Source organism: Enterobacter sp. JBIWA008 (assembly GCF_019968765.1).
Taxonomy (GTDB): domain Bacteria; phylum Pseudomonadota; class Gammaproteobacteria; order Enterobacterales; family Enterobacteriaceae; genus Enterobacter.
The window spans coordinates 286,648-344,318 of sequence record NZ_CP074149.1; the positions used below are offsets into that span (position 1 = coordinate 286,648).

A 57,671-nucleotide genomic window follows, 5' to 3' on the forward strand; every position below is an offset into this window, starting at 1 on the left:
TTCCGATGGTCATGTTCTCTTTCGCGTAGACGATAGCGTTGGATTTGACGAACTTCGCGACCTTCCAGCAGAACAGCGCGTCACGCAGTTCCTGTTCGCTCGGCTGACGTTTGGTCACCACGCGCAGGTCTGCTTCTGCCACCATTCCCAGATCGCGGTCCTGGACCAGCAGACCGCCGTTCACGCGCTTGAAGTCCAGGCCCGGCACGCGTTCTGCCCACTGGCCACAAACCAGTACACGTACGTTCTGTTTTGCAGCGGTGATTTTCAGTGCCTCTTCGGATGCGGATGGTGCGATGATCACTTCAACAAACTGGCGGGAGATGATGGCCTGAGCTGTTTCAGCATCCAGCTCGCGGTTGAAGGCGATAATGCCGCCGAACGCAGAGGTCGGGTCGGTTTTGTAGGCGCGATCGTAGGCATCCAGAATAGAGGTGCTCACCGCAACGCCGCATGGGTTAGCATGCTTGACGATAACGCAGGCCGGCTCGCTGAACTCTTTCACGCACTCCAGCGCGGCGTCGGTGTCGGCAATGTTGTTATAGGAGAGCGCTTTGCCCTGAACCTGCTGGGCAGTCGCAACAGAGGCTTCTTTTACCTCTTCTTCTATATAGAAGGCTGCCTGCTGGTGGCTGTTCTCGCCGTAACGCATATCCTGCTTCTTAATGAAGTTCAGGTTCAGGGTACGCGGGAAGCGGCCAGAAGGATCTTTGCTTTCACCGTGGTAGGCCGGCACCAGGCTACCGAAGTAGTTGGCGATCATGCTGTCGTACGCGGCGGTGTGTTCGAAGGCTTTGATGGCGAGGTCGAAACGCGTTTCAAGCGTCAGTGACCCTTCGTTGGCATCCATCTCATTAATAATGGTTTCGTAATCGCTGCTCTTTACGACGATGGCTACATCTTTATGGTTCTTGGCCGCGGAGCGCACCATGGTTGGGCCGCCGATATCAATATTCTCTACGGCATCTTCCAGAGAACAGCCTTCGCGGGCAACGGTCTGGGCAAACGGGTAGAGGTTAACAACCACCATGTCGATTGGCGCGATGTCATGTTGTTCCATAATGGTGTCGTCCTGACCGCGACGGCCAAGAATACCGCCGTGCACTTTCGGGTGCAGGGTTTTGACGCGTCCATCCATCATTTCCGGGAAACCGGTGTAATCGGACACTTCGGTTACCGGCAGACCTTTATCTGCTAACAGGCGAGCGGTACCGCCTGTAGAAAGCAGCTCCACACCGCGTGCGGAAAGTGCCTGAGCGAATTCGACGATACCGGCTTTATCAGAAACACTGAGCAGAGCGCGGCGGACTGGACGACGTTGTTGCATGGTAAATCCCCTGGATTTCACGATTACAGAGAGCGTTAGATGAATTTTCCTGCGAAAAACTCATCTAACACACCTGACGGGGCATCCTTGTTAAGCGCGAGCATTTTAACGAAAACGTTTGCGCAACGCTCGCACATTTTTACTTTTTCGTATCATTGTGGATAAGTCTGTGTGTAAAAGGGTATAAGGCGGGGTTTTGCTGTGGAATGCAGCAGTCAGTCATTTTTCTGTCATTTAGCGGTTGCGGCCGGCTGAGAACTCCCTATAATGCGCCTCCATCGACACGGCGGATGTGAATCACTTCACACAACAAGCGGTTCGGTTGAAGAGAAAAAATCCTGAAATAACGGGTTGACTCTGAAAGAGGAAAGCGTAATATACGCCACCTCGCAACGGTGAGCGAAAGCCGCGTTGCAACTGCTCTTTAACAATTTATCAGACAATCTGTGTGGGCACTCAAAGTGACATGGATTCTTAACGTCGCAAGACGAAAAATGAATACCAAGTCTCTGAGTGAACATACGTAATTCATTACGAAGTTTAATTCACGAGCATCAAACTTAAATTGAAGAGTTTGATCATGGCTCAGATTGAACGCTGGCGGCAGGCCTAACACATGCAAGTCGAGCGGCAGCGGAAAGTAGCTTGCTACTTTGCCGGCGAGCGGCGGACGGGTGAGTAATGTCTGGGAAACTGCCTGATGGAGGGGGATAACTACTGGAAACGGTAGCTAATACCGCATAACGTCGCAAGACCAAAGAGGGGGACCTTCGGGCCTCTTGCCATCAGATGTGCCCAGATGGGATTAGCTAGTAGGTGGGGTAACGGCTCACCTAGGCGACGATCCCTAGCTGGTCTGAGAGGATGACCAGCCACACTGGAACTGAGACACGGTCCAGACTCCTACGGGAGGCAGCAGTGGGGAATATTGCACAATGGGCGCAAGCCTGATGCAGCCATGCCGCGTGTATGAAGAAGGCCTTCGGGTTGTAAAGTACTTTCAGCGGGGAGGAAGGTGTTGAGGTTAATAACCTCAGCAATTGACGTTACCCGCAGAAGAAGCACCGGCTAACTCCGTGCCAGCAGCCGCGGTAATACGGAGGGTGCAAGCGTTAATCGGAATTACTGGGCGTAAAGCGCACGCAGGCGGTCTGTCAAGTCGGATGTGAAATCCCCGGGCTCAACCTGGGAACTGCATTCGAAACTGGCAGGCTAGAGTCTTGTAGAGGGGGGTAGAATTCCAGGTGTAGCGGTGAAATGCGTAGAGATCTGGAGGAATACCGGTGGCGAAGGCGGCCCCCTGGACAAAGACTGACGCTCAGGTGCGAAAGCGTGGGGAGCAAACAGGATTAGATACCCTGGTAGTCCACGCCGTAAACGATGTCGACTTGGAGGTTGTGCCCTTGAGGCGTGGCTTCCGGAGCTAACGCGTTAAGTCGACCGCCTGGGGAGTACGGCCGCAAGGTTAAAACTCAAATGAATTGACGGGGGCCCGCACAAGCGGTGGAGCATGTGGTTTAATTCGATGCAACGCGAAGAACCTTACCTACTCTTGACATCCAGAGAACTTTCCAGAGATGGATTGGTGCCTTCGGGAACTCTGAGACAGGTGCTGCATGGCTGTCGTCAGCTCGTGTTGTGAAATGTTGGGTTAAGTCCCGCAACGAGCGCAACCCTTATCCTTTGTTGCCAGCGGTTAGGCCGGGAACTCAAAGGAGACTGCCAGTGATAAACTGGAGGAAGGTGGGGATGACGTCAAGTCATCATGGCCCTTACGAGTAGGGCTACACACGTGCTACAATGGCGCATACAAAGAGAAGCGACCTCGCGAGAGCAAGCGGACCTCATAAAGTGCGTCGTAGTCCGGATTGGAGTCTGCAACTCGACTCCATGAAGTCGGAATCGCTAGTAATCGTAGATCAGAATGCTACGGTGAATACGTTCCCGGGCCTTGTACACACCGCCCGTCACACCATGGGAGTGGGTTGCAAAAGAAGTAGGTAGCTTAACCTTCGGGAGGGCGCTTACCACTTTGTGATTCATGACTGGGGTGAAGTCGTAACAAGGTAACCGTAGGGGAACCTGCGGTTGGATCACCTCCTTACCTTAAAGAACCTGCCTTTGTAGTGCTCACACAGATTGTCTGATGAAAAGTAAATAGCAAGGCGTCTTGCGATTGAGACTTCAGTGTCCCCTTCGTCTAGAGGCCCAGGACACCGCCCTTTCACGGCGGTAACAGGGGTTCGAATCCCCTAGGGGACGCCACTTGCTGGTTCGTGAGTGAAAGTCACCTGCCTCATATCTCAAAACTGACTTGCGAGTCATGTTTGAGATATTTGCTCTTTAAAAATCTGGATCAAGCTGAAAATTGAAACGACACACATGTTATGTGTGTTCGAGTCTCTCAAATTTTCGCAAGTCGATGATGAATCGAAAGAAACATCTTCGGGTTGTGAGGTTAAGCGACTAAGCGTACACGGTGGATGCCCTGGCAGTCAGAGGCGATGAAGGACGTGCTAATCTGCGAAAAGCGCCGGCGAGGTGATATGAACCTTTGACCCGGCGATGTCCGAATGGGGAAACCCAGTGCAATTCGTTGCACTATCGTTAACTGAATACATAGGTTAACGAGGCGAACCGGGGGAACTGAAACATCTAAGTACCCCGAGGAAAAGAAATCAACCGAGATTCCCCCAGTAGCGGCGAGCGAACGGGGAGCAGCCCAGAGTCTGAATCAGCTTGTGTGTTAGTGGAAGCGTCTGGAAAGTCGCACGGTACAGGGTGACAGTCCCGTACACGAAAGCACACAGGTTGTGAACTCGAAGAGTAGGGCGGGACACGTGGTATCCTGTCTGAATATGGGGGGACCATCCTCCAAGGCTAAATACTCCTGACTGACCGATAGTGAACCAGTACCGTGAGGGAAAGGCGAAAAGAACCCCGGCGAGGGGAGTGAAAAAGAACCTGAAACCGTGTACGTACAAGCAGTGGGAGCACCTTTGTGGTGTGACTGCGTACCTTTTGTATAATGGGTCAGCGACTTATATTCTGTAGCAAGGTTAACCGTATAGGGGAGCCGAAGGGAAACCGAGTCTTAACTGGGCGTTAAGTTGCAGGGTATAGACCCGAAACCCGGTGATCTAGCCATGGGCAGGTTGAAGGTTGGGTAACACTAACTGGAGGACCGAACCGACTAATGTTGAAAAATTAGCGGATGACTTGTGGCTGGGGGTGAAAGGCCAATCAAACCGGGAGATAGCTGGTTCTCCCCGAAAGCTATTTAGGTAGCGCCTCGTGAACTCATCTTCGGGGGTAGAGCACTGTTTCGGCTAGGGGGCCATCCCGGCTTACCAACCCGATGCAAACTACGAATACCGAAGAATGTTATCACGGGAGACACACGGCGGGTGCTAACGTCCGTCGTGAAGAGGGAAACAACCCAGACCGCCAGCTAAGGTCCCAAAGTCATGGTTAAGTGGGAAACGATGTGGGAAGGCACAGACAGCCAGGATGTTGGCTTAGAAGCAGCCATCATTTAAAGAAAGCGTAATAGCTCACTGGTCGAGTCGGCCTGCGCGGAAGATGTAACGGGGCTAAACCATGCACCGAAGCTGCGGCAGCGACGCTTATGCGTTGTTGGGTAGGGGAGCGTTCTGTAAGCCGTTGAAGGTGTGCTGTGAGGCATGCTGGAGGTATCAGAAGTGCGAATGCTGACATAAGTAACGATAAAGCGGGTGAAAAGCCCGCTCGCCGGAAGACCAAGGGTTCCTGTCCAACGTTAATCGGGGCAGGGTGAGTCGACCCCTAAGGCGAGGCCGAAAGGCGTAGTCGATGGGAAACAGGTTAATATTCCTGTACTTGGTGTTACTGCGAAGGGGGGACGGAGAAGGCTATGTTAGCCGGGCGACGGTTGTCCCGGTTTAAGCATGTAGGCGGAACGATTAGGTAAATCCGGTCGTTTATTAACGCTGAGGTGTGATGACGAGGCACTACGGTGCTGAAGTAACAAATGCCCTGCTTCCAGGAAAAGCCTCTAAGCATCAGGTAACACGAAATCGTACCCCAAACCGACACAGGTGGTCAGGTAGAGAATACCAAGGCGCTTGAGAGAACTCGGGTGAAGGAACTAGGCAAAATGGTGCCGTAACTTCGGGAGAAGGCACGCTGATATGTAGGTGAAGCCCCTGCGGGTGGAGCTGAAATCAGTCGAAGATACCAGCTGGCTGCAACTGTTTATTAAAAACACAGCACTGTGCAAACACGAAAGTGGACGTATACGGTGTGACGCCTGCCCGGTGCCGGAAGGTTAATTGATGGGGTTAGCGGCAACGCGAAGCTCTTGATCGAAGCCCCGGTAAACGGCGGCCGTAACTATAACGGTCCTAAGGTAGCGAAATTCCTTGTCGGGTAAGTTCCGACCTGCACGAATGGCGTAATGATGGCCAGGCTGTCTCCACCCGAGACTCAGTGAAATTGAACTCGCTGTGAAGATGCAGTGTACCCGCGGCAAGACGGAAAGACCCCGTGAACCTTTACTATAGCTTGACACTGAACACTGGTCCTTGATGTGTAGGATAGGTGGGAGGCTTTGAAGCGTGGACGCCAGTCTGCGTGGAGCCATCCTTGAAATACCACCCTTTAATGGCTGGTGTTCTAACGTAGACCCGTGATCCGGGTTGCGGACAGTGTCTGGTGGGTAGTTTGACTGGGGCGGTCTCCTCCCAAAGAGTAACGGAGGAGCACGAAGGTTAGCTAATCCTGGTCGGACATCAGGAGGTTAGTGCAATGGCATAAGCTAGCTTGACTGCGAGAGTGACGGCTCGAGCAGGTGCGAAAGCAGGTCATAGTGATCCGGTGGTTCTGAATGGAAGGGCCATCGCTCAACGGATAAAAGGTACTCCGGGGATAACAGGCTGATACCGCCCAAGAGTTCATATCGACGGCGGTGTTTGGCACCTCGATGTCGGCTCATCACATCCTGGGGCTGAAGTAGGTCCCAAGGGTATGGCTGTTCGCCATTTAAAGTGGTACGCGAGCTGGGTTTAGAACGTCGTGAGACAGTTCGGTCCCTATCTGCCGTGGGCGCTGGAGAATTGAGGGGGGCTGCTCCTAGTACGAGAGGACCGGAGTGGACGCATCACTGGTGTTCGGGTTGTCATGCCAATGGCACTGCCCGGTAGCTAAATGCGGAAAAGATAAGTGCTGAAAGCATCTAAGCACGAAACTTGCCCCGAGATGAGTTCTCCCTGACTCCCTGAGAGTCCTGAAGGAACGTTGAAGACTACGACGTTGATAGGTCGGGTGTGTAAGCGCAGCGATGCGTTGAGCTAACCGATACTAATGAACCGTGAGGCTTAACCTTACAACGCCGAAGCTGTTTTGGCGGTGAGAGAGACAGGATTTTCAGCCTGATACAGATTAACAGAATTTGCCTGGCGGCTTTAGCGCGGTGGTCCCACCTGACCCCATGCCGAACTCAGAAGTGAAACGCCGTAGCGCCGATGGTAGTGTGGGGTCTCCCCATGCGAGAGTAGGGAACTGCCAGGCATCAATTAAGAAGAACCCCGTACCGAAAGGTGCGGGGTTTTTTGCTTTTGATTTTCCCCCTCCTTGAAACTTTCTCACCTTCTGCTTGCAGACTCGACATTCAAACCATTTCTGGGTATCGTTAGCTATCTGGATGTCTAAACGTTTATACGTATGCTGTGAGGATATAAAGTTATGCCGATTCGGGTGCAGGACGAGCTACCAGCCGTCAATTTCTTGCGTGAAGAAAACGTCTTCGTCATGACGGCTTCGCGTGCGACAGGTCAGGAAATTCGCCCGCTGAAGGTGCTTATTCTAAATCTGATGCCAAAAAAGATCGAAACAGAAAACCAGTTCCTGCGACTTCTGTCGAATTCCCCGCTGCAGGTCGATATTCAGCTGCTGCGAATCGATGCCCGTGAGTCACGCAACACGCCTTCTGAGCATCTGAACAACTTCTACTGTAACTTCGATGACATTCAGGGTGAAAACTTCGACGGACTGATTGTGACCGGCGCGCCGCTCGGTCTGGTTGAATTTAACGATGTCGCCTACTGGCCGCAGATCAAACAGGTTCTGGAGTGGGCAAAAGATCATGTCACGTCGACATTGTTTGTCTGTTGGGCGGTACAAGCTGCACTGAATATTCTTTATGGCATCCCCAAGCAAACCCGCACTGAAAAGCTCTCCGGCGTATACGAACACCACATTCTTCATCCACATGCGTTGCTGACGCGTGGTTTCGATGACTCCTTCCTGGCCCCGCATTCTCGCTACGCCGATTTCCCGGCCCAGCTGATTCGTGATTACACCGATCTGGAGATCCTGGCCGAAACGGAAGATGGGGATGCTTACCTGTTTGCCAGCAAGGATAAACGCATTGCTTTTGTGACCGGGCATCCTGAGTACGATCCACATACCCTCGCGTCAGAATATTTCCGCGATGTCGAAGCGGGTCTTAAGCCGGATGTACCGTACAACTATTTCCCGAAAGACGATCCGCAAAACAAACCGAGAGCAACCTGGCGCAGCCACGGGAATTTGCTTTTCACTAACTGGCTCAACTATTACGTCTATCAGATAACGCCATACGATCTGCGTCACATGAATCCGACGCTGGAGTAATCTTCTGCACTAAACGATCCTAAAGCGTTTCAGCTATTCAAATCAGGCACCTTCGGGTGCCTTTTCTATTTCCGAAATGTCGCTCACCATTCAATTAAACTTTAATTCAAATAAAATCAAGTAATTAAATGCTTTTCTAAATTAAAATGGAAATTGTTTTTGATTTTATAAAAAATATAGATAGTCTTAATTCTGCTGAGCGAAAACTACCCAACGATCTTTCGTTCGCATCGGGGGCGTGATTTTGGATCTTTGATGAGGAGCAGAGTAATGACTCAACAGGCAACGACGGTCGATGAACTGGCCTTTACCCAGCCGTATGGCGAGCAAGAACAGCAGGTTTTGACGGCGGAAGCGGTAGAATTTCTGACTGAACTGGTGACCCGCTTTACGCCGCAGCGTAATAAGCTGCTGGCGGCACGCATTCATCAGCAGCAGGAAATAGACGATGGCAAGTTGCCTGGCTTCATTTCGGAAACAGCTTCCATTCGACGCGGTGAGTGGAAAATTCGCGGCATCCCTGAAGATTTACAGGATCGTCGCGTTGAGATCACGGGGCCGGTAGAGCGCAAAATGGTGATCAACGCCATGAACGCCAACGTTAAGGTCTTCATGGCTGATTTTGAAGACTCGCTGGCGCCGGACTGGCGTAAGGTCATCGAGGGGCAGATCAACCTGCGCGACGCCGTGAACGGCACCATCAGCTATACCAACGAAGCTGGCAAAATTTACCAGCTCAAACCGAACCCGGCGGTGCTGATCTGTCGCGTACGCGGCCTGCACCTGCCTGAAAAACATGTGACCTGGCGTGGGGAAGCCATTCCGGGCAGCCTGTTTGATTTCGCGCTCTATTTCTTCCACAACTACAAGAATCTGCTGGCGAAGGGCAGCGGCCCGTATTTCTATCTGCCTAAAACGCAGGCCTGGCAGGAAGCGGCATGGTGGAGCGAGGTCTTCAGCTACGCGGAAGATCGTTTCGACCTGCCGCGCGGCACCATCAAAGCGACGCTGCTGATTGAAACGCTGCCTGCCGTGTTCCAGATGAATGAAATTCTGCACGCCCTGCGCGACCACATTGTCGGCCTGAACTGCGGACGCTGGGACTATATTTTCAGCTACATTAAAACCCTGAAAAACTATCCCGACCGCGTGCTGCCGGATCGCCAGGTCGTGACCATGGATAAACCGTTCCTGAGCGCCTACTCGCGTCTGCTGATCAAAACCTGCCACAAGCGCGGCGCCTTTGCGATGGGCGGCATGGCGGCTTTTATCCCGAGCAAAGACGCAGAGCGCAACAATCAGGTGCTCAACAAGGTCAAAGCCGACAAAGAGCTTGAAGCGCGTAACGGGCACGACGGCACGTGGATTGCCCATCCCGGCCTGGCCGATACGGCGATGGAGGTCTTCAACCGCGTTCTCGGCGACAACAAAAACCAGCTGTTTGTCACGCGTGAAGACGATGCCCCAACGGCTGAAGAACATCTGCTGGCACCGTGCGCGGGTGAACGTACGGAAGAGGGCATGCGTGCCAATATTCGCGTTGCGGTTCAGTACATCGAAGCGTGGATCTCCGGTAACGGCTGCGTGCCGATCTACGGCCTGATGGAAGATGCCGCGACGGCGGAGATCTCACGTACCTCCATCTGGCAGTGGATCCACCATCAAAAAACGCTCAGCAACGGCAAGCCGGTGACCAAATCTCTGTTCCGCCAGATGCTGGCCGAAGAGATGCGGGTGATCCAGGACGAGCTGGGCGAACACCGCTTCAGCAGCGGTCGTTTTGACGACGCTGCGCGCCTGATGGAGCAAATCACCACATCAGATGACTTAATCGACTTCCTGACCCTGCCGGGCTACCGCTTCCTGGCGTAACTCACCACATAACAATATGGAGCATCTGCACATGAAAACCCGTACCCAACAAATCGAAGAGTTGAAGAAAGAGTGGACACAGCCTCGCTGGGAAGGCATCCGCCGTCCTTACAGCGCGGAGGAAGTGGTGAAATTACGCGGCTCGGTCAATCCGGAATGCACGCTGGCACAGAACGGTGCGGCGAAAATGTGGAAGCTGCTGCACGGTGGCTCTAAAAAAGGCTATATCAACAGCCTCGGCGCGCTGACCGGCGGTCAGGCACTGCAGCAGGCGAAGGCCGGTATTGAGGCGATTTACCTCTCCGGCTGGCAGGTCGCGGCGGACGCCAACCTGGCGTCCAGCATGTACCCGGATCAGTCGCTCTATCCGGCTAACTCCGTGCCCTCGGTCGTGGATCGGATCAACAATACCTTCCGCCGTGCGGATCAGATCCAGTGGGCCGCCGGAATCGAACCTAACGATCCGCGCTTTATTGACTACTTCCTGCCGATCGTCGCGGATGCGGAAGCGGGCTTCGGCGGCGTGCTGAACGCCTTCGAGCTGATGAAATCGATGATTGAGGCCGGTGCAGCGGCCGTTCACTTCGAAGACCAGCTGGCATCAGTGAAAAAATGCGGACACATGGGCGGTAAGGTGCTGGTTCCTACACAGGAAGCCGTGCAGAAGCTGGTTGCCGCTCGTCTGGCCGCGGACGTGCTCGGCGTGCCAACGCTGGTGATTGCCCGTACCGATGCGGATGCGGCGGACCTGATCACCTCTGACTGCGACCCGTACGACAGCGAGTTCATCACCGGCGAGCGTACCAGCGAAGGCTTCTACCGCACCCATGCCGGCATTGAACAGGCGATCAGCCGCGGCCTGGCGTACGCGCCTTACGCGGACCTGGTCTGGTGTGAAACCTCCACGCCGGATCTGGCGCTGGCAAAACGCTTTGCCGACGCTATTCACGCGAAGAATCCGGGCAAGCTGCTGGCCTATAACTGCTCGCCGTCATTCAACTGGCAGAAAAAGCTGGATGACAAAACGATCGCCAGCTTCCAGCAGCAGCTGTCCGACATGGGCTACAAATACCAGTTCATTACCCTGGCAGGTATCCACAGCATGTGGTTCAACATGTTCGACCTGGCGCACGCCTATGCGCAGGGTGAGGGCATGAAGCACTACGTTGAGAAGGTGCAGCAGCCGGAGTTTGCCGCGGGTAAAGACGGTTACACCTTCGTGTCTCACCAGCAGGAGGTGGGAACCGGCTACTTTGACAATGTGACCACGATTATTCAGGGCGGTATCTCCTCCGTCACCGCCTTGACGGGCTCAACGGAAGAAGCACAGTTCTAATCTTTTCCCCCTCTCCCCTCTCGGGGAGAGGGTTGGGGTGAGGGGGAATATATGTCGCGTGGCCTGGAATTGCTGATTGCCCAAACTATTTTGCAGGGCTTCGATGCCCAGTATGGCCGTTTTCTTGAAGTGACATCCGGCGCGCAGCAGCGCTTCGAACATGCAGACTGGCATGCGGTTCAGCAGGCCATGAAGCAGCGTATTCATCTCTACGATCACCACGTGGGTCTGGTGGTGGAGCAGCTGCGGTGTATTACCGACGGTAAAAGTCCAGACGCGGAATTTTTACTGCGCGTAAAAGAGCACTATACCCATTTGTTACCCGACTACCCTCGCTTCGAGATTGCGGAGAGCTTTTTCAACTCCGTCTATTGCCGGTTATTTGACCACCGCTCATTATCTCCTGAGCGGTTATTTATCTTCAGCTCCCAGCCCGAGCGGCGCTTTCGAACCATTCCCCGTCCGCTGGCGAAAGATTTCTTCCCCGATCGCGGATGGGAAAAGCTCCTGCACCGCGTGCTAACGGATCTGCCGCTTCGCCTGCCCTGGGAGAATAAAACCCGGGATATCGGTTATATCCACGCGCATCTCCACGAAACCTTCGGTGCGGAAGTGCTCAGCCACAGCCATTTGCAGGTTGCCAACGAGCTTTTTTACCGCAATAAAGCCGCCTGGCTGGTGGGCAAACTGGTTATGCCGACCGCCATTGTGCCGTTTCTGCTGCCCATTCACCGTACCGACGACGGGGAACTGTTTGTCGATACCTGCCTGACCACCAGCGCCGAGGCCAGCATCGTGTTTGGCTTCGCCCGCTCCTATTTCATGGTATACGCCCCGCTGCCTGCCGCCCTGGTGGAGTGGCTGCGAGAGATCCTGCCGGGCAAAACCACCGCCGAGCTGTATATGGCGATTGGCTGCCAGAAGCACGCCAAAACGGAAAGCTACCGGGAATACCTGCGCTATGTCACCACGGCCGATGAGCAGTTTATCGAAGCGCCAGGCATTCGCGGTATGGTGATGCTGGTGTTTACGCTGCCGGGTTTCGACCGGGTATTTAAGGTGATTAAAGACAGATTCGCGCCGCAGAAAGAGATGACCGCCGCGCACGTTCGCGCCTGCTATCAGCTGGTCAAAGAGCACGATCGCGTCGGGCGCATGGCGGATACCCAGGAATTCGAAAACTTTGCGCTGGAAAAACAGCAGATCGACCCGGCGCTCATGGCGCTGTTAATGCAGGAAACGCCCGCTAAAATCACCGATCTGGGTGACAAAATAGTGATTAGCCATCTCTATATTGAACGCCGCATGGTGCCGCTGAATATCTGGCTTGAGCAGTCGGACGGTCAGGCTTTAAGAGATGCGATTGAAGAGTACGGCAACGCGATTCGCCAGCTCGCCGCCGCCAATATCTTCCCGGGCGATATGCTGTTTAAAAATTTCGGCGTCACCCGTCACGGGCGGGTGGTGTTCTACGATTACGATGAAATTTGCTACATGACCGAGGTGAACTTTCGCGACATCCCGCCGCCCCGCTACCCGGAGGATGAGCTCTCCAGCGAGCCGTGGTACAGCGTCTCGCCGGGCGATGTGTTTCCCGAAGAGTTTCGCCACTGGCTGTGCGCCGATCCGCGCATCGGGCCGCTATTCGAAGAGATGCATGCCGATCTGTTCCGCGCCAGCTACTGGCGCGGGCTACAAACGCGGATCAAAAATGGGCATGTGGAAGATGTGTACGCTTACCGCCGCAAGCAGCGGTTTTGTGTGCGGTTTAACGAATCCCACCATACGCCAGCGTCACCTCTTTCGCCGCCTTAATCACCAGCGCGCCCAGCTCGGTTACGCGGTCGTCGGTCATGCGCGAAATCGGACCGGAGATGGAGATGGCGGCAAACGGCTCGCGGTGCTCGTCAAAGATACAGGCTGCAATACAACGCAGGCCGAGAGCATGTTCCTCGTCATCAAACGAATAGCCGCGCTTGCGGGTCAGGGCCAGATCCTCTTTAAGATGCACGGGCGAAACCAGCGTGGCGTGGGTGTAGGCGTGCAATCCTTTACGGTGCAATAGCCCCGTCACCTGCTCTTCGCTTAGCTGCGAGAGAAACGCTTTCCCCGCCCCGGAGGCGTGCATAGGGAGCTTGCCGCCAATGGGTGCTGACATGCGCATCAGCTGCGTACACTGTACCTGGTCGATGATGATCGCCTGATGGTCGCTCTGGTCGAGTACCGCCAGGTTTACCGTCTCGCCGGAATCTTCCATCAGCTTGCGCAGGATCGGATGCACAATCGCCAGCAGGTTGCGGCTTTGCAGGAAGCTGCTGCCGACGATAAACGCATGCGCGCCTACAGCCCAGTGCCCCAGCTCGCCGACCTGGCGGACAAAGCCCAGCTGCTGCATGGTGGTCAGCAGGCGGTGCGTCGTGGAGTTCGGCAGGCCAGCCTGCTGGGCCAGCTCCGTCAGGGCCACGCTGCTGTGCGACTCGGCTATCCACTCCAGCAGCTTCAAACCGCGCGTGAGCGATTGAACCTGTCCGCCCTGTTGTGCGGCGGTGGTGGCAGCAGGTTTTCTGCCGCGTTTAGCGGGAACGGTCGCGACCATGACGATCTCCTTTTTCTGTATCGTGGAAATCATTTTCGTTTTATTTGGTGAATTTGCAACCGTTATCCTGACTGATCGGAGGAGTGATGGTGAACATGTCTCATGTTACCGCTGTGCGCCTTTTCCACCCTGCGAGATTATGCCAGTATGGAACGCAGCCTTTTGGCCATGTTGAGCGTTGTCGGGAGCAAGTGTGAGCAGCAAAGTAGAGCAACTGCGTGCGCAGTTAAATGAACGAATTCTGGTGCTGGACGGCGGCATGGGCACCATGATCCAGGGCTATCGTCTGAGTGAAGACGATTTCCGCGGCGAACGCTTTGCCGACTGGCCATGCGATCTGAAAGGGAACAACGACCTGCTGGTGCTCAGCAAGCCGTCCGTCATTAAGGATATCCACAACGCCTATTTCGAAGCGGGTGCGGATATCATTGAAACCAACACCTTTAACTCGACAACCATCGCCATGGCGGATTACCAGATGGAATCCCTGTCGGCGGAAATCAACCTGGAAGCCGCGAAGCTGGCGCGCGCCTGTGCCGACGAATGGACGGCCCGCACGCCGGACAAGCCGCGCTACGTTGCCGGGGTGCTTGGCCCGACGAACCGCACCGCGTCGATTTCACCGGACGTCAACGACCCGGCGTTTCGTAATATCACCTTCGATCAGCTGGTCGCGGCCTACCGTGAATCGACCAAAGCGCTGGTGGAAGGCGGTTCCGATCTGATCCTGATTGAAACGGTATTCGACACCCTTAACGCCAAAGCCGCGATTTACGCGGTGAAAGAGGAGTTTGAGGCGCTGGGCATTGACCTGCCGATCATGATTTCCGGCACCATCACCGACGCCTCCGGCCGAACTCTGTCCGGCCAGACAACCGAAGCGTTTTATAACTCCCTGCGCCACGCCGAAGCGCTCTCCTTTGGCCTGAACTGCGCGCTGGGGCCGGATGAACTGCGCCAGTACGTACAGGAGCTTTCCCGCATCGCGGAATGCTACGTTACCGCCCACCCGAACGCCGGTCTGCCGAACGCGTTCGGTGAATACGATCTCGATGCCGACACCATGGCGGCGCAAATCCGCGAGTGGGCCGAGTCAGGCTTCCTGAACATCGTTGGCGGCTGCTGCGGCACAACGCCAGAGCACATCGCGGCCATGAGCAACGCCGTGGCCGGGCTGCCGCCGCGCAAGCTGCCCGAGCTTCCGGTTGCCTGTCGTCTGTCCGGCCTGGAGCCGTTGACCATCGGCGACGACAGCCTGTTTGTGAACGTGGGTGAGCGTACTAACGTCACCGGTTCCGCAAAGTTCAAGCGCCTGATTAAAGAAGAGAAGTACAGCGAAGCGCTGGACGTCGCCCGCCAGCAGGTGGAAAGCGGCGCGCAGATTATCGATATCAATATGGACGAGGGGATGCTCGACGCCGAAGCGGCGATGGTGCGCTTCCTCAACCTGATTGCCGGTGAGCCGGACATCGCCCGCGTGCCGATCATGATTGACTCCTCCAAGTGGGAGGTCATCGAAAAAGGGCTGAAGTGCATCCAGGGCAAAGGCATCGTCAACTCCATCTCGATGAAAGAGGGCGTGGATATCTTTATCCACCACGCGAAGATGGTGCGCCGCTACGGTGCCGCCGTAGTGGTGATGGCCTTTGACGAAGTGGGCCAGGCCGATACCCGCGAGCGCAAAATTGAGATTTGTCGCCGCGCGTACAAAATACTGACCGAAGAGGTGGGCTTCCCGCCGGAAGACATTATTTTCGACCCGAATATCTTCGCCGTCGCGACCGGGATTGAAGAGCACAATAACTACGCGCAGGACTTTATCGGGGCGTGTGAAGACATCAAGCGCGAGCTGCCGCATGCGCTGATCTCCGGCGGCGTGTCGAACGTCTCGTTCTCGTTCCGCGGAAACGATCCGGTGCGAGAAGCGATCCACGCCGTGTTCCTCTACTACGCCATCCGCAACGGCATGGACATGGGGATCGTTAACGCCGGCCAGCTGGCGATTTATGACGACCTCCCTGCCGAGCTGCGCGACGCCGTCGAGGACGTGATCCTTAACCGCCGCGACGACGCCACCGAGCGCATGCTGGACCTTGCGGAGAAATACCGCGGCAGCAAATCGGATGAGGCGGCAAACATTCAGCAGGCCGAGTGGCGTTCCTGGGACGTGAAAAAGCGTCTGGAATACTCGCTGGTCAAAGGCATCACCGAATTTATCGAGCTTGATACCGAAGAGGCGCGCCAGCAGGCAGCCCGCCCGATTGAGGTGATCGAAGGCCCGCTGATGGACGGCATGAACGTGGTTGGCGATCTGTTCGGCGAAGGCAAGATGTTCCTGCCGCAGGTGGTGAAATCCGCCCGCGTGATGAAGCAGGCGGTGGCGTATCTTGAGCCCTACATCGAAGCCAGCAAAGAGAAAGGCTCAAGCAACGGCAAAATGGTCATCGCCACCGTGAAGGGCGACGTGCACGACATCGGCAAGAATATCGTCGGCGTAGTGCTGCAGTGTAATAACTACGAAATTATCGACCTTGGCGTGATGGTCCCGGCGGACAAAATCCTCAAGACCGCGCGCGAAGTGAACGCCGACCTGATTGGGCTTTCCGGGCTGATTACGCCGTCGCTGGACGAAATGGTCAACGTGGCAAAAGAGATGGAGCGACAGGGCTTCACCATTCCGCTGCTGATTGGCGGCGCGACCACCTCCAAAGCGCACACGGCGGTGAAAATCGAGCAGAACTACAGCGGCCCGACGGTGTACGTTCAGAACGCCTCCCGCACCGTTGGCGTGGTCTCCGCACTGCTCTCCGACACCCAGCGCGACGATTTTGTGGCGCGCACCCGCAAAGAGTACGAAACCGTCCGCATCCAGCACGGCCGCAAGAAGCCGCGCACCCCGCCTGTTTCACTTCAGGCGGCGCGCGACAACGATCTGGCCTTTGACTGGTCCAGCTATACGCCGCCGGTCGCGCATCGCCTGGGCGTTCAGGAGGTCAGCGCCAGCATCGAAACGCTGCGCAACTACATTGACTGGACGCCGTTCTTTATGACCTGGTCGCTGGCGGGTAAATATCCGCGCATCCTGGAGGATGAGGTGGTGGGCGAGGAGGCGAAGCGCCTGTTTAAAGATGCCAACGATATGCTCGACACGCTGAGCGCAGAGAAAACCCTCAACCCGCGCGGCGTGGTGGGGCTGTTCCCGGCGAACCGCGTGGGCGACGATATCGAAATTTATCGCGATGAAACCCGCACTCACGTGCTGGCGGTCAGCCGCCATCTGCGCCAGCAAACCGAGAAAGTGGGCTTCGCCAACTACTGCCTGGCCGATTTCGTCGCGCCGAAGTTAAGTGGTAAAGCCGACTATATCGGCGCCTTTGCGGTAACCGGCGGTCTGGAAGAAGACGCGCTGGCGGACGCGTTCGAAGCCCAGCACGATGATTATAATAAAATCATGGTGAAAGCGATTGCGGACCGCCTGGCGGAAGCCTTCGCCGAGTACCTCCACGAACGCGTGCGTAAGGTGCACTGGGGCTACGCGGCAAATGAGAACCTCAGCAATGAGGATCTGATCCGCGAAAACTACCAGGGGATTCGCCCGGCGCCGGGCTATCCGGCCTGTCCGGAACACACCGAAAAGGGCACCATCTGGAAGCTGCTGGACGTGGAAACTCATACCGGCATGAAGCTCACCGAGTCGTTCGCCATGTGGCCAGGCGCGTCAGTCTCCGGGTGGTACTTCAGCCATCCGGACAGCAAGTACTTCGCCGTAGCGCAGCTGCAGCGGGATCAGATTGAAGATTACGCCCTGCGCAAAGGTATGAGCGTGTCAGAAGTGGAGCGCTGGCTGGCCCCTAATCTCGGCTACGACGCCGACTGACGTCACTTTTCCTTACAACAAACAGGGCACCTCCAGGGTGCCCTGTCTCTTTCTTACGTTTAAACCCTTATACTGAACCTAAGGAAAACGAATAACGATAAGGAGGAACACCTTCCGTGTTGACGTTGTTACACCTGCTCTCTGCAGTCGCACTGCTCGTATGGGGCACCCATATCGTCCGTACCGGCGTGATGCGCGTATTTGGCGCGCGCTTACGTACCGTTCTCAGCAGCAGCGTTGAGAAGAAGCCGCTCGCCTTCTGCGCGGGCATTGGCGTAACGGCACTGGTGCAAAGCAGTAACGCTACGACCCTGCTGGTCACCTCCTTTGTGGCACAGGATCTGGTCGCGCTCGCCCCGGCGCTGGTGATTGTGCTGGGGGCGGATGTAGGTACCGCGCTGATGGCGCGTATCCTGACCTTCGATCTCTCCTGGCTGTCGCCGCTGCTGATTTTTATCGGCGTTATTTTCTTCCTTGGTCGTAAGCAGACCCGTGCCGGGCAGCTCGGGCGCGTAGGGATTGGTCTGGGGCTGATCCTGCTGGCGCTGGAGCTGATTGTGCAGGCGGTGACCCCTATTACCGAGGCCAACGGCGTTCAGGTCATCTTCGCTTCCCTGACCGGGGATATCATGCTCGACGCGCTGATCGGCGCGGTGTTTGCCATCGTCAGCTACTCCAGCCTGGCGGCGGTCCTGCTGACGGCCACGCTTACCGCCGCAGGGGCGATCTCCTTCCCGGTGGCGCTGTGCCTGGTGATCGGAGCTAACCTCGGCTCCGGCCTGCTGGCGATGCTCAATAACAGCGCCGCCAACGCTGCCGCCCGCCGCGTGGCCCTCGGCAGCCTGCTGTTTAAGCTGGTGGGCAGCCTGATTATTCTGCCGTTCGTTCACCCGCTGGCGAACCTCATGGACAACCTCCCGCTGCCGAAGGCGGAGCTTGTGATCTACTTCCACGTGTTCTACAACCTGGTGCGCTGCCTGGCGATGGTACCTTTTGCCGGGGCGATGGCCCGCTTCTGCGAACGTCTCATTCAGGACGAACCTGAGCTGGATGCGCGCCTGAAGCCGAAGCACCTGGATACGTCCGCGCTGGATACCCCGGCGCTGGCGCTGGCGAATGCCGCGCGCGAGACGCTGCGCATGGGCGACGCTATGGAAACCATGCTCGAAGGCCTGCAAAAGGTGATGCACGGCGAGCCGCGAGAGGAGAAAGAGCTGCGCAGGCTGGCGGACGACATCAACGTGCTCTATACCGCCATCAAGCTTTACCTGGCGCGTATGCCGCAGGATGAGCTGGCGGAAGAGGAGTCCCGTCGCTGGGCGGAAATCATTGAGATGTCGCTTAACCTTGAGCAGGCCTCAGATATCGTTGAGCGCATGGGCAGCGAGATCGCCGATAAATCGCTGGCCGCGCGCCGGGCGTTCTCTGTTGAAGGTTTAAAAGAGCTTGAAGCGCTACACGAACAGCTGGTTAGTAATCTGAAACTGGCGATGCTGGTCTTCTTCTCCAGCGACGTGCCTAGCGCGCGCCGCCTGCGCCGCAACAAGCATCGTTTCCGCATTCTGAACCGCCGCTACTCGCACGCCCACGTCGAGCGTCTGCACCAGCAGAACGTGCAGAGTATCGAGACTAGCTCCCTGCATCTGGGGCTGCTGGGGGATATGAAGCGTCTCAACTCGTTGTTCTGCGCGGTGGCGTACAGCGTGATGGAACAGCCGGATGAAGACGACGAGCGGGATGAGTATTAATCTCCAGCGTGTTTGATTGTTAACCCAAGACCCAATGCTTTCATGACCGCCAGAGTGGTTTTAAGCGTTGGGTTTCCTTTATCACTGAACGATCGATACAGTTGCTCTCGTGATAGGCCAGTTTGCTGTGAAATGGTCGATATTCCTTTCGAGCGCGCGATGACGCCCAGCGCGTTTGCTGGATCGTAGGATGTTAATTTATGCATGCTCATTCACTCCTGCCATTGGGATACATTGCTCAGCATTTTTGCCATAAGTATGTCTCTGGCCTGGCTGCTTTTGTCACCACCGCATAACAGCACGATGATGCAATTGCCCTGGTCTTTAAAATAGATTCTGTCGCCCGCCAGGCCATTTGCCAACCGAAAGAGGCGAGAAGCGATAATGGTCAAGGAGTTAGCACAAGGATAAATGGCCTGACGCTAAATCCTGAAAGCGTCTCGCAAACTAAAAAAACCCGCTTCAGTTACCGTCAGCTAATCTTTTTTTTCGGCCCAAACCTAAGGTATATTTCGCCTCTACAGGAGAAACTATGCTGCCAACTCAATCAACCCGATTAAACAAATACATTAGCGAGAGCGGGATCTGCTCACGTCGCGAGGCTGACCGTTACATTGAACAAGGTAATGTGTTCCTCAACGGCAAACGCGCCACCATCGGCGACCAGGTGGTCCCTGGCGATGTGGTTAAAGTGAATGGTCAGGTCATCGAACCGCGTGATGCTGAAGATCTGGTGTTTATCGCGTTGAACAAACCGGTTGGGATTGTCAGCACCACGGAAGACGGTGAGCGGGACAACATCGTTGATTTCGTTAACCACAGCAGCCGTATCTTCCCGATTGGCCGTCTGGATAAAGACTCTCAGGGGCTGATTTTCCTCACCAACCACGGCGATCTGGTCAACAAAATCCTGCGTGCCGGTAACGATCACGAGAAAGAGTACATTGTGACCGTCAATAAGCCGGTCACGGACGAATTTATTCGCGGTATGGGCGCCGGTGTGCCGATCCTCGGTACCGTCACGAAAAAGTGTAAAGTGAAGAAAGAAGCGCCGTTCGCGTTCCGCATTACTCTGGTGCAGGGCTTAAACCGCCAGATCCGACGCATGTGCGAGCACTTCGGTTATGAAGTGACGAAGCTGGAACGTACGCGCATCATGAACGTCAGCCTGTCCGGTATCCCGCTGGGCGAGTGGCGCGATTTAACGGATGACGAGCTGATTGAGCTGTTCAGGCTTATTGAGAACTCCTCGTCCGAAGCGAAGCCGAAGGCCAAAGCAAAACCGAAAACCCAGGCGATTAAGCGCCCGGTGGTGAAGGCGCCGCAGGCGGAAGAGAAAGGGCGAGGCAAGCCGGGCAACGGAAAACGCTTTACCCAGCCGGGGCGTAAAAAGAAAGGGCGCTGATTAGCGCCTTCCACGGGTTGATGTGGTGGCGGACCAGGAAAAGGTCGCCTCTGCATCGGGTTTATAAGCTTGCTCTTTTTTCAACTTACGGGCTTTTTTCGCCTCTGCGTCACGCTGCGCCATCAGCTTATCGATGTACTCTTTTTTCACCTGATTGGTTTCGGCGTTCGTCAGCGTGCGGCCATGTGCGATGCGGGCACGGTCGAGAAGCGTTTTCAGCTCGCGCTGCTCGGCTTCCGTCATGTCTTTCTGGGTCAAACGTGGTGTAGCCATTGCTGAAGCCTCCTGATGGGGAGGCTTCAGTGTAAAGCAAGCAGCGTAAATTAACCCTGCTTCACCGCATCTTTTTTCGTTTGTTCATTAATCGGTTTGCCTGACCAGTAGCCCGCCAGCAGCGAGCCGGAGAGGTTATGCCAGACGGAGAACAGCGCACCCGGCAGGGCCGCCAGCGGCGAGAAGTAGATTTTACCGAGCGCCGCCGCCAGGCCGGAGTTCTGCATCCCTACCTCGATTGCCAGCGTGCGGCAGGTCGATTCGTCGAAGCCAAACAGTTTCCCGCCCCAGTAGCCGCCCAGCAGGCCAATGGTGTTATGCAGCACCACCGCGACGATCACCACAAAGCCTACGGAGGCAATGTGTGAGGCGGAACCCGCCACCACGGCGCTGATGATGGCCAGAATACAGACCATCGAAAACGCGGGCAGGTACGGCTCAACGGCCTTCACCACGCGCGGGAAAAGATGGTGAATGACCAGCCCCAGCGCAATCGGGATCACCACGATTTGCAGAATACTGAGCAGCATGCCCATCACGTCCACCTGAATATGCGCGTCCACGTACAGGCGGGTTAACAGCGGCGTGGCAATCACGCCCACCAGCGTGGAAACGGAGGAGATGGTGACGGAGAGCGCCACGTCCCCTTTCGCCAGGTAGATCATCACGTTGGACGCTGTTCCGCTGGCCACGCTGCCGACCAGCACCATCCCGGCGGAGAGGTCGGGCGGCATCTTAAAGGCCATCGCCAGCAGCCACGCCGCAAGCGGCATCACCAGGTAGTGCAGGAAGATCCCTGCCGCGACGGGGGCAGGGCGAGACAGCACGCGTTTGAAGTCGTCGATTTTCAGATGCACGCCCATACCGAACATGATCAGCATTAGCAGCGTGGCGACCCACGGACCAATGCCCGTGAAGGTGGCGGGGGTGTAATACGCGAGTACGGAGAGCAGCAGCGCCCATAGCGGGAACAGCCGCGTGATGACGGATAACATATTGAATTCCTTGCAGTATTGTCGTGTTGTTTAGTTATGAAAAAGCCGGGTCTGTGCCCGGCTTATCGATATTGTTTAACGTGCTAACGAATTTTATTCAAATAAATTCTGATGAAGTTTCTGCACCACCTGCTCGGCCTGATCGGCAGGCACCAGGAAGCAGAGGTTGTAGCTGGACGCGCCGTAGCAGATCATGCGGATGCTGAACGGGTCGAGCACGCCGAATACCTCTTTACCCACGCCGCAGGCGCGAGACAGCTTGTTGCCGATGATGGCAACCAGCGCCAGGTCTTCTTCCACTTCCACACGGCACAGCTCAGACAGCTCAATCAGCAGCGACTGCGTCAGCAGCGTGTCGCCGGTGGAGGTAGAGCCGGTGGTGTCCAGCGTTAGCGCAATGCTCACTTCAGAGGTGGTGATCAGATCCACGGAGATATTGTGGCGCGCCAGAATGCCAAACACTTCCGCCAGGAAACCGCGGGAGTGCAGCATATTGTGGCTGTGCAGTGTGACCAGCGTCTGGCGACGGCGCAGGGCCAGGGCGCGGAACAGCGGTGGGTTTTCCGTTTTCTTGCAGACCAGCGTGCCGCCCGCTTTTGGATCTTTACTGGAACCCACGAAGACTGGAATATCGCTGCGTACGGCTGGCAGCAGGGTTGCTGGGTGCAGCACTTTCGCGCCGAAGGTGGCCATTTCTGCCGCTTCTTCAAAGGCGATCACATCAATACGTTTAGCCGCGGAAACAACGCGCGGGTCGGTGGTGTAAATGCCCGGAACGTCAGTCCAGATATCGACGCGCGTGGCATGCAGGGCTTCGCCAAGCAGCGCGGCGGTGTAGTCGCTGCCGCCGCGGCCCAGCGTGGTGGTACGGCCTTTCGCTTCACTGCCGATAAAGCCCTGGGTGATCACGATACCGTCTGCAAGGCGTGGCGCCAGCTGCTGATTGGTCAGTTCCGCCAGCGCCTCAACGTCCGGCTCGGCACGACCAAAGCGATCGCTGGTACGCATCACTTTACGCACGTCAAACCACTGCGCCTGAACGCTACGCTCGCGCATGATTTCAACAAACAGCAGGGTGGACATCAGCTCGCCGTGGCTAACCAGTTCGTCGGTCAGGGCGGTGGAGGTCGCCAGAGAAGCCGCTTCTGCCAGGGTGGTGATATTTTCCAGCAGACGTTCCACTTCCTCGCGGATGACGTTCGGGTTCTGCAGACGTTCAAGGATGTCGAACTGAATTTTGCGCAGTGCATCCAGCTTCACGAAACGTTCTGTCGCTTCCAGTCCTTCAGACAGAGAAACCAGCAGGTTCGTCACGCCAGCGGAGGCAGACAGCACCACCAGGCGGGTATTCGGATCGGCCAGCACCACATCGGCGCTGCGGTTCATGGCATCGTAATCGGCCACACTGGTGCCGCCAAATTTGGCGACCACAAAACTCGTCATAACAACCTCGTGTCAGGGAATGAATAAGCGACCTTGGCACAAGAGTGAAACGAAAACAGGTGCAGGCGCAAAATACGGCCCTATAAATAAAATGCGGGGGAGGTCCTGTCAATGCTGGGATTATGCGGATTTTTTATGGGGGGGTACCCCTGAGAAACAGGACTTATAACAGAGCCAGATTTTATGCTCCGTTTTAGGGGTTTTTGACCGACATTTCGCCGCCCCGGGGGGCGCTTCAGCAGCTATACTTTTCGGGTCTTTTCACCTGTGTTTGATGCAGGCCAGGGCAATGGCATAAAAACCATCACAATTTTTATTTGCAGGCGCTACAATCGACCGCAGTCACAATTCTCAAATCAGAAGAGTATTGCTAATGAAAAACATCAACCCAACGCAGACCGCTGCCTGGCAGGCACTCCAGAAACATTATGATGAAATGAAAGACGTCACCATCGCGGATCTGTTCGCGAAAGATGCCGATCGTTTCAACAAGTTCTCCGCGACCTTCGACGACCTGATGCTGGTGGATTTCTCTAAAAACCGTATTACCGAAGAGACGCTGGCCAAACTGCAGGATCTGGCGAAAGAAACCGAGCTGGCGGACGCCATCAAATCCATGTTCTCCGGCGAGAAGATCAACCGCACCGAAGACCGTGCCGTGCTGCACGTGGCTCTGCGTAACCGTAGCAATACGCCAATCATCGTTGACGGCAAAGACGTCATGCCGGAAGTGAACGCGGTGCTGGAAAAGATGAAAACCTTCTCCGAAGCAATCATCTCCGGCAGCTGGAAAGGCTACACCGGCAAAGCGATCACCGACGTGGTAAACATCGGTATCGGCGGTTCTGATCTCGGCCCGTTCATGGTGACCGAAGCGCTGCGTCCGTACAAAAACCACCTCAATATGCACTTTGTGTCTAACGTCGATGGTACCCACATCGCCGAAGTGCTGAAGAACGTGAACCCGGAAACCACCCTGTTCCTGGTTGCGTCTAAAACCTTCACCACTCAGGAAACTATGACCAACGCCCACAGCGCGCGCGACTGGTTCCTGAAAACCGCGGGCGACAACAAGCACGTGGCGAAACACTTCGCGGCGCTGTCTACCAACGGTAAAGCCGTCAGCGAGTTTGGCATTGATACCGCGAACATGTTCGAGTTCTGGGACTGGGTTGGCGGCCGCTACTCCCTGTGGTCGGCGATTGGTCTGTCTATCATCCTGTCCGTGGGCTTCGACAACTTTGTTGAGCTGCTCTCCGGCGCGCACGCGATGGATAAACACTTCTCCACTACCGCGCCAGAGAAAAACCTGCCGGTGCTGCTGGCGCTGATCGGTATCTGGTACAACAACTTCTTTGGCGCTGAAACCGAAGCGATCCTGCCGTACGACCAGTATATGCACCGCTTCGCTGCTTACTTCCAGCAGGGCAACATGGAATCCAACGGTAAGTATGTTGACCGTAACGGCAACGCGGTGGATTACCAGACTGGCCCAATTATCTGGGGCGAGCCGGGCACCAACGGTCAGCATGCCTTCTACCAGCTGATCCACCAGGGCACCAAAATGGTACCGTGCGATTTCATCGCCCCGGCTATCACCCATAACCCGCTGTCTGACCACCATCCGAAGCTGCTGTCGAACTTCTTCGCCCAGACCGAAGCGCTGGCGTTCGGTAAATCCCGCGAGGTGGTTGAGCAGGAATACCGTGACCAGGGTAAAGATCCGGCAACCCTGGATCACGTGGTACCGTTCAAAGTGTTCGAAGGCAACCGCCCAACCAACTCCATCCTGCTGCGCGAAATCACGCCGTTCAGCCTGGGTGCGCTGATTGCCTTGTACGAGCACAAAATCTTCACGCAGGGCGCCATCCTGAACATCTTCACTTTTGACCAGTGGGGCGTTGAGCTGGGCAAACAGCTGGCAAACCGTATTCTGCCAGAGCTGGGTGATGATAAAGCGATTGCCAGCCATGACAGCTCGACAAATGGTTTGATCAACCGTTATAAAGCATGGCGTGCGTAATTAAAACGTCATGAAAATGTGCCGGCTTAATGCCGGCATTTTTTTATCGGATAATTCCTGATGTCTGTTAGTTAACTCAAATTCTGGATCTGAGTTTAATCCGAAAAAGACGCTTAACCCGTTAATTGCTGCGGTTTATTTTAAGAAAATACGCAGAAGTTAGTTAATGTCATTATATTATAACTAATTGATTTATATTGATTATATATTTATTTTGTTTGCCTTTCATTTCGATTCTATCCATTTATCCGAAAACCCTCCCCCTATTTCCCCGTACGGCAAACCCACGGCAGGAGTTGTGTATACTCGATTCCGCCTGAAATTCTTTTCGGGCAAATCTCCATTCATTCATTGAAGGGAAATTGTTATGAAGAAAGTACTGTATGGCATTTTTGCCATATCTGCGCTTGCGGCGACATCTGTTTATGCAGCTCCGGTTCAGGTCGGGGAAGCGGCAGGTTCGGCTGCGACGTCTGCGTCTGCGGGAAGTTCTACCGCAGCCAGCGCCAGCACCGTAAGTTCAGCCGTGGGTGTCGCGCTGGCGGCAACCGGTGGCGGTGATGGCTCCAACACCGGAACCACGACCACCACGACAACCAGCACCCAGTAATAGCGGGTGTTTTAATCATAACCACACTTCGGTGTGGTTATTTCGCCCCTTCGGAGAAGAGTCGTGAAGCGACCTGCAATCATTCTGATTTGCCTGCTGCTGCAGGCGTGCTCGGCCACCACTAAAGGGCTGGGAAACTCACTGTGGGAAAGCATGTTCGGCACACCGGGCGTGCATCTGACCGATGACGAACTGCAAAACATGCCGTATGCCAGTCAGTACATGCAGCTTAACGATGGCCCGCAGCTGTTTGTGGTGCTCGCTTTCGATGAAAACGGGCAGCAGAAATGGGTGACGCAGGATCAGGCCACCATCGTGACGCAGCATGGCCGTATCGTGAAAACCCTGTTGGGCGGCGACAACCTGCTGGAGGTGAATAATCTCGCCGAAGACCCGCTCATCAAGCCGAACCAGATCGCTGACGGCGCAGGCTGGACGCGCACGATGGGCTGGACCGAACATAAACAGGTGCGTTACGCCACGGCACGCTCGACCTTCCGCTGGGACGGCACCGATAGCGTCAGCGTGGGCAGCGACGAAACCCGTGTCCGCGTGCTGGATGAAGAAGTCACCACCGATCAGGCCACCTGGCACAACCGATTCTGGGTCGACGAGGAAGGGCAGATCCGCCAGTCCTTACAGTATCTCGGTGCCGGATTCTTCCCGGTGAAAACCACCCTGATCAAGGCGGCGAAATCATGAAAACGCTCATCCACGTTGCGCTTCTCGCCAGCCTTGCCGCACCGCTGGCATGGTCCGCAGGGACTGTAAAGGTCTACACGCCGGACAGTGAAAAACCTAAAACCTTAACCCACGCTGAGCATCTGCTCGATCTCGTCGGGCAGCCGAGGCTCGCCAACAGCTGGTGGCCGGGCGCGGTGATCGCTGAACGGCAGAAGACCGCTGAGGCGGAACAACAGCACAAGGCGCTCCTTGCCAGGCTGACGGGATTAGCGGAGCAGGAAGATGGTGACGACGCGGCAGCCATTAACAGCGTCCGTCAGCAGCTGCAGGCGCTGAAGGTGACGGGTCGTCAGCTGGTAAATCTTGATCCCGATGTCGTGCGCGTTACGGAAAAGGGCAACCCCACGCTTGAAGGGGAATATACGCTCTGGCTGCCGGCGAAGCCGACAACCGTGACCGTAATGGGGCTTATCAGCAGCCCGGGTGAAAAGCCCTTTACGCCCGGTCGTGACGTGGCGAGCTACCTCGACGAACAGAGCCTGCTGAGCGGTGCCGATAACAGCTACGCCTGGGTGGTTTACCCTGACGGGCACACACAAAAAGCCCCCGTCGCTTACTGGAATAAACGGCATATCGAACCTATGCCAGGCAGCATCATTTTTGTCGGTTTTGCCGACCATTTCTGGACGAAGGCGTATGACGGGCTTAACGCCGATATCCTTCACTCCCTGATTCAGCGGATACCGGAATAATGAAAAGAACCTATCTCTACAGCATGCTGGCGCTCTGCGTGAGTGCGGCCTGCCATGCAGAAACGTATCCGGCACCCATTGGCCCGTCTCAGTCAGACTTCGGCGGCGTCGGTTTGCTGCAAACGCCCACCGCGCGGATGGCGCGAGAAGGGGAAATTAGCCTCAACTACCGTGATAACGACCAGTACCGCTATTACTCCGCGTCCGTCCAGCTGTTCCCGTGGCTCGAAACCACGCTGCGCTATACCGACGTGCGTACCAAACAATACAGCAGCGTCGATGCGTTCTCCGGCGATCAAACCTACAAAGATAAAGCCTTCGACGTGAAGCTACGCCTGTGGGAAGAGAGCTACTGGATGCCGCAGGTGTCCGTGGGCGCCAAAGATATTGGCGGTACCGGTCTGTTTGATGCGGAATATATCGTGGCCAGCAAAGCCTGGGGCCCGTTCGACTTCTCGCTCGGCCTGGGATGGGGTTATCTGGGCACCAGCGGTAACGTGAAAAACCCGTTTTGCTCCTACAGCGATAAATACTGCTACCGCGATAACAGCTACAAAAAAGCCGGTTCCATCAACGGTGACCAGATGTTCCACGGCCCCGCCTCGCTGTTTGGCGGTGTAGAGTATCAAACGCCCTGGCAGCCATTACGCCTGAAGCTGGAGTATGAAGGGAATGACTACTCGCAGGACTTCGCCGGGAAGATTGAACAGAAGAGCAAGTTTAACGTCGGCGCCATTTATCGCGTCACCGACTGGGCGGACGTTAACCTCAGCTACGAGCGCGGTAATACGGTGATGTTTGGCTTCACGCTGCGCACCAACTTTAACGACATGCGGCCACACTACAATGATAACGCGCGTCCTGCATACCAGCCGGAGCCGCAGGACGCGATTCTGCAGCACTCCGTGGTGGCAAACCAGCTGACGCTGCTGAAATACAATGCCGGCCTGGCGGATCCGAAGATTCAGACCAGGGGCGACACGCTTTACGTCACCGGCGAGCAGGTGAAATACCGCGATTCGCGCGAAGGGATCGAACGCGCCAACCGGATCGTGATGAACGATCTGCCGGAGGGGATCCGCACGATCCGCGTAACGGAAAACCGCCTCAACCTGCCGCAGGTCACAACCGAAACGGACGTTGCCAGCCTCAAGCGCCATCTTGAAGGCGAACCGCTTGGACATGAAACCGAGCTGGTGCAAAAACGCGTAGAGCCGATCGTGCCGGAGACCACCGAGCAGGGCTGGTATATCGACAAATCGCGCTTCGATTTCCATATCGATCCGGTGCTGAACCAGTCCGTCGGCGGTCCTGAAAACTTCTACATGTATCAGCTGGGCGTCATGGCGACGGCGGATCTGTGGCTCACCGACCACCTGCTGACCACCGGCAGCCTGTTCGGCAATATCGCCAACAACTACGACAAGTTCAACTACACCAACCCGCCAAAAGACTCGACGCTGCCGCGCGTGCGTACCCGCGTGCGTGAGTACGTGCAGAACGATGCCTACGTGAATAACCTGCAGGCCAACTACTTCCAGTACTTCGGCAACGGCTTCTACGGCCAGGTATACGGTGGATATCTGGAAACCATGTACGGCGGCGCGGGGGCGGAAGTGCTTTATCGTCCTGTCGACAGCAACTGGGCGTTTGGTGTTGACGCTAACTACGTCAAGCAGCGTGACTGGCGCAGCGCGCAGGACATGATGAAGTTCACCGACTACAGCGTCAAAACGGGCCATCTGACCGCCTACTGGACGCCGTCGTTCGCACCTGACGTGCTGGTGAAAGCCAGCGTCGGCCAGTACCTGGCGGGCGATAAGGGCGGTACGCTGGATATCTCCAAACACTTCGACAGCGGCGTCGTGGTGGGCGGCTACGCCACCATCACTAACGTTTCGCCAGACGAGTACGGGGAAGGGGACTTTACCAAAGGGGTCTATGTGTCGATTCCGCTGGATCTGTTCTCGTCAGGCCCAACCCGCAGCCGCGCGGCGGTTGGCTGGACGCCGCTGACGCGTGACGGGGGCCAACAGCTTGGGCGTAAGTTCCAGCTGTATGACATGACGAGCGATAAGAACATTAACTTCCGCTGATGCTTCACGCCGGGCGGCACTGCGTTTGCCCGGCCTACAGTTTTTGTAGGCCCGGTAAGCGCAGCGCCACCGGGCGAACTACAAGCGTCGCAGAAGCCTTGCCGGGTTCCCGGCATAGACACCTTTCTCGACGATCGATTTCGTCACCACGCTTCCCGCCCCAATCACCGCTCCGTCGCAAATGGAGACCGCCAGAATGGTGGCACCGCTGCCAATCGACACATCATTCCCGATGGTAATGTGGCCCCAGCTGGTCCGGTCGGCGTTCGGTTTCCCCTCACGAAACATATCGTTGGCAAACATCACGCCATGGCCAACAAAGCAACGCTCACCAATGGTCACATACTCACAGATGAAGGTGTGCGACTGAATTTTGCTGTCGTCACCGATGCGCGAATTACCCTGGATTTCAACAAACGGGCCGACGAATACGCCGTTGCCCAGTACACAGTCGTAAAGATTAGCGGGTTCATATACGGTCACATTGTCGCCGCACGTCACGTTGCGAACCCCGGTTGGTTTACGATCCATCGGTTATCTCCGTACATAAAACATAATTAAAAAATATAGATCCCCGTCACATTTTTGCGTTATACAGGAACCTCGCCCTGGAGAATGAGGTGCTGTATGACATCCCTGACTCGCCCGCGCGTTGAGTTTATCTCAACTATCCTCCAGACCGTGCTGAACCTCGGTCTGTTGAGCCTTGGCCTGATACTGGTCGTCTTTTTGGGTAAAGAGACGGTGCATCTGGCGGATGTGCTGTTTGCCCCTGAACAAACCAGCAAGTATGCGCTGGTGGAAGGACTGGTGGTCTACTTTCTCTACTTTGAATTTATCGCCCTGATTGTGAAGTATTTTCAGTCCGGCTTTCACTTCCCGCTGCGTTATTTTGTCTACATTGGGATCACCGCGATTGTGCGGCTGATCATCGTCGATCATAAATCCCCGCTCGACGTGCTGATCTACTCGGCGGCGATCCTGCTGCTGGTGATCACCCTCTGGCTGTGTAACTCGAAGCGGCTGAAACGCGAATAAAAAAATGGCGCTCCGAAGAGCGCCTAACAACAGTCACAAGTTGGGTCAATACAATACGTCTAAAGTTGAGGGTTGCAGTGGCATAACAGATGAGACTTAACCTTTCACACCGCCCGCCGTCAGGCCGTTGACCAGCCAGCGCTGCGCCAGCAGGAACACCACGGTAATCGGGATGGCGGAAAGTACGGCCGCCGCGGCAAAGTCGCCCCACAGGTAGTTTTGCGGGTTGAGGTATTGCTGCATACCTACGGCCAGGGTGTAGCTGTTCACATCACGCAGTAACAGTGAGGCAACCGGTACTTCGGTGATCGCAGCGATAAACGACAGGATAAATACTACCGCCAGAATCGGCACCGACAGCGGCAGCAGCACCAGGCGGAACGCCTGCCACGGGGTAGCCCCATCCAGCGCCGCCGCTTCTTCCAGCGAGCCGTCGATAGTTTCGAAATAGCCTTTAATGGTCCACACATGCAGTGCGATACCGCCAAGATAGGCGAAGATCACGCCGCCGTGGGTGTTCAGGCCGATAAACGGTACGTACTGGCCCAGACGGTCAAACAAGGCATACAGCGCAACCAGCGACAGCACCGCCGGGAACATCTGGAAAATCAGCATCCCTTTCAGCAGCGTCGCTTTACCCGGGAAACGCATGCGGGCAAAGGCGTAAGCGCAGGTGGTGGACAGTGCCACGATACCAATGGCGGTAATGCCCGCGATTTTCACCGAGTTCCACAGCCACAGCAGGACCGGGAACGGCGGCGGCGTGACGCGGCCATCCGCGTGTTCCACGCTGAAGCCCAGCGCGAGCTTCCAGTGCTCCCAGGATATTTCGTCCGGGATCAGGCTTCCTGTCGCGAAGTTACCCGAACGCAGGGAGATGGCGATAACCATCAGCAGCGGGAACATGATCGCCGCGATAAATATCAGCAGGCCTAAGTGCGTCGCCAGGAGGCGCAACTTCTGAGATTTGGGTTGTACCATTGCCATGATCGGTGCCCTCCTTAGTCAAATTTCATACGTGTGGCTTTCAGGTTCACAATCGCCAGGGCACCTACCAGCAGGAAGATCAGGGTAGCAATCGCTGCCGCCAGACCGAAGTCCTGACCACCGCCGCCCTCGAACGCGATACGGTAGGTGTAGCTCACGAGCAGGTCGGTATAGCCTGCTGGCGTCGTGGTGCCAAGGCGGTCCGGGCCGCCGTTGGTCAACAGCTGAATCAGCACGAAGTTGTTAAAGTTAAAGGCGAAGCTGGCAATCATCAGCGGGGTGAGCGGCTTGATGAGCAGCGGCAGCGTAATCCTGAAGAAGTTCTGGAACGGGCCCGCGCCGTCCATCGCCGAGGCTTCGTACAGATCGTCCGGGATAGCCTTCAGCAGGCCCATGCACAGGATCATCATGTACGGATAACCGAGCCAGGTGTTCACGATGATGATCATCGAGCGGGCGGTGGTCGGGTCGCTGAACCAGGCTGGCTTAATACCGAACAGGGCGCTCAGCATCATGTTGATTTCACCGAAGCTCTGGTTAAACAGCCCTTTGAAAATCAGAATCGAGATAAACGACGGTACGGCATACGGCAGAATCAGCAGCACGCGATAAATCGCTTTGCCTTTCAGGGATTCCCACTGCACCAGACAGGCCAGCACCATGCCCACGGCCACGGTCAGGATCACCGTCAGCACCGAGAAGACCACCGTCCAGACGAAGATGGCGAAGAACGGTTTCTGAATGCCTTCGTCGGTAAATACGCGGGTAAAGTTGTCCCAGCCGATGGTGACGGTATAGCCGGGGCTGAGCTTGTCATCACCCCATTTGCCGTCGGCAGTAATGGACTGATAGAAACCAATGTCGTTATTCGGACGATATTTTACGCCGCTTTGGTTGTTGGTCAGCGTGCCGTCGTCCGCCAGGGTATAGAGCGGCTGCGTGCCGGAGAACTGGCGCAGCGAGCTCATGGTCACTTTGCTTTCGTCTGGCAGTACGGCGGTGAGCTGGGTCAGCGCCTGACGGTTCTGGGTAATGACGCGCAGGTTGGCACGTTCACCTTCCGGTAGGGCAGCGGCTTCTTTTAAGGCCAGCTTCTGCTCGCCGCCAAATTTGAACGCGTCGGAGACATAGTATTTGCTGCTTGCTTCGTCAGTAAGCGCTAACTTCCACTCGTTACCGGCAGGATACAGGCCGAAGTTAAAGGTCTTGCCTGCCTGATAAGAGCGGTCCAGCAGGACCTGCTGCGCGCGTTCCTGCGCAAGCTGGTTGGTACTGCTGTAGTTGGTAAACGCAATGGCGATAGTACAAATCAACGGGAACAGGACAAACAGCCCCATCCCGGCCACGCCCGGGTAGACATAGCGCCAGGCATAGGCTTTACGGTTGGCGAAAATATACAGGCCAGCAGAGCTTAAAATCAGCGTCATGATGGCAAACAGATATTCCCCTTGTACGTACATTAAAACAACAAGGTAACCCACCAGCAGACACAGCAGACCGATCGCTGACCACTTCAGCGCATCGCTTTGCCACCAGTGCTTCTTTTTAATGACATCCATGGGGTTTTTCCTCTACAACGTTTGATCTTTTCTCCCTCTCCTGGGGGAGAGGGCCGGGGTGAGGGCGTGCGGATAGCGCCAACCCTCACCCTAACCCTCTCCCAAAGGGAGAGGGGACTACGTCATTACTTAGTAATACGACCCTGAGCATCCTTCAGCGCGGCATCGACAGTCTGACGACCGCTTGCAGCGTTGATGACCGCGGTACGCGTGGCGTACCAGAACGCGGCCATCTGTGGGATGTTCGGCATGATTTCGCCTTTCTGGGCGTTATCCATGGTGGCCGCGATACGTGGGTCTTTCGCCAGCTTATCCTGGAAGGATTTCAGCGCAACGGCGCCCAGCGGTTTGTCCTTGTTCACTTCATCCAGACCCTGATCGGTCAGCAGGTAGTTTTCCAGGAACTCTTTCGCCAGCTCTTTGTTCGGGCTGGCGGCGTTGATGCCCGCGCTCAGCACGCCAACGAACGGTTTAGACGGCTTGCCTTTGAAGGTTGGCAGCAGCGTCACGCCGTAGTTGATTTTGCTCTTGTCGATGTTGGTCCAGGCCCACGGACCGTTGATGGTCATCGCGGTTTCGCCTTTGTTGAACGCCGCTTCCGCGATGGAGTAGTCGGTATCCGCGTTCATGTGTTTGTTCTTGATCAGGTCAACCAGGAAGGTCAGACCCGCTTTCGCGCCAGCGTTGTCCACGCCCACGTCTTTCACGTCATACTTGCCGTTTTCAAACTTGAACGCGTAACCGCCGTCGGCAGCAATCAGCGGCCAAGTGAAGTACGGCTCTTGCAGGTTGAACATCAGGGCGGATTTACCTTTCGCCTTCAGCTCTTTATCCAGTTTCGGGATCTCTTCCCAGGTTTTCGGTGGGTTTGGTACCAGGTCTTTGTTGTAAATCAGAGACAGGGCTTCAACCGCGACAGGGTAAGCGATCAGCTTGCCGTTATAGCGAACGGCATCCCAGGTGAACGGGAACAGTTTGTCCTGGAAAGCTTTGTCCGGGGTGACTTCAGCCAGCAGGCCAGACTGCGCGTAGCCGCCAAAACGGTCATGCGCCCAGAAGATGATGTCCGGGCCGTCGCCGGTTGCTGCAACCTGCGGGAATTTCTCTTCAAGCTTGTCCGGGTGTTCTACGGTAACTTTGATACCGGTATCTTTTTCGAATTTTTTGCCCACTTCGGCCAGGCCGTTATAGCCCTTGTCGCCGTTAATCCAGATAACCAGTTTGCCTTCTTCAATTTTGGCGAGCGCCGGTGCGGAAATCATCATTGCTGCGAGGGCGGACAATGCGAAAACGCGTGCGCCAGTCTTGATATTCATAGCTGCCATCCTTTTTGGTGATGTCTCGTGGTATGACTTCAGTGGTTCAACGTGACTCAGTCTCCTTATTTGACATCCTCTTTCCATCCTCCCAACCCCTACGCCCCACCCCCCGTTTGTGTGATCTCCGTTACATAAATTTAAGTTATGAGTGCTGGCGCACATAAAAAACCACCGAATTTTGCAGGCGGCTTCACGAATTTTGCCTCAGCCCTCCCACGGCGGTCGCAGAGCCTGCTCCCTCATCCTCCCGCCTCCTCCCCCATAAAAAAGGCGGGGGGTGGAGGATTCGGGAAAGTAATGGATACCCCATAGTGAACTTATCTTGAATGTTTCTGTCGGCGACAGGTTGTAACGAAGGGAGAAGGGCATGGCGAGCGTACAGCTGCGTAATGTAACGAAAGCCTGGGGTGACGTTGTGGTGTCGAAAGACATCAATCTGGACATCAACGAAGGCGAATTCGTGGTGTTTGTTGGCCCATCAGGCTGTGGTAAATCTACTCTGCTGCGTATGATTGCCGGTCTTGAAACTATTACCAGCGGCGACCTGCTGATTGGTGATACCCGAATGAACGACATCCCGCCTGCCGAACGTGGCGTCGGTATGGTGTTCCAGTCTTATGCACTCTATCCCCATCTTTCCGTTGCCGAAAATATGTCCTTTGGCCTGAAGCTGGCCGGCGCGAAGAAAGAGGTCATCAACCAGCGCGTGACGCAGGTGGCGGAAGTGTTACAGCTGGCCCATCTGCTGGAGCGTAAACCAAAAGCGCTTTCCGGTGGTCAGCGTCAGCGTGTGGCGATTGGGCGTACGCTGGTGGCCGAACCGCGCGTGTTCCTGCTCGATGAACCTCTCTCTAACCTGGATGCCGCCCTGCGCGTCCAGATGCGTATTGAAATCTCCCGTCTGCACAAGCGTCTTGGCCGCACGATGATTTACGTCACCCACGATCAGGTCGAAGCGATGACCCTCGCCGACAAAATCGTGGTGCTGGATGCCGGCCGCGTGGCGCAGGTGGGCAAACCGCTGGAGCTGTACCACTATCCGGCAGACCGCTTTGTTGCGGGCTTTATTGGCTCGCCAAAGATGAACTTCCTGCCCGTCAAAGTGACCGCGACAGCCATTGAACAGGTACAGGTGGAGCTGCCAAACCGTCAGCAGGTCTGGCTGCCGGTCGACAGCGCCAACGTGCAGGTCGGGGCGAACATGTCCCTCGGTATTCGTCCTGAGCATCTGCTGCCGAGCCACATCGCTGATGTGACCCTGGAAGGTGACGTTCAGGTCGTCGAACAGCTTGGTCACGAAACACAGATTCATATCCAGATCCCCGCCATCCGTCAGAACCTGGTCTACCGCCAGAACGACGTGGTGTTGGTAGAAGAGGGTGCCACATTCGCTATCGGCTTGCCGCCAGAGCGCTGCCATCTGTTCCGTGAGGATGGCACTGCATGTCGTCGGTTGCACAAAGAGCCAGGCGTTTAAGCAATCCCAAAAGAAGACACGAAACCGACAGGTGAAGTGTTCAAAGAAAAGCAATGATCTCAGGAGATAGAATGATGATTACTCTGCGCAAACTTCCTCTGGCAGTTGCCGTCGCAGCGGGCGTAATGTCTGCTCAGGCAATGGCCGTGGATTTCCATGGTTATGCTCGTTCCGGTATCGGCTGGACGGGTAGTGGCGGCGAACAACAGTGCTTCCAGGCAACCGGTGCCCAAAGTAAATACCGTCTGGGTAACGAATGTGAAACCTATGCGGAACTGAAGCTGGGCCAGGAAGTGTGGAAAGAAGGTGACAAGAGCTTCTACTTCGACACCAACGTAGCGTACTCCGTGGCGCAGCAGAACGACTGGGAAGCCACTGACCCTGCGTTCCGTGAAGCTAACGTGCAGGGTAAAAACCTGATCGAATGGCTGCCGGGTTCCACCATCTGGGCCGGTAAGCGCTTCTATCAGCGTCATGACGTCCACATGATCGACTTCTACTACTGGGATATTTCAGGTCCTGGTGCGGGTCTGGAAAACATTGACGTCGGTTTCGGTAAGCTCTCTCTGGCTGCAACCCGTTCTTCTGAAGCCGGCGGTTCTTCATCCTTCGCCAGCAACAGCATTTATGATTACACCACCCGCACAGCAAACGATGTCTTTGATGCCCGTTTAGCACAGATGGAGATCAACCCAGGCGGTACGCTGGAACTGGGCGTTGACTACGGTCGCGCAAACCCACGTGATGATTATCATCTGATCGATGGCGCATCCAAAGACGGCTGGATGTTCACCGCTGAACACACGCAGAGCATGCTGAAAGGCTACAACAAGTTCGTTCTGCAATATGCAACTGACTCTATGACCTCTCAGGGCAAAGGTCTGTCGCAAGGTTCGAACATCGGTACAACCGACGATATCAACTACGGCATCAATAACAACGGTCACCTGTGGCGCGTACTTGACCACGGTGCTATCTCTCTGGGCGATAGCTGGGACCTGATGTATGTCGGTATGTACCAGGATATCAACTGGGATAACAACAACGGCACCAAATGGTGGACCGTGGGCGTTCGTCCTATGTACAAATGGACGCCAATCATGAGCACCCTGCTGGAAGTGGGTTATGACAATGTCAAATCTCAGGAAACCGGCGAAACCAACGACCAGTATAAAATTACCCTGGCCCAACAGTGGCAGGCAGGCGACAGCATCTGGTCACGTCCGGCAATCCGCGTATTCGCAACCTATGCGAAGTGGGATGAGAAGTGGGGCTATGCGCCAACGGGTAAAAACTCCGTTGCGGGTTACACCCCCGGTATGGCCTATAGCGATACCACTGCGAAAAGCTTCAGCCGCGGCGACAACGACGAATGGTCCTTCGGCGCCCAGATGGAAATCTGGTGGTAATCCCGTCTTAATCTGACGTAATGACCAAACTGAGGGGCGCAAGCCCCTCAATCCTTGGGACGGCGCGCTATTGCCTGGCTACCGCTGAACCTGTGCATTTTGAGGTGATAACAATGAAAATGAACAAAACTCTCCTTGCCCTTTGTTTATCCGCAGGGCTGCTGGCAAGCGCGCCTGCCGTAACGCTCGCTAACGTCAATTTCGTTCCGCAAAACACAACTTCTGCGCCAGCCATTCCGACAGCGGCATTGCAACAGCTTGTCTGGACGCCTGTCGATCAGTCTAAAACCCAGACCACCCAGCTCTCAACGGGCGGCCAAACGATTAATGTTCCGGGCATTACTGGCCCGGTCGCTGCGTATAGCGTACCTGCCAATATCGGTGAGCTGGCCATTACCCTGACCAGTGAAGTCAACAAGCAGACGAGCGTATTTGCGCCTAACGTGCTGATTCTCGATCAGAACATGACGCCATCTGCCTTTTTCCCAAGTGAATACTTTACCTATCAGGAACCCGGTGTGATGAGCGCCGATCGCCTGGAAGGCGTCATGCGCCTGACGCCTGCGCTGGGCCAGCAAAAACTCTACGTGCTGGTCTTTACCACCGAGCAAGATCTCCATAAGACCACCACGCTGCTCGATCCGGCTAAAGCCTACGCAAAAGGCACCGGTAATGCGGTTCCGGATATTCCGGACCCGATCGCACGTCACGTCACCGACGGAACGTTAAAGCTGAAGGTGAAAACGAACAGCGGTTCCAGCGTGCTGGTCGGCCCGCTGTTTGGCTCCTCCGGTACCGGCCCTGTCACTGTAGGTAATACCGCTGCGCCTGCCTATACCGCACCTGCTGCCACGACAGCCGCACCGGTAGCGACCACAGCGCCAGCCCCGGCGAAGAAAGCTGAGCCGGTACTGAACGACACCGAAGAATACTTCAACAATGCCATCAAGCAGGCGGTGAAGCGCGGCGATGTCGATAAAGCGCTGAAACTGCTTGATGAAGCCGAACGTTTAGGTTCAACCACTGCCCGTTCCACCTTTATCAGCAGTGTAAAAGGCAAGGGGTAACCGTTTCCCCGCAGTGCTGATTTGTTAGTCGTTTGGTGCGCCTGAGTGGGCGCACTTTTTTTCGTATCCGCCAGGCTGTTGCGCCCATGTTGCGATCGTGATCGTTAAATAACGTTTGGCCCCCCTCAATCCGCGTTTCTGCGATACAATGCCTGTACGTTATGTATCGGAGAGTCTGGCATGTCACACCCTGCGCTAACGCAACTGCGTGCGCTGCGCTATTTCGACCAAATACCTGCGCTTGATCCTCAGCAACTGGACTGGTTGTTGCTGGAAGATTCGATGACGAAACGTTTTGAACAACAGGGTAAAACGGTCACGGTGACCCTGATCCAGGAAGGGTTTGTCTCTGGCGATGAGATCGCCAGTGAGCTGCCGCTGCTGCCGAAAGAGCCACGTTACTGGCTGCGCGAAATTTTACTCTGCGCTGACGGTGAGCCGTGGCTTGCCGGACGGACGGTGGTGCCCGAGTCCACCCTTTCCGGGCCAGAACTGGCGCTGCAGCGTCTGGGGAAAACGCCGCTGGGGCGTTACCTTTTCACCTCGTCTGAGCTTACCCGGGATTTTATTGAGATTGGTCGTGATGCCGAACTCTGGGGGCGTCGTTCCCGCCTTCGCCTGAGTGGTAAACCGTTAATTCTGACGGAGCTTTTTTTACCGGCATCACCGTTGTACTAAGAGGAAGAAAAAATGGAGTGGAGCCTGACGCAGAATAAGCTGTTGGCGTATCACCGCTTAATGCGTACCGATAAACCCATTGGCGCGTTACTGTTGCTGTGGCCGACCCTGTGGGCGCTGTGGCTTGCCACGCCGGGCGTGCCGCCGCTGTGGATCCTGGCCGTGTTCGTTGCCGGCGTCTGGCTGATGCGCGCGGCGGGCTGCGTGGTGAATGACTATGCCGATCGTAAATTCGACGGTCATGTTAAGCGTACTGCCGGTCGTCCGTTACCCAGCGGACAGGTCACCGGGAAAGAAGCCCGCGTGCTGTTCATTGTTCTGGTACTGCTCTCTTTCCTGCTGGTGTTAACCCTCAACACCATGACCATTCTGCTTTCCGTTGCGGCGCTGGCGTTGGCCTGGGTGTATCCGTTTATGAAGCGCTATACCCACCTGCCTCAGGTGGTGCTGGGCGCGGCGTTTGGCTGGTCGATTCCGATGGCGTTTGCGGCGGTTAGTGAGTCCTTACCGCTCAGCTGCTGGCTGATGTTCCTGGCGAACATTCTCTGGGCCGTGGCCTACGACACGCAATACGCGATGGTTGACCGCGACGATGACCTGAAAATTGGCATCAAATCCACCGCCATCCTTTTTGGCCGTCAGGACAAGCTGATTATCGGTATTCTGCAGGTCGCGGTACTGGCGCTGATGGTCGCGATTGGTCGCCTGAACGGGCTGAACTGGGAGTTCTACTGGTCAGTGCTGGTGGCGGGGCTGCTGTTTGCTTATCAGCAGAAGCTTATCGCTAAGCGTGAACGCGACGCCTGCTTTAAGGCGTTTATGAACAATAACTACGTCGGTCTGGTGCTCTTTTTAGGCCTGGCGATGAGCTATTTCTCCTGAAAAAATGCCCGGTGGCGCTGACGCTTACCGGGCCTACGTGTCGTGCTGAATTGTAGGCCGGGTAAGGCGCAGCCGCCACCCGGCTTTTTTACCGGCGACGCAGCAGCCGCAGCGCGTTCGCCGTCACCAGCACCGTTGCCCCGGTATCCGCCAGCACCGCCAGCCACAGGCCGGTCATGCCGAGCAGGGTCGTCACCAGGAAAATCCCTTTCAGCCCGAGCGCGATGCCGATGTTCTGACGGATATTGGCCCGCGTCGCGCGCGCAAGATCGATCATCTGGGCCAGCCCGGTCAGCCGGTTGTGCGTCAATGCCGCGTCGGCCGTTTCCAGCGCCACGTCGGTGCCGCTGCCCATCGCAATACCGATGGTGGACGCTTTCATCGCCGGGGCATCGTTAATCCCGTCACCGACCATCGCCAGCGGCGCCTGAGCGTTCAGCTCCGTCACCGCGCTGACCTTATCCGCAGGCAACAATCCGGCTTTAAACTCCAGCCCCAGCTCACTGGCAATCGCTGCCGCCGCGCGAGGGTTATCACCGGTGAGAATAACGCCCTGTACGCCCAGCTGATGCAGCGCCGCCACGGCTTCTTTTGCGTCATCGCGCAGGGTATCGCGCAGCGCCAGCATTCCTTTCGCCACGCCGTCCTGCATGACAACAACGACCGTTTGCCCGGCCTGTTCTAACGCCTCAACCTCTGGATTAGAAGACTTACCCGCCGCGACAATCAGAACCTTTTTACCGTCAACGACGGCCTCAATCCCTGACCCGACCAGCGCTCGTTGGGCGGTTGCCGGAGGGATGTTCAGCCCGCGCGACTGCGCTTCACGCACAATCGCCTGCGCCAGCGGGTGAGTGGCCCCCTGCTCAACGGCGGCGGCCAATGTAAGCAGTTCATCTTCACTGATTTCCTGTGGATACACGCCGGTCACCTGCGGCTTGCCGACGGTTAACGTACCGGTTTTATCGAAGGCGATATGCTGAACCTGGCTCAGTTGCTCCAGCGCCGCGCCGCCCTTAATCAGCGCGCCGCGACGTGCCGCTGCCGCCAGACCTGAGGTAATCGCCGCCGGGGTGGAAATCACCAGCGCGCACGGGCAGCCAATCAGCAGCAGCGTCAGCCCTTTATAAATCCAACCCTCCCACGGCGCGCCAAAGAACAGCGGCGGGACGACGGTGACCAGCAGGGCAATCAGCATGATGGCGGGGGTATAAATCCGGCTGAAGCGATCGATAAAGCGTTCGACCGGCGCACGGCGCTCCTCCGCCTCTTCAATCAGCTTCAGGATACGGTCGATGGCGCTGTCGCCCGGCTCGGAAAGCACGGTGAGCTGCACCAGACGGTCGACGCTGGTGGCGCCAGCTGGCACTTTTTCACCCGCGGCACGCTCTACCGGAATGGATTCCCCGGTCAGGGCGCTTTCATCAAAGCTTGCGGTGGTGGTGAGCAGCGCGCCGTCTGCAGGCAGACGCCCCCCTGCGGCCACTTCAATCACGTCGCCAGGGCGCAGCGTATTGATGGCAACCGTTTCACGCGTGCCGTTTATCACGCGTGTGGCGGTTTCCGGCTTCAGCGCCATCAGCGCGCTGACCCCTTTACGCGCCCGGCTCGCCGCCCAGCCCTCAAGACGCTCGCCGATTAAGAACAGCAACAGCACCATCGCCGCTTCTGCCGTCGCGCCAATAAACAGCGCGCCGATTGCCGCCACGCTCATCAGCGTTTCGATGGCAAACCAGCTGCCGCTTTTTATCAGGCGCAGCGCCTGGCGGGCAATTGGGAACAGGCCGACCAGCGTGGTGGCGATAAACGCCAGATTGCCGAACGGATGGTTAATCTGCTCCAGACCCCAGCTCAGGGCCATCATAATGATGAGGGTAATGAGCGGCAGGTTTTCTTTCAGGGAGGAGATTTTTTCAACGGGCGCCGTTTCGCTGCGCAGGGTATAGCCCGCCTTGCTGACTGCGTCTTCAACCTGTTTGCTGACGTCGTTATCGGCGCTAACCAGGAGCTTTTCGGTGGCGAACAGCACCTGAGCGTGACTCACGCCCGGCACTTGTTTGACGGCGTTTTCCACTTTGCGGGCGCAGGCCGCGCAGTCCATGCCGTTGACGACCCAGCTGTAGCGGTTGCCGCTTTCAGGAAGGGGTTGAGTTTGCGTTTCGCACGCACCTTCGCAGCAGCAGTCGTCTTTCGACGGAACCGGGCTGAGCTTAAGTGCTGAGAATTGAGGTACTTTTTTTGGTGTTTCTGGAGTCGACATGGCAGTCTCCGGCAATGATAATTTTCTCATTAACCGCAGCATACACTCTGGAGTCGACTCCAGAGTCAAGCGTTATTTAGATATACAGCGAACGCACAATCAGGAAATGCCCGGCAAAGTAACATGCGGCGGCAATCGCGTTATCCGCCCGGAAGCGGCGGCGATAGTGGCTGCCCAGCCAGACGATATTCCCGATCAGCAGCAGCGCGGCGCCGAAGAACGCGGACATCGCCGGAGCGGTCGGACGGAAGAACCACAGCTCGCCAGCCAGCCACACCATCACCAGGGTCATGGCGATAAACGTACAGACCGGCAAACGCATCTCTTCCAGACGTGTCCAGATCACCGCAATCAACAGTGCGCCAATCACCAGCAGCACCAGCGGCAGTGGCCAGAAGAAGGAGAGCGTCATCTGGCTGGCAAAGTAGATGGTATACAGCAGATGGGAGAGAAAGAACGCCCCTACGGCGTACAGCAGGCGCTGGCGGGGGAGCAGAGTCAGCGCATCGCCTATCAGGGACGCACACAGCCCGGCGAGCACCAGATAGCTGACGGCGTTAAACATCGGCGCTTGCCAGGCCAGCAGCAGCAGGAGCAGCAGCGTGACCGGTTTAAACAACCAGCGCTGCCAGGTGGGACCGCGGTACGACGCATCGACATAAAGCCATGCGGAAAAACAGACAGCGATAAATGACCAAAGCATATTAACTCCCTGTATCTGTTAAGTCTGAATAATCAGTTTCTGATCCAGTGTAGTGACGCGGGCGGGCGTTTGGCAATGCCGGGGAAGGCAAGGTATCCTGAATTCCGCAAAATCTGATGGGATTGTCGAATGAGCAAGATGCCGCTGTTTTTCATTATCGTGGTGGCGATTATCGTCATTGCCGCCTCGTTCCGTTTCGTGCAGCAGCGCCGCGAGAAGGCGGATAACGATGCCGCACCGCTGATGCAAAAGCGCGTGGTGGTGAGCAATAAACGCGAGAAGCCGCTCAACGACCGCCGCTCGCGCCAGCAGCAGGTGACGCCAGCAGGAGCCAGCATGCGCTATGAAGCGAGCTTCAGGCCGGAAACGGGCGGCCTGGAGATGACCTTCCGCCTGGAGGCGAAGCAATACCATCAGCTGACGGTGGGAGAGAAAGGAACGCTAAGCTACAAAGGGTCGCGCTTTGAAGATTTTAGGGCTGAGTAATGCGCGATCGGTTCCCTCTCCCTGTGGGAGAGGGGTAGGGTGAGGGCATCAGGCCACACCTTACTTCTTCACCTGCGCCTTAAACTTCTTCATCCAGACCAGCAGTTCAAACACGCCGAAAATAAACACGCGCAGCTGCTGCCAGCCCGTCATCTGCGGGCCGTCTTTCGGCAGGCCGTTTTTCAGCATCACCATCTGCAGGGCGTGCATGAACGACGTGAAAATCAGCGCCACGTTAACGAAAATGTTCATCGGGCGCGGGAACGGGTGCACCAGATTCAGAATCAGGAACGCCCAGACGCCCAGCATCAGCAAACGTCCCAGGTTAATCAGTACCGGCATCGGATCCTCCTTGTGCCTTACGGTGATACAGACGATAAGCAACCTGACCTGCGACTTTTTCACGGTGCAGGTCCCAGTGAGCAGGAACCGGCGGCAAACCGTTTTCCACTTCGCTTTCAACGTAAATTAGCGCGTCATCCGCAAGCCAGCCGTTTTGCTCCAGCAGCGACAACGTCTCCTCCAGCAGCCCCTTGCGGAACGGCGGGTCGACAAATACCACGTTGTGCGGCGTGCCTTTCTGCGCAAGAAAACTCAGCGTGTTGGTGTTCACGACTTTGGCGTTGCTCGCCTTCAGCGTCGCCAGATTTTGCTGCAGCGTCTGCGCCACGCCGCGCTCCATCTCCAGCAGCGTGGCGCTGGCGGCATAGCGCGACAGCGCTTCCAGCCCGAGCGCGCCGCTTCCGGCGAAGCAGTCCAGGCAGCGGGCGTCTACCATTGACGGGGCCAGCCAGTTAAACAGCGTCTCGCGCACGCGGTCGGTAGTCGGGCGTAAACCGGGGCTGTCCGGCACCGGTAATTTCCGGCCTCGCCACTGACCGCCGATAATACGAATTTGACCGGCCGGGGCGCGGTTGGGTTTCTTCATCTCAGGAAAGCTCTGTTAACAATTGGCCTGCGATTGCGGGCGGTGATGTCAATTAAGTAAAGTGTTAGACTATTTCATCATTTTTTTAGCTTCCATGTATATAGCGCCGCGAGGAGTGTAGTCGCAGATGGCAAAACAAAAAAAACGTGGCTTCTTTTCCTGGCTGGGCTTCGGTGAAAAAGAGCAAGAAACAGAACAGAAAACCGAAGAGCAACAAGCCGTTGAAGAGCAGTCACAGCCTGAAACGCCTGTAGAAACCGCCGCGGTTGTCGAAGCGGAAGAAACGGCGCACAGCAAAGAAGAGATTGAATCCTTTGCAGAAGAGGTGGTTGAGGTCACGGAACAGGTTCAGGAGAGCGAGAGGCCAGAACCGGTTATCGTTGAGGACATTACCGAAGCGCCACAGGCCGTTATCGAGCACGAAGAGCTGCCGCTGCCGGAAGAGGTGAAAGCCGAAGAGGTGTCTGCCGAAGAGTGGCAGGCCGAAGCGGAAACCGTTGAAATTGTTGAGGCGGTGGAAGACGAAGCGGCACGCGAGCCAGAGCTGACCGACGAAGAGCTGGAAGCCCAGGCGCTGGCAGCGGAAGCAGCGGAAGAGGCGGTCATCGTCGTGCCGGTGGAAGAACAGCCGGAAGAAGAGATCGTTCAGGAGCAGGAAAAACCGACCAAAGAAGGTTTCTTCGCACGCCTGAAGCGCAGCCTGCTCAAAACCAAAGAAAACTTAGGTTCCGGATTTATCAGTCTGTTCCGCGGCAAGAAGATCGACGACGATCTCTTTGAAGAGCTGGAAGAACAGCTGCTGATTGCGGACGTCGGCGTGGAAACCACCCGTAAGATCATCGCCAATCTGACCGAAGGGGCGAGCCGCAAACAGCTACGCGACGCCGAAGCGCTGTACGGTCTGCTGAAAGACGAGATGGGTGAAATTCTCGCAAAAGTTGACGAACCGCTTAATATTGAAGGCAAAACGCCATTTGTTATTCTGATGGTCGGCGTGAACGGCGTGGGTAAAACCACCACCATCGGCAAGCTGGCACGTCAGTTCGAGCAGCAGGGCAAATCGGTGATGCTGGCGGCGGGCGATACCTTCCGTGCGGCAGCGGTTGAGCAGCTGCAGGTCTGGGGCCAGCGCAACAATATCCCGGTGATTGCCCAGCATACCGGCGCGGATTCCGCGTCCGTGATCTTCGACGCCATCCAGGCGGCGAAGGCGCGCAACGTGGACGTGCTGATTGCCGATACCGCAGGGCGTTTGCAGAACAAATCGCATCTGATGGAAGAGTTGAAGAAAATCGTTCGCGTCATGAAGAAGCTGGACGAAGACGCACCGCATGAAATTATGCTGACCATTGATGCCAGCACCGGACAGAACGCCATCAGTCAGGCGAAGCTGTTCAATGAAGCGGTAGGACTGACGGGGATCGCGCTGACCAAACTGGACGGCACCGCGAAAGGCGGGGTGATTTTCTCCGTGGCCGATCAGTTCGGCATTCCTATCCGTTACATCGGTGTGGGCGAGCGTATTGAGGATTTACGTCCGTTTAAGGCGGATGACTTTATTGAGGCATTATTTGCCCGAGAGGACTAACAATGATTCGCTTTGAACACGTCAGCAAGGCCTATCTCGGTGGGAGACAAGCGCTGCAGGGGGTGACATTCCACCTGCAGCCGGGCGAGATGGCATTCCTGACCGGCCATTCCGGCGCGGGGAAAAGTACCCTGCTCAAGCTTATCTGTGGTATCGAGCGGCCAAGCGCCGGGAAAATCTTTTTCGGCGGCCATGAGATCAGCCGCCTGAAAAACCGCGAAGTGCCGTTCCTGCGTCGTCAGATCGGCATGATTTTCCAGGATCACCACCTGCTGATGGATCGTACCGTTTTCGATAACGTGGCGATTCCGCTGATTATTGCCGGCGCCAGCTATGACGATATCCGCCGTCGCGTCTCTGCGGCGCTGGACAAGGTCGGGCTGCTGGACAAAGCGAAGAACTTCCCGATCCAGCTCTCCGGCGGTGAGCAGCAGCGCGTGGGTATCGCCCGCGCGGTAGTGAACAAGCCTGCGGTGCTGCTGGCGGATGAACCGACCGGTAACCTGGACGATGCCCTGTCAGAAGGGATTTTGCGTCTGTTTGAGGAATTCAACCGCGTAGGGGTCACGGTATTGATGGCGACGCACGATATCGGGCTGATTTCCCGTCGTTCGTACCGCATGCTGACCCTGAGCGACGGGCATTTGCACGGAGGCCACGGTGAATAAGCGTGATGCAATGAACCAGATTCGGCAGTTCGGCAACCGGTTTGACCGTTTCCGTAAGCCGCAGGGCGGCGGTGACGGCAATCGCAACGCGCCTAAGCGCCAGAAGGCGGCGCCAAAGCCGGCTTCCCGCAAGACCAACGTGTTTAACGAGCAGGTGCGCTACGCCTTCCACGGCGCGCTACAGGACCTCAAAAGCAAACCGCTGGCGACGTTCCTGACGGTGATGGTCATCGCCATCTCCCTGACGCTGCCCAGCGTCTGCTATATGGTCTATAAAAACGTGAACCAGGCCGCGTCGCAGTATTATCCGTCCCCGCAGATCACGGTTTATCTGGATAAAGCGCTCGACGATAACGCGGCGGCCCAGGTTGTCGGACAAATTCAGGCCGAGCAGGGCGTGGAGAAGGTCAACTATCTCTCACGTGAAGACGCGCTGGGCGAGTTCCGTAACTGGTCTGGCTTTGGCGGCGCGCTGGATATGCTCGAAGAGAACCCGCTTCCCGCCGTGGCGGTGGTGATCCCGAAGCTGGATTTTCAGGGGACCGATTCGCTTAACACCCTGCGCGATCGCATCACGCGCATAAAGGGCATTGATGAAGTGCGCATGGACGACAGCTGGTTTGCGCGTCTTTCTGCCCTGACCGGGCTGGTAGGACGCGTCGCGGCGATGATTGGCGTGCTGATGGTGGCGGCGGTCTTCCTCGTCATCGGCAACAGCGTGCGCCTGAGCATCTTTGCCCGTCGCGATACCATCAACGTGCAGAAACTGATTGGTGCGACGGATGGCTTCATCCTCCGACCGTTCCTCTACGGTGGCGCATTACTCGGTTTTTCCGGCGCATTTCTTTCACTGATATTGTCAGAAATTTTGGTGATGCGGCTTTCGTCTGCCGTGACTGAAGTAGCGCAGGTTTTCGGAACGAAGTTTGATATCAGTGGCTTAGGATTCGATGAGTGTCTGTTACTGCTGCTGGTGTGTTCAATGATTGGGTGGGTGGCAGCCTGGCTGGCAACCGTTCAACATTTACGTCACTTTACTCCCGACTAATAAAAGCGTGATATAATCTTTCCCTGCACCGAGATGTTCGCTCTGCAGGGAAAGCGTCCCTGTTGTCGCTTCCCCTGTTATCATTTCCATGTCACATTTTGTGCGTAATTTATTCACCGTTGCACCTGGAACTTGTGGATAAAATCACTGTCTGATAAAAGAGTGAATGCTAATCTCGTTGCTCAAACGCTTTGGCATGGTTGTTGCCTGACGGGGACGACCTGGACCAGAAGAAACATTGAGAGGAATGAATGACCAAAGAAATGCAAACTTTAGCTTTAGCCCCTGTTGGTAACCTGGAATCCTATATCCGGGCTGCGAACACCTGGCCGATGTTAACGGCCGAGGAAGAAAAGGAGCTTGCTGAAAAGCTGCATTACCAGGGCGATCTGGAAGCAGCTAAGACGCTGATCCTGTCTCACCTGCGCTTTGTTGTTCACGTTGCTCGTAATTATGCGGGCTACGGCCTGCCGCAGGCGGACTTGATTCAGGAAGGTAACATCGGCCTGATGAAGGCTGTACGTCGCTTCAATCCGGAAGTGGGTGTGCGACTGGTCTCCTTTGCCGTGCACTGGATCAAAGCAGAAATTCACGAATACGTGCTGCGCAACTGGCGTATCGTGAAAGTCGCCACGACAAAAGCGCAGCGCAAGCTGTTCTTTAACCTGCGTAAAGCCAAGCAGCGTCTGGGCTGGTTCAACCAGGATGAAGTGGAAATGGTGGCGCGCGAGCTGGGCGTAACCAGCAAAGACGTGCGTGAGATGGAATCCCGTATGGCCGCGCAGGACATGACCTTTGATATGTCCTCCGACGACGACGCATCTGACAGCCAGCCGATGGCACCGGTTCTGTATCTGCAGGATAAAACCTCGAACTTTGCTGACGGCATCGAAGAGGATAACTGGGAAGATCAGGCCGCAAACAAGCTGACCCATGCGATGGAAGGCCTCGACGAACGTAGTCAGGATATTATCCGCGCCCGCTGGCTGGACGAAGACAACAAGTCCACGCTGCAGGAGCTGGCCGACCGCTACGGCGTTTCTGCGGAACGTGTCCGTCAGCTTGAAAAGAACGCCATGAAAAAACTTCGCGCCGCTATCGAAGCGTAATTTCCGCGAAGTATGACGAGAGCCCCTGGATGCGAATCCGGGGGTTTTGTTTTTTTATCTCCCGCTCTGGCGAATTCCCTCCCCCTGGCAAACACTTACAAATGCGCTAAGCAGGCGACTTTCTCAGGGGGACAGGGTGAAAAATAACGAACTTAACGACCGGCGTTTACAGGCGACGCCGCGCGGCATCGGGGTGATGTGTAACTTCTATGCCGAGAAAGCTGAAAACGCCACGGTGTGGGACGTGGAAGGCAATGAGTACATCGACTTCGCCGCAGGGATCGCGGTGCTGAATACCGGCCATCGCCATCCAAAAGTCATTTCCGCCATTGAAAAACAACTCCACGCGTTTACCCATACGGCGTACCAGATTGTGCCGTATGAAGGCTATGTGGCGCTTGCCGAGCGCATCAACCAGCGCGTGCCCGTTGACGGTCCGGCTAAAACGGCATTCTTCTCCACGGGGGCTGAGGCGGTCGAAAACGCGGTCAAAATTGCCCGGGCGTACACCAAACGTCCAGGTCTTATCACCTTCGGCGGCGCGTTCCACGGCCGCACCTTTATGACCATGGCGCTGACCGGCAAAGTGGCGCCGTACAAGCTCGGCTTTGGCCCGTTCCCCGGTTCGGTGTATCACGCGCAGTATCCGAATGAACTGCACGGCGTCAGCACGGCGGAAGCGTTGAAAAGCCTGGAACGTATCTTTAAAGCGGATATCGCACCCGACCAGGTCGCGGCCATTATTCTCGAACCGGTTCAGGGAGAGGGCGGTTTCAACATTGCGCCAGCTGATTTTATGCAGGCGCTGCGCGCCCTGTGCGACAACCACGGTATTTTGCTGATTGCCGACGAGGTGCAAAGCGGCTTCGCCCGTACCGGTAAGCTGTTCTCGATGGAACACCACTGCGTGAAGCCCGATCTGATCACCATGGCGAAAAGCCTGGCGGGCGGGATGCCGCTTTCGGCGGTGTCGGGCCGTGCTGAGGTGATGGACGCCCCTGCACCGGGCGGGTTGGGTGGAACCTACGCCGGAAACCCGCTGGCGATTGCCGCGGCGCATGCCGTGCTCGACGTGATTGATGAAGAGGATCTCTGTACGCGTTCGGCACATCTTGGCCATCATCTGGTGGAAGTGCTGAACAAAGCGAAGGAACATTGCCTTTATATCGCTGATATCCGCGCGCAGGGCTCGATGGTGGCAGTGGAGTTTAACGACCCGCAAACGGGCCAGCCTTCGCCAGAATTTACCCGCCAGGTGCAGGAGCGCGCGTTGCAGAAAGGGCTCCTGCTCCTGAGCTGCGGCGTCTACGGCAACGTCATTCGTTTCCTGTATCCGCTGACGATTCCTGAAGCGCAGTTCCGTAAAGCGCTGGACATTATCTCCGCCTCGCTGACACGTTAAAGCCACATGCCCGGCGAAAATCCCTGCCGGGCCTACCATTTATTCATTTCAAATTAGCTATTCCAAAATCATAAAAATCGGGTATGTTTTAGCAGAGTATGCTGAAAAAGCGCGGACAGCACACCTATAACTGACATAAAGCGCTGCACAACAACATCACAACAATCGTAATAACCATAATAATGGGGAATCTCAGGATGAACATGAAGGGTAAAGCGTTACTGGCAGGATGTATCGCGTTGGCATTCAGCACCATGGCACAGGCAGACATCAAGGTGGCTGTGGTTGGCGCAATGTCTGGTCCGGTAGCACAGTACGGCGACCAGGAATTTACCGGCGCTGAGCAGGCGGTTGCAGACATTAATGCTAAGGGCGGTATCAAAGGCGAAAAACTGCAGATCGTAAAATATGATGATGCCTGCGACCCGAAACAAGCGGTCGCGGTTGCGAACAAAGTGGTGAACGACGGAATCAAATACGTTATCGGTCACCTGTGCTCTTCCTCTACTCAGCCAGCGTCTGACATCTACGAAGACGAAGGTATTCTGATGATCACCCCGGCAGCGACCGCACCAGAGCTGACCGCGCGTGGCTACAAGCTGATCCTGCGCACCACCGGTCTGGACTCTGACCAGGGTCCTACCGCGGCTAAATACATCGTTGAAAAAGTGAAGCCGAAGCGCATTGCCATCGTTCATGACAAGCAGCAGTACGGTGAAGGTCTGGCGCGTTCAGTGCAGGACAACCTCAAGAAAGCCAATGCTGACGTGGTGTTCTTCGACGGGATCACTGCCGGTGAGAAAGACTTCTCCACCCTGGTGGCGCGTCTGAAGAAAGAGAATATTGATTTCGTTTACTACGGTGGCTACCACCCGGAAATGGGCCAGATCCTGCGCCAGGCGCGCGCTGCAGGGCTGAAAACCCAGTTTATGGGCCCGGAAGGCGTAGCGAACGTTTCTCTGTCTAACATCGCGGGTGAATCAGCCGAAGGCCTGCTGGTGACCAAACCGAAGAACTACGACCAGGTCCCTGCGAACAAACCTATCGTGGATGCCATCAAGGCGAAGAAACAGGATCCAAGCGGCGCGTTCGTCTGGACCACCTACGCGGCGCTGCAGTCTCTGCAGGCGGGTCTGAACCAGTCAGCCGATCCGGCTGAGATTGCCACCTGGCTGAAAGCGAACACGGTCCAGACCGTCATGGGCCCACTCTCCTGGGACGCGAAGGGCGACCTGAAGGGCTTTGAGTTCGGCGTGTTTGACTGGCATGCTAACGGCACGGCGACAGACGCCAAATAATTTTCCCGTCGCCTTTCGCGCCGCAGGTGCGTTGGCTGCGTTATTCAACCCCGGTCACTTACTTATGTAAGCTCCCGGGGATTTCATAACTTGCCGCCTTCCTGCAACACGAAATGCTTGGGAAAATGCGGCAGATAATGAATGTAGGCCGGGTAAGGCGCAGCCGCCACCCGGCTTTCTTTTAGCGCTTCTCCCACCCGCTCTCCTGCGCCGTAAACCCTAACGCCTGCATAAACGCCGCCATCACCCCGCGGTCTTCCACGCCCACGTCAGCCATCCACCATGAGGTCACGCTCGGGTTTTCACGGATCACTTCTTCAATTAAATACTGCCCCACACCGCGACGACGGGTGACGTCACGTACGCGCAGCGAGTCCAGCGCCCCATCGGTACCGCTGAGGGTTACGCGAACCGCAGCCAGCAGGCGCTCGTTAAAACGCGCGGCATAAATACGGTGGGTCTCATCAACACGTAGCGACGAAGGGGAATATTCCGGCCAGATCTTGCCCAGGTCGATATGATCCTGGTCGCTAAAGGTCACCAGACGCACGATAGTCAGTTTCATTAGCTGCTTGTCCAAATCAGATTGAGTAGGGGCAGTGTACTCAATTTATTCGCTCAGCGGCTTCCTCTTTTTATTCTCATTAACCAGCTGATTAGTTTTTTGGCAACGCGATGGGCAGTTTGAAAACGCATGGATCGAAAAATAAGCAGAATTTTAACCTGAATGGCAGCGATTTATTCGGCGCTTTGTACCGTTATTTTATGCTGCAAACTGCACTTTTATTTGTTTATCTCTGCCTGATTTCAGAATATTATCTTTGCTTAATCGCCTGAAAAATAGAGATTTTAGTCTGGTTTTTGACAAAAACCTGCGCTAAACCATTAAAGGCACTGGTAAAAATAGCGTTGTTCATTAAAAGTACAGAATGCTTTTTAACCATAATAAAACAAAATATAAACACGACATCACGAATGGGGATTCAGAGATGAAAAGGAACGCGAAGACGTTAATCGCGGGGATGGTCGCACTGTCGATCTCGCATGCCGCTATGGCGGAGGACATTAAAGTTGCGGTAGTGGGTGCGATGTCCGGCCCTGTTGCCCAGTGGGGTGACATGGAGTTCAACGGCGCGCGCCAGGCCATTAAAGACATCAACGCTAAGGGCGGCATCAAAGGCGACAAGCTGGTAGGCGTGGAATATGACGACGCCTGCGATCCGAAACAGGCCGTCGCGGTCGCCAACAAAATCGTCAACGACGGTATCCAGTATGTGATCGGCCACCTGTGTTCATCCTCCACCCAGCCTGCGTCCGATATCTACGAAGATGAAGGCATCCTGATGATCACCCCTGGCGCAACTAACCCAGAGCTGACCCAGCGCGGCTATCAGCACATTATGCGTACCGCCGGTCTGGACTCCTCGCAGGGGCCCACCGCCGCCAAATACATCCTCGAGACCGTTAAGCCACAGCGCATTGCCATTATTCATGACAAACAGCAGTACGGCGAAGGCCTGGCGCGCTCCGTTCAGGACGGCCTGAAAAAAGGCGGCGCGAACATCGTCTTCTTCGACGGCATTACCGCCGGTGAGAAAGACTTCTCCGCGCTGATCGCCCGTCTGCAAAAAGAGAATATCGACTTCGTTTACTACGGCGGCTATTACCCGGAGATGGGCCAGATGCTGCGTCAGGCGCGCGCCACCGGTCTGAAAACCCAGTTTATGGGGCCAGAGGGCGTGGGCAATGCCTCCCTGTCAAACATCGCAGGAGATTCTGCCGAAGGCATGCTGGTGACGATGCCAAAACGCTATGACCAGGATCCGGCCAACAAGGCTATCGTGGATGCGCTCAAGGCGCAGAAGAAAGATCCGAGTGGTCCGTACGTCTGGATCACCTATGCAGCCGTACAGTCTCTGGCTACCGCGCTGGATCGCTCCGGCAGCAAAGAACCGCTGGATCTGGTGAAAGATTTAAAAGCACACGGGGCGAACACCGTGATTGGGCCGCTGAACTGGGATGAGAAAGGCGATCTGAAGGGATTTGAGTTTGGTGTCTTTAAGTGGCACGCCGACGGTTCATCCTCGGCCGCCAAATAATTATCCCACCGCCCGGCATCACGGGCGGGTATAAAAAGGTTTGCATATGTCCGAGCAGTTTCTCTATTTCCTGCAGCAGATGTTTAACGGCGTTACGCTGGGAAGCACCTACGCGCTGATCGCCATCGGCTATACGATGGTTTACGGCATTATCGGCATGATCAACTTCGCCCACGGCGAGGTGTACATGATCGGTAGCTACGTCTCCTTTATGATTATCGCCGCCCTGATGATGATGGGCATCGACAGCAGCTGGCTGCTGGTCGCAGCCGGGTTTGTCGGCGCGATTGTGATAGCCAGCGCCTACGGCTGGAGCATCGAGCGCGTGGCCTACCGGCCGGTACGCAGCTCCAAGCGCCTGATCGCGCTGATCTCCGCGATCGGGATGTCGATCTTCCTGCAAAACTACGTCAGCCTGACCGAAGGTTCGCGCGACGTGGCGTTGCCAAGCCTGTTTAACGGCCAGTGGATTGTGGGAGCCAGCGAAAACTTCTCGGCTTCTATCACCACCATGCAGCTGGTTATCTGGGTGGTGACCTTTATTGCGATGCTCGCCCTGACGCTGTTCATCCGCTACTCGCGTATGGGACGCGCCTGTCGCGCGTGTGCAGAAGACCTGAAGATGGCGAGTCTTCTCGGCATCAACACCGACCGCGTGATTGCCCTGACTTTCGTAATTGGCGCAGCGATGGCCGCGGTGGCGGGAGTCCTGCTCGGCCAGTTCTACGGTGTGATCAACCCGTACATCGGCTTTATGGCCGGGATGAAAGCCTTCACCGCGGCGGTACTGGGCGGTATCGGCAGTATTCCGGGCGCGATGATCGGTGGCCTGATCCTGGGCGTGGCGGAAGCGCTCTCCTCGGCGTACCTGAGCACGGAATATAAAGACGTGGTGTCGTTTGCCCTGCTAATTCTGGTTCTGCTGGTGATGCCTACCGGTATTCTGGGCCGTCCGGAGGTAGAGAAAGTATGAAACCGATGCATTTTGCAATGGCACTGCTCTCTGCCGCCATGTTCTTCGTGCTGGCGAGCGTCTTTATGGGCGTCCAGTTAGGTCTGGACGGCACGAAGCTGGTAGTGGATACCGCTCCCGATATTCGCTGGCAGTGGGTGTTTATCGGCACTGCCGTGGTGTTCCTGTTCCAGCTGCTGCGCCCGCTGTTCCAGAAGACGCTGAAAAACGTCTCCGGGCCGAAGTTCGTCCTGCCGGCAATCGACGGTTCTACCGTGAAGCAGAAGCTGTTCCTCGTGGCGCTGCTGGTCGCCGCCGTGGCGTGGCCGTTTGTGGTGTCTCGCGGCACCGTGGATATCGCTACCCTGACCATGATCTACGTGATTCTCGGTCTCGGTCTGAACGTGGTGGTGGGGCTCTCGGGCCTGCTGGTGCTGGGCTACGGCGGCTTCTACGCCATCGGCGCCTATACCTTCGCGCTGCTGAACCACTATTACGGTCTCGGCTTCTGGACCTGCCTGCCGCTGGCGGGGCTGGTCTCTGCCGCTGCCGGCTTCCTGCTCGGTTTCCCGGTACTGCGCCTGCGCGGTGACTACCTGGCGATTGTCACCTTAGGCTTCGGCGAAATCGTCCGTATCCTGCTGCTGAACAATACCGAAGTGACCGGTGGCCCGAACGGCATCAGCCAGATCCCGAAACCGACCTTCTTCGGCCTGGAGTTCAGCCGTACCGCCCGCGAAGGCGGTTGGGATACCTTCAGCAACTTCTTCGGCGTGAAGTATGACCCGTCCGACCGCGTGATCTGGCTCTATCTGGTGGCGCTGCTGCTGGTGGTGATTACGCTGTTCGTGATTAACCGCCTGCTGCGTATGCCGCTGGGCCGCGCGTGGGAAGCGCTGCGCGAAGATGAGATCGCCTGCCGCTCCCTGGGCCTGAACCCGACCCGCATCAAGCTGACCGCGTTCACCATCAGCGCCGCGTTTGCCGGTTTCGCCGGAACGCTGTTTGCCGCGCGTCAGGGCTTCGTTAGCCCGGAATCGTTCACCTTTGCCGAATCCGCTTTTGTGCTGGCGATTGTGGTGCTCGGCGGGATGGGCTCGCAGTTTGCCGTTATCCTCGCGGCCATCCTACTGGTGGTCTCGCGCGAGCTGATGCGCGACTTTAACGAATACAGCATGCTGATGCTGGGTGGTTTGATGGTGCTGATGATGATCTGGCGTCCGCAGGGCTTGCTGCCGATGACTCGTCCACAGCTGAAGCTGAAACGCACTCAGGCGAAAGGAGAGCAGGCATGAGTCAGCCATTATTATCCGTTAACGGTCTGATGATGCGTTTTGGCGGCCTGCTGGCGGTCAACAATGTGTCACTGGATCTGCACAAGAAAGAGATTGTCTCCCTGATTGGCCCGAACGGCGCGGGAAAGACCACGGTCTTCAACTGTCTGACCGGCTTCTACAAGCCGACGGGCGGCACCATCATGCTGCGCGACCAGCACCTGGAAGGGCTGCCTGGCCAGCAGATCGCCCGCATGGGCGTGGTGCGTACCTTCCAGCACGTGCGTCTGTTCCGCGAGATGACGGTGATTGAGAACCTGCTGGTGGCACAGCATCAGCAGCTGAAAACCGGGCTGTTCTCAGGCCTGCTGAAAACCCCGGCTTTCCGCCGCGCGCAGGATGAAGCGCTTGACCGCGCCGCCACCTGGCTTGACCGAATTGGTCTGCTGCAGCACGCCAACCGTCAGGCAAGCAACCTGGCCTACGGCGACCAGCGTCGCCTGGAGATTGTGCGCTGCATGGTGACGCAGCCGGAAATCCTGATGCTCGATGAACCGGCGGCGGGCCTCAACCCAAAAGAGACCAAAGAGCTGGACGAGCTGATTGCCGAGCTGCGCGATAGTCACGACACTACCATCCTGCTGATTGAGCACGACATGAAGCTGGTGATGGGCATTTCGGACCGTATCTACGTGGTAAACCAGGGCACGCCGCTGGCAAACGGCACGCCGGAAGAGATCCGCAACAATCCGGACGTGATCCGCGCATACCTGGGTGAGGCATAAGATGGAAAAAGCGATGTTAACGTTCGACAAGGTAAACGCGCACTACGGTAAGATCCAGGCGCTGCACGACGTCAGCCTGCATATCAATCAGGGTGAAATCGTCACCCTGATTGGCGCCAACGGCGCGGGTAAAACTACGCTGCTCGGCACCCTGTGCGGTGACCCGCGCGCTACCAGCGGGCGGATTGTGTTTGACGGCAAAGACATTACCGACTGGCAGACGGCCAGAATCATGCGCGAGGCGGTAGCGATTGTTCCGGAAGGGCGTCGCGTATTCTCGCGTATGACGGTGGAAGAGAACCTGGCGATGGGCGGTTTCTTCGCCCACCGCGATGAATACCAGACCCGCATCAAGTGGGTGTACGAACTCTTCCCGCGCCTGTGGGAACGCCGCATCCAGCGTGCGGGCACCATGTCCGGCGGCGAGCAGCAGATGCTGGCGATTGGCCGCGCGCTGATGAGCCAGCCGCGCCTGCTGCTGCTGGACGAGCCGTCGCTCGGTCTGGCGCCGATCATCATTCAGCAGATCTTCGACACCATTGAGCAACTGCGTAAAGAGGGGATGACCATCTTCCTCGTCGAGCAGAACGCCAACCAGGCGCTGAAGCTTGCCGACCGCGGCTACGTGCTGGAGAACGGTCGGGTGGTGCTCGAGGATACCGGCGACGCGCTGCTCGCGAACGAGGCGGTGCGGAGCGCGTATCTGGGCGGCTGAGCCGTCTGTATCGCCCGGTGGCGCAGCGCTTACCGGGCCTACAGGGATCGAGTAGGCCGGGTAAGGCGTAGCCGCCACCCGGCTTTTTTAACCACTACACCCCTTCACACAACCATCATCCCCCTGACGCCTGGCTGTCACTTATCTGTAAACAAACAGTTATTTTTCTGTAATTCGAGCATGTCATGTTACCTCGCGAGCATAAAACGCGTGATATCGCGCATCCGGCACAATAAGAGAGATGACAATGAC

General features: G+C 56.3%; 46 protein-coding genes, 1 tRNA gene, 3 rRNA genes and 1 pseudogene (2 of these 51 only partly in view). 35 read left to right on the forward strand and 16 right to left on the reverse strand.

The genetic code is table 11. The features are described 5' to 3' along the window. Positions 1–1,327 carry the 5' portion of a bifunctional phosphoribosylaminoimidazolecarboxamide formyltransferase/IMP cyclohydrolase gene (gene purH, locus KGP24_RS01385; protein WP_223562128.1) on the reverse strand. Its footprint begins 263 nt before the window's first position, so only the first 1,327 of its 1,590 coding nucleotides appear in the window; the start codon lies at positions 1,325–1,327; its stop codon lies off the left edge, out of view. Between the two features lie 562 nt (positions 1,328–1,889). On the opposite strand from purH, the gene KGP24_RS01390 reads away from it, so the two are divergent. From KGP24_RS01390 to aceK, 8 genes are all read left to right on the forward strand, one after another. After that, positions 1,890–3,431: ribosomal RNA gene (locus KGP24_RS01390) — 16S ribosomal RNA — on the forward strand. 85 nt (positions 3,432–3,516) lie between these two features. Then, positions 3,517–3,592, forward strand: a tRNA-Glu gene (locus KGP24_RS01395). A 191-nt stretch (positions 3,593–3,783) separates the two neighbouring features. Beyond that, positions 3,784–6,689: ribosomal RNA gene (locus KGP24_RS01400) — 23S ribosomal RNA — on the forward strand. A gap of 69 nt (positions 6,690–6,758) precedes the next feature. Continuing rightward, positions 6,759–6,874: ribosomal RNA gene (gene rrf / locus KGP24_RS01405) — 5S ribosomal RNA — on the forward strand. The 16S, 23S and 5S rRNA genes sit together here with 1 tRNA gene alongside, the layout of an rRNA operon. Positions 6,875–7,048: 174 nt before the next feature. Beyond that, complete coding sequence (metA, locus tag KGP24_RS01410) at positions 7,049–7,978, forward strand: homoserine O-succinyltransferase (RefSeq protein WP_223562129.1); 930 nt, start codon at positions 7,049–7,051, stop codon at positions 7,976–7,978. Between the two features lie 270 nt (positions 7,979–8,248). Next, complete coding sequence (gene aceB, locus KGP24_RS01415; RefSeq protein ID WP_223562130.1) at positions 8,249–9,850, forward strand: malate synthase A; 1,602 nt, start codon at positions 8,249–8,251, stop codon at positions 9,848–9,850. 31 nt (positions 9,851–9,881) lie between these two features. Further along, the gene (aceA, locus tag KGP24_RS01420) at positions 9,882–11,186 is read left to right on the forward strand and encodes an isocitrate lyase (RefSeq protein ID WP_223562131.1); all 1,305 of its coding nucleotides are present in this window, start codon (positions 9,882–9,884) and stop codon (positions 11,184–11,186) included. 51 nt (positions 11,187–11,237) lie between these two features. Beyond that, positions 11,238–13,001, forward strand: coding sequence for a bifunctional isocitrate dehydrogenase kinase/phosphatase (gene aceK, locus KGP24_RS01425; protein ID WP_223562132.1), 1,764 nt, complete (start codon positions 11,238–11,240; stop codon positions 12,999–13,001). Here the strand turns inward: aceK and iclR are convergent. Further along, a complete protein-coding gene (gene iclR, locus KGP24_RS01430) occupies positions 12,955–13,782 on the reverse strand; it encodes a glyoxylate bypass operon transcriptional repressor IclR (RefSeq protein ID WP_223562133.1) in 828 nt (275 codons plus the stop codon). The genes aceK and iclR overlap by 47 nt on opposite strands. Positions 13,783–13,975: 193 nt before the next feature. On the opposite strand from iclR, the gene metH reads away from it, so the two are divergent. Together metH and KGP24_RS01440 are read left to right on the forward strand one after the other, a co-directional pair. Further along, a complete protein-coding gene (metH, locus tag KGP24_RS01435) occupies positions 13,976–17,659 on the forward strand; it encodes a methionine synthase (protein ID WP_223562134.1) in 3,684 nt (1,227 codons plus the stop codon). Positions 17,660–17,775: 116 nt separating this feature from the next. Further along, positions 17,776–19,407: a Na/Pi cotransporter family protein gene (locus KGP24_RS01440; protein WP_223562135.1), complete on the forward strand. Its 1,632-nt coding sequence runs from the start codon at positions 17,776–17,778 to the stop codon at positions 19,405–19,407. Here KGP24_RS01440 and KGP24_RS01445 read toward each other — a convergent pair. Beyond that, on the reverse strand, positions 19,404–19,619 hold the full coding sequence (locus KGP24_RS01445; protein ID WP_223562136.1) for an addiction module antidote protein: 216 nt from the start codon (positions 19,617–19,619) through the stop codon (positions 19,404–19,406). The two genes, KGP24_RS01440 and KGP24_RS01445, sit on opposite strands and share 4 nt — an antisense overlap. Next, positions 19,620–19,802, reverse strand: a pseudogene (locus tag KGP24_RS24735) (type II toxin-antitoxin system RelE/ParE family toxin); the annotation flags it as partial. Between the two features lie 137 nt (positions 19,803–19,939). Here KGP24_RS24735 and rluF point away from each other — a divergent pair. After that, positions 19,940–20,812, forward strand: a complete 873-nt coding sequence (gene rluF, locus KGP24_RS01450) for a 23S rRNA pseudouridine(2604) synthase RluF (RefSeq protein ID WP_223562137.1) — start codon at positions 19,940–19,942, stop codon at positions 20,810–20,812. Here the strand turns inward: rluF and KGP24_RS01455 are convergent, their stop codons facing one another. The 3 genes from KGP24_RS01455 to lysC form a co-directional block, all read right to left on the reverse strand. After that, the gene (locus KGP24_RS01455; protein ID WP_223562138.1) at positions 20,813–21,085 is read right to left on the reverse strand and encodes a DUF3811 domain-containing protein; all 273 of its coding nucleotides are present in this window, start codon (positions 21,083–21,085) and stop codon (positions 20,813–20,815) included. A gap of 50 nt (positions 21,086–21,135) precedes the next feature. Beyond that, positions 21,136–22,080 carry a ketopantoate/pantoate/pantothenate transporter PanS gene (gene panS / locus KGP24_RS01460; RefSeq protein ID WP_223562139.1) on the reverse strand — a complete coding sequence of 315 codons (945 nt, stop codon included), beginning with the start codon at positions 22,078–22,080 and terminating at the stop codon, positions 21,136–21,138. Positions 22,081–22,173: 93 nt separating this feature from the next. Next, positions 22,174–23,523 carry a lysine-sensitive aspartokinase 3 gene (lysC, locus tag KGP24_RS01465; protein WP_223562140.1) on the reverse strand — a complete coding sequence of 450 codons (1,350 nt, stop codon included), beginning with the start codon at positions 23,521–23,523 and terminating at the stop codon, positions 22,174–22,176. 373 nt (positions 23,524–23,896) lie between these two features. Between lysC and pgi the strand changes: the two genes are divergently transcribed. The 5 genes from pgi to KGP24_RS01490 all read left to right on the forward strand — a co-directional run bounded on the left by pgi (position 23,897) and on the right by KGP24_RS01490 (position 29,688). After that, positions 23,897–25,546, forward strand: coding sequence for a glucose-6-phosphate isomerase (gene pgi, locus KGP24_RS01470; RefSeq protein ID WP_223562141.1), 1,650 nt, complete (start codon positions 23,897–23,899; stop codon positions 25,544–25,546). A gap of 367 nt (positions 25,547–25,913) precedes the next feature. Continuing rightward, positions 25,914–26,156: an exopolysaccharide production protein YjbE gene (yjbE, locus tag KGP24_RS01475; RefSeq protein ID WP_008503423.1), complete on the forward strand. Its 243-nt coding sequence runs from the start codon at positions 25,914–25,916 to the stop codon at positions 26,154–26,156. A gap of 63 nt (positions 26,157–26,219) precedes the next feature. Further along, complete coding sequence (locus KGP24_RS01480) at positions 26,220–26,858, forward strand: YjbF family lipoprotein (RefSeq protein ID WP_223562142.1); 639 nt, start codon at positions 26,220–26,222, stop codon at positions 26,856–26,858. Then, positions 26,855–27,592 carry a capsule biosynthesis GfcC D2 domain-containing protein gene (locus KGP24_RS01485; protein ID WP_223562143.1) on the forward strand — a complete coding sequence of 246 codons (738 nt, stop codon included), beginning with the start codon at positions 26,855–26,857 and terminating at the stop codon, positions 27,590–27,592. The genes KGP24_RS01480 and KGP24_RS01485 overlap by 4 nt, the downstream gene beginning before the upstream one ends. Further along, positions 27,592–29,688, forward strand: a complete 2,097-nt coding sequence (locus tag KGP24_RS01490; protein WP_223562144.1) for a YjbH domain-containing protein — start codon at positions 27,592–27,594, stop codon at positions 29,686–29,688. Before KGP24_RS01485 ends, KGP24_RS01490 begins: the two co-directional genes overlap by 1 nt. Positions 29,689–29,766: 78 nt before the next feature. On the opposite strand, the gene KGP24_RS01495 is transcribed toward KGP24_RS01490, so the two are convergent. After that, positions 29,767–30,219 (reverse strand): acyltransferase, encoded by a 453-nt coding sequence (locus tag KGP24_RS01495; RefSeq protein WP_223562145.1) that lies wholly within the window; start codon positions 30,217–30,219, stop codon positions 29,767–29,769. Positions 30,220–30,315: 96 nt separating this feature from the next. Between KGP24_RS01495 and psiE the strand changes: the two genes are divergently transcribed. Continuing rightward, a complete protein-coding gene (gene psiE / locus KGP24_RS01500) occupies positions 30,316–30,726 on the forward strand; it encodes a phosphate-starvation-inducible protein PsiE (RefSeq protein ID WP_000202963.1) in 411 nt (136 codons plus the stop codon). A 96-nt stretch (positions 30,727–30,822) separates the two neighbouring features. On the opposite strand, the gene malG is transcribed toward psiE, so the two are convergent. The 3 genes from malG to malE all read right to left on the reverse strand — a co-directional run bounded on the left by malG (position 30,823) and on the right by malE (position 34,588). Continuing rightward, positions 30,823–31,713, reverse strand: coding sequence for a maltose ABC transporter permease MalG (gene malG, locus KGP24_RS01505; protein ID WP_023310002.1), 891 nt, complete (start codon positions 31,711–31,713; stop codon positions 30,823–30,825). A gap of 14 nt (positions 31,714–31,727) precedes the next feature. After that, positions 31,728–33,272, reverse strand: a complete 1,545-nt coding sequence (malF, locus tag KGP24_RS01510) for a maltose ABC transporter permease MalF (RefSeq protein ID WP_223562146.1) — start codon at positions 33,270–33,272, stop codon at positions 31,728–31,730. A 125-nt stretch (positions 33,273–33,397) separates the two neighbouring features. Beyond that, entirely contained in the window at positions 33,398–34,588 is a 1,191-nt protein-coding gene (malE, locus tag KGP24_RS01515; RefSeq protein WP_223562147.1) for a maltose/maltodextrin ABC transporter substrate-binding protein MalE, read from the reverse strand. Between the two features lie 370 nt (positions 34,589–34,958). On the opposite strand from malE, the gene malK reads away from it, so the two are divergent. From malK to ubiA, 5 genes are all read left to right on the forward strand, one after another. Further along, positions 34,959–36,068, forward strand: coding sequence for a maltose/maltodextrin ABC transporter ATP-binding protein MalK (gene malK, locus KGP24_RS01520; protein ID WP_023310005.1), 1,110 nt, complete (start codon positions 34,959–34,961; stop codon positions 36,066–36,068). Positions 36,069–36,139: 71 nt separating this feature from the next. Next, positions 36,140–37,477, forward strand: a complete 1,338-nt coding sequence (locus KGP24_RS01525) for a maltoporin (RefSeq protein WP_223562148.1) — start codon at positions 36,140–36,142, stop codon at positions 37,475–37,477. A 113-nt stretch (positions 37,478–37,590) separates the two neighbouring features. After that, positions 37,591–38,544, forward strand: a complete 954-nt coding sequence (malM, locus tag KGP24_RS01530; protein ID WP_223562149.1) for a maltose operon protein MalM — start codon at positions 37,591–37,593, stop codon at positions 38,542–38,544. A gap of 180 nt (positions 38,545–38,724) precedes the next feature. Further along, positions 38,725–39,222 (forward strand): chorismate lyase, encoded by a 498-nt coding sequence (gene ubiC, locus KGP24_RS01535; RefSeq protein ID WP_063145315.1) that lies wholly within the window; start codon positions 38,725–38,727, stop codon positions 39,220–39,222. 12 nt (positions 39,223–39,234) lie between these two features. Beyond that, positions 39,235–40,104, forward strand: coding sequence for a 4-hydroxybenzoate octaprenyltransferase (gene ubiA, locus KGP24_RS01540; RefSeq protein ID WP_198886862.1), 870 nt, complete (start codon positions 39,235–39,237; stop codon positions 40,102–40,104). A gap of 88 nt (positions 40,105–40,192) precedes the next feature. Here the strand turns inward: ubiA and zntA are convergent, their stop codons facing one another. Beyond that, positions 40,193–42,364, reverse strand: a complete 2,172-nt coding sequence (gene zntA, locus KGP24_RS01545; protein ID WP_223562150.1) for a Zn(II)/Cd(II)/Pb(II) translocating P-type ATPase ZntA — start codon at positions 42,362–42,364, stop codon at positions 40,193–40,195. Between the two features lie 76 nt (positions 42,365–42,440). Continuing rightward, positions 42,441–43,067 (reverse strand): lysoplasmalogenase, encoded by a 627-nt coding sequence (locus tag KGP24_RS01550; protein WP_223562151.1) that lies wholly within the window; start codon positions 43,065–43,067, stop codon positions 42,441–42,443. 129 nt (positions 43,068–43,196) lie between these two features. Between KGP24_RS01550 and KGP24_RS01555 the strand changes: the two genes are divergently transcribed. Beyond that, complete coding sequence (locus tag KGP24_RS01555; RefSeq protein WP_223562152.1) at positions 43,197–43,553, forward strand: DUF2500 domain-containing protein; 357 nt, start codon at positions 43,197–43,199, stop codon at positions 43,551–43,553. Between the two features lie 60 nt (positions 43,554–43,613). On the opposite strand, the gene KGP24_RS01560 is transcribed toward KGP24_RS01555, so the two are convergent. Both KGP24_RS01560 and rsmD read right to left on the reverse strand, forming a co-directional pair. After that, entirely contained in the window at positions 43,614–43,895 is a 282-nt protein-coding gene (locus KGP24_RS01560; RefSeq protein ID WP_010436509.1) for a DUF1145 family protein, read from the reverse strand. Continuing rightward, entirely contained in the window at positions 43,879–44,481 is a 603-nt protein-coding gene (gene rsmD, locus KGP24_RS01565; protein WP_223562153.1) for a 16S rRNA (guanine(966)-N(2))-methyltransferase, read from the reverse strand. Before rsmD ends, KGP24_RS01560 begins: the two co-directional genes overlap by 17 nt. 127 nt (positions 44,482–44,608) lie before the next feature. On the opposite strand from rsmD, the gene ftsY reads away from it, so the two are divergent. The 6 genes from ftsY to livJ all read left to right on the forward strand — a co-directional run bounded on the left by ftsY (position 44,609) and on the right by livJ (position 51,594). Beyond that, positions 44,609–46,069, forward strand: a complete 1,461-nt coding sequence (gene ftsY, locus KGP24_RS01570; RefSeq protein ID WP_223562154.1) for a signal recognition particle-docking protein FtsY — start codon at positions 44,609–44,611, stop codon at positions 46,067–46,069. A 2-nt stretch (positions 46,070–46,071) separates the two neighbouring features. Continuing rightward, a complete protein-coding gene (gene ftsE / locus KGP24_RS01575; protein ID WP_025758973.1) occupies positions 46,072–46,737 on the forward strand; it encodes a cell division ATP-binding protein FtsE in 666 nt (221 codons plus the stop codon). Next, a complete protein-coding gene (gene ftsX / locus KGP24_RS01580) occupies positions 46,730–47,785 on the forward strand; it encodes a permease-like cell division protein FtsX (protein WP_223562155.1) in 1,056 nt (351 codons plus the stop codon). Before ftsE ends, ftsX begins: the two co-directional genes overlap by 8 nt. Positions 47,786–48,036: 251 nt before the next feature. Further along, positions 48,037–48,894: an RNA polymerase sigma factor RpoH gene (rpoH, locus tag KGP24_RS01585; RefSeq protein WP_023334143.1), complete on the forward strand. Its 858-nt coding sequence runs from the start codon at positions 48,037–48,039 to the stop codon at positions 48,892–48,894. A 136-nt stretch (positions 48,895–49,030) separates the two neighbouring features. Then, positions 49,031–50,296 carry a 4-aminobutyrate--2-oxoglutarate transaminase gene (locus KGP24_RS01590; protein ID WP_223562156.1) on the forward strand — a complete coding sequence of 422 codons (1,266 nt, stop codon included), beginning with the start codon at positions 49,031–49,033 and terminating at the stop codon, positions 50,294–50,296. 197 nt (positions 50,297–50,493) lie between these two features. Beyond that, positions 50,494–51,594, forward strand: coding sequence for a branched-chain amino acid ABC transporter substrate-binding protein (gene livJ / locus KGP24_RS01595; RefSeq protein WP_205916441.1), 1,101 nt, complete (start codon positions 50,494–50,496; stop codon positions 51,592–51,594). A gap of 181 nt (positions 51,595–51,775) precedes the next feature. Here the strand turns inward: livJ and panM are convergent, their stop codons facing one another. Beyond that, complete coding sequence (panM, locus tag KGP24_RS01600; protein ID WP_223562157.1) at positions 51,776–52,159, reverse strand: aspartate 1-decarboxylase autocleavage activator PanM; 384 nt, start codon at positions 52,157–52,159, stop codon at positions 51,776–51,778. Between the two features lie 424 nt (positions 52,160–52,583). Here panM and livK point away from each other — a divergent pair, with 424 nt between their 5' ends. From livK to ugpB, 6 genes are all read left to right on the forward strand, one after another. Further along, complete coding sequence (gene livK / locus KGP24_RS01605; protein ID WP_024906696.1) at positions 52,584–53,693, forward strand: high-affinity branched-chain amino acid ABC transporter substrate-binding protein LivK; 1,110 nt, start codon at positions 52,584–52,586, stop codon at positions 53,691–53,693. A gap of 46 nt (positions 53,694–53,739) precedes the next feature. After that, on the forward strand, positions 53,740–54,666 hold the full coding sequence (gene livH / locus KGP24_RS01610; protein WP_013099131.1) for a high-affinity branched-chain amino acid ABC transporter permease LivH: 927 nt from the start codon (positions 53,740–53,742) through the stop codon (positions 54,664–54,666). Continuing rightward, a complete protein-coding gene (locus KGP24_RS01615; RefSeq protein ID WP_223562158.1) occupies positions 54,663–55,940 on the forward strand; it encodes a high-affinity branched-chain amino acid ABC transporter permease LivM in 1,278 nt (425 codons plus the stop codon). The genes livH and KGP24_RS01615 overlap by 4 nt, the downstream gene beginning before the upstream one ends. After that, positions 55,937–56,704, forward strand: a complete 768-nt coding sequence (gene livG, locus KGP24_RS01620; RefSeq protein WP_134347329.1) for a high-affinity branched-chain amino acid ABC transporter ATP-binding protein LivG — start codon at positions 55,937–55,939, stop codon at positions 56,702–56,704. The genes KGP24_RS01615 and livG overlap by 4 nt, the downstream gene beginning before the upstream one ends. 1 nt (position 56,705) lies before the next feature. Further along, complete coding sequence (livF, locus tag KGP24_RS01625; RefSeq protein ID WP_008500102.1) at positions 56,706–57,419, forward strand: high-affinity branched-chain amino acid ABC transporter ATP-binding protein LivF; 714 nt, start codon at positions 56,706–56,708, stop codon at positions 57,417–57,419. Positions 57,420–57,666: 247 nt separating this feature from the next. After that, positions 57,667–57,671, forward strand: partial view of a sn-glycerol-3-phosphate ABC transporter substrate-binding protein UgpB gene (gene ugpB, locus KGP24_RS01630; RefSeq protein ID WP_223562159.1) — the start only. It continues 1,312 nt past the right edge of the window; the window shows 5 of its 1,317 coding nt (coding positions 1–5); it begins with the start codon at positions 57,667–57,669; its stop codon lies off the right edge, out of view.

Coding starts and splice junctions, on each gene's coding strand:
- metA (WP_223562129.1), top strand. CDS start 7,049: ATGCCGATTCGGGTGCAGGACGAGCTACCAGCCGTCAATTTCTTGCGT.
- aceB (WP_223562130.1), top strand. CDS start 8,249: ATGACTCAACAGGCAACGACGGTCGATGAACTGGCCTTTACCCAGCCG.
- aceA (WP_223562131.1), top strand. CDS start 9,882: ATGAAAACCCGTACCCAACAAATCGAAGAGTTGAAGAAAGAGTGGACA.
- aceK (WP_223562132.1), top strand. CDS start 11,238: ATGTCGCGTGGCCTGGAATTGCTGATTGCCCAAACTATTTTGCAGGGC.
- iclR (WP_223562133.1), bottom strand. CDS start 13,782: ATGGTCGCGACCGTTCCCGCTAAACGCGGCAGAAAACCTGCTGCCACC.
- KGP24_RS01445 (WP_223562136.1), bottom strand. CDS start 19,619: ATGAGCATGCATAAATTAACATCCTACGATCCAGCAAACGCGCTGGGC.
- rluF (WP_223562137.1), top strand. CDS start 19,940: ATGCTGCCAACTCAATCAACCCGATTAAACAAATACATTAGCGAGAGC.
- KGP24_RS01455 (WP_223562138.1), bottom strand. CDS start 21,085: ATGGCTACACCACGTTTGACCCAGAAAGACATGACGGAAGCCGAGCAG.
- panS (WP_223562139.1), bottom strand. CDS start 22,080: ATGTTATCCGTCATCACGCGGCTGTTCCCGCTATGGGCGCTGCTGCTC.
- lysC (WP_223562140.1), bottom strand. CDS start 23,523: ATGACGAGTTTTGTGGTCGCCAAATTTGGCGGCACCAGTGTGGCCGAT.
- pgi (WP_223562141.1), top strand. CDS start 23,897: ATGAAAAACATCAACCCAACGCAGACCGCTGCCTGGCAGGCACTCCAG.
- yjbE (WP_008503423.1), top strand. CDS start 25,914: ATGAAGAAAGTACTGTATGGCATTTTTGCCATATCTGCGCTTGCGGCG.
- KGP24_RS01485 (WP_223562143.1), top strand. CDS start 26,855: ATGAAAACGCTCATCCACGTTGCGCTTCTCGCCAGCCTTGCCGCACCG.
- KGP24_RS01490 (WP_223562144.1), top strand. CDS start 27,592: ATGAAAAGAACCTATCTCTACAGCATGCTGGCGCTCTGCGTGAGTGCG.
- KGP24_RS01495 (WP_223562145.1), bottom strand. CDS start 30,219: ATGGATCGTAAACCAACCGGGGTTCGCAACGTGACGTGCGGCGACAAT.
- psiE (WP_000202963.1), top strand. CDS start 30,316: ATGACATCCCTGACTCGCCCGCGCGTTGAGTTTATCTCAACTATCCTC.
- malG (WP_023310002.1), bottom strand. CDS start 31,713: ATGGCAATGGTACAACCCAAATCTCAGAAGTTGCGCCTCCTGGCGACG.
- malF (WP_223562146.1), bottom strand. CDS start 33,272: ATGGATGTCATTAAAAAGAAGCACTGGTGGCAAAGCGATGCGCTGAAG.
- malE (WP_223562147.1), bottom strand. CDS start 34,588: ATGAATATCAAGACTGGCGCACGCGTTTTCGCATTGTCCGCCCTCGCA.
- malK (WP_023310005.1), top strand. CDS start 34,959: ATGGCGAGCGTACAGCTGCGTAATGTAACGAAAGCCTGGGGTGACGTT.
- KGP24_RS01525 (WP_223562148.1), top strand. CDS start 36,140: ATGATGATTACTCTGCGCAAACTTCCTCTGGCAGTTGCCGTCGCAGCG.
- malM (WP_223562149.1), top strand. CDS start 37,591: ATGAAAATGAACAAAACTCTCCTTGCCCTTTGTTTATCCGCAGGGCTG.
- ubiC (WP_063145315.1), top strand. CDS start 38,725: ATGTCACACCCTGCGCTAACGCAACTGCGTGCGCTGCGCTATTTCGAC.
- ubiA (WP_198886862.1), top strand. CDS start 39,235: ATGGAGTGGAGCCTGACGCAGAATAAGCTGTTGGCGTATCACCGCTTA.
- zntA (WP_223562150.1), bottom strand. CDS start 42,364: ATGTCGACTCCAGAAACACCAAAAAAAGTACCTCAATTCTCAGCACTT.
- KGP24_RS01550 (WP_223562151.1), bottom strand. CDS start 43,067: ATGCTTTGGTCATTTATCGCTGTCTGTTTTTCCGCATGGCTTTATGTC.
- KGP24_RS01555 (WP_223562152.1), top strand. CDS start 43,197: ATGAGCAAGATGCCGCTGTTTTTCATTATCGTGGTGGCGATTATCGTC.
- KGP24_RS01560 (WP_010436509.1), bottom strand. CDS start 43,895: ATGCCGGTACTGATTAACCTGGGACGTTTGCTGATGCTGGGCGTCTGG.
- rsmD (WP_223562153.1), bottom strand. CDS start 44,481: ATGAAGAAACCCAACCGCGCCCCGGCCGGTCAAATTCGTATTATCGGC.
- ftsY (WP_223562154.1), top strand. CDS start 44,609: ATGGCAAAACAAAAAAAACGTGGCTTCTTTTCCTGGCTGGGCTTCGGT.
- ftsE (WP_025758973.1), top strand. CDS start 46,072: ATGATTCGCTTTGAACACGTCAGCAAGGCCTATCTCGGTGGGAGACAA.
- rpoH (WP_023334143.1), top strand. CDS start 48,037: ATGACCAAAGAAATGCAAACTTTAGCTTTAGCCCCTGTTGGTAACCTG.
- livJ (WP_205916441.1), top strand. CDS start 50,494: ATGAACATGAAGGGTAAAGCGTTACTGGCAGGATGTATCGCGTTGGCA.
- panM (WP_223562157.1), bottom strand. CDS start 52,159: ATGAAACTGACTATCGTGCGTCTGGTGACCTTTAGCGACCAGGATCAT.
- livK (WP_024906696.1), top strand. CDS start 52,584: ATGAAAAGGAACGCGAAGACGTTAATCGCGGGGATGGTCGCACTGTCG.
- livH (WP_013099131.1), top strand. CDS start 53,740: ATGTCCGAGCAGTTTCTCTATTTCCTGCAGCAGATGTTTAACGGCGTT.
- KGP24_RS01615 (WP_223562158.1), top strand. CDS start 54,663: ATGAAACCGATGCATTTTGCAATGGCACTGCTCTCTGCCGCCATGTTC.
- livG (WP_134347329.1), top strand. CDS start 55,937: ATGAGTCAGCCATTATTATCCGTTAACGGTCTGATGATGCGTTTTGGC.
- livF (WP_008500102.1), top strand. CDS start 56,706: ATGGAAAAAGCGATGTTAACGTTCGACAAGGTAAACGCGCACTACGGT.